Source organism: Roseibium sp., from assembly GCF_965229775.1.
Lineage (GTDB): Bacteria > Pseudomonadota > Alphaproteobacteria > Rhizobiales > Stappiaceae > Roseibium.
The window spans coordinates 3818218-3875888 of record NZ_OZ245929.1; the positions used below are offsets into that span (position 1 = coordinate 3818218).

Below are 57671 nucleotides of genomic sequence, written 5' to 3' on the forward strand. Positions count from 1 at the left end.
AACCTCGCCGACCAGATGGTCACGTCCGCCCTGAAGTACCGCTCCCAGGCTCCGCTTCTGGATGCCATGATGAAGGAAGTCGGGTTGGACGGGTCCGGTTTGTCCGGGCTGACCAATGGCCTTTCCGAGGCACCCGCCAAGGAAATTGATCCGGTCGAAACCGGCCCCGTTGAAGCCTTGCCGGATGGGTCGATTGATACGGCCGCGGCGGCCCCGGCCGTTAAGGCGGCAGCGGACAAAGCTCCCAAGCCGCCCAAGCCGGAAAGCGCAGATCCTGCTGCCTGACCGGTGGAACTGAGACATGTCCCGGCGCCTGTTGGTGCCGGGAGATCGGTATGGTCAGGCTGAAGTCTGACCATGCATCTTCAATCCCGTCCAATGGGGAGGACGGTTCCTGACAGGGCAAAGGTCTGGTGGAACGGGATGGACTACGAAATCAAGGAAGACCAATTCCAGAAGCGCGGGAACCTGTTTCTCGAGATATCGGCGATCATGATCTTCGTGCTGCTGATCCTGTTTGCCGGGGTCGTCTATCACTTCTACACCGAGGTGAACCGGCTTTACGATGACAAGCAGGAGCTTTTGGGCAGGATTGAGGCGTTTGAGCAGCGTCCGGCGAACCTCGGGACCAACCAGGACTTCGACGGGCTGCGGAATGAGCAAATCGCGCTTCGCAGGCAAGTCGCGAAGCTGGAAGAAGAGGCAATGGATGCGAACGCAGACAATCCGGAAAAGGAAATCAAGGAACTGCAAGAGCGCGTCGGCGAACTTGAAAAGCTGGCTGAAGCAGGAAGCCTTCATGCCAATGCGGGGAACGGCGTAGTTGTCTCCAGGGGAAAACGGAGAAAGGTCGTAAACGACATTCAGGTCGATCTCGCCACCTGTTCGGAGAAGATGATGTACGTGTACTGCGACATCTCCTTGGAGGCTCTGGGAGATGCGGGCCGCAGAGTGGAAATCTCGAACCAGAGCACCCTCCTGGAGGACGAAGACGGCATCACTTATCCGATTTCCTCCTTTTCGCTCGGGACCGGAAGAAAGAACGAAGTGCGCCACAAGGCCACGGTGTTCGTGAGCAAGACGCGGCCGGTGAAGCTGCGGTTCCGGTTCTTTGAGCCGGCGGTCGGAACACAGTCATTTTCACTCGCTCAGTTCCACATAGACGGAGCCGGCGTTCCGTTCGAGGAGATCCGTGTGGATTGGTGAAAGCGTGTTGGCCGGGAGCCTGTCGGCTGATCGCAACGCAATTCTGTCCTGGCGGCGCAATGGTTTGTACAAGGAAAGTCTTCGTATCATGAGTATTTCGGGAATTGCGAAACGGACCGCGTTTCTTTCTGTTGTCTTGTGCTTCGTGTTGCCAGTGCCGCTTGCGATGTCCGCACCTGAAGTTACGACAAAGAACAACTATTTTTACGTGCCGGGGTCCACCGAGCTGGAAATCACGAAAAATCTGGAGCATCACGCCCGAAAGGATGCGAACTGGGGCAACTTCTTCTGGGCGAAAAACATCTGGTCGACCAACTGGCACATATGGTGGCGGGAAACGGAGAAAGGATGTGTCCTCAGCAGGGTTGATTCATCCGTCGAGTTCGAAAACTGGATACCGCGCTGGCGGCATAAATCCGAGGCCACTCCGGAAATGCGCGCACGCCTGAGACGCACAAGCGCGGCAATCGATCTGTACAGGGAACAGATCATGTCCAGTGGCGTGAGTTCCGTCACTGAAATCGGTCAACTTTACACGCGGTTTCCCGCGTTCAAGACCTGTGAAGAGTTGAAAGACGCATTTCACAAACAGGCAACCCGGATTTCACAGCTTTATCGCGACAGCGCTGCGGCAATCGAGAAACGAACCGGAAACGGAACCCGGCTCTTCCCGGACCTCAACGAACCGGCCGGACCGGAGACACCGGTCCCCGGAAGCCCGGATCTCGAACTGGACGGCTGGTGTCAGATCTCGGACGACAGGGAGACGGTTGAGACACTGATGTGCCGTTACGACCGGTCCTGTGAACCGGACTCTGCGCGCTGCAGAATTGATTTCAGCTGGCCGGAGGAACGAATCCAGGTCCAGTATTTCGACGGCGGACCGGTGCGGTGGAACGACGAACTGGCTGACTTCGCATTCATCAACAAGACACCCTGTGTCCGCAGGGTGTCCGATGGCCGGATCCTCTGTTTTTCCGAGGCGGAACCGAAACAGCGCTGGTTCTATCACCTGCCTTGAGCCATCGCCGGTTTGCGGGGGGCGCACCGGAGTCCGGATCAGTGATGCGACCGGTGGTGATTGAGCATTCTCGCCGCATCGAGTGACTTTGACGGCTGAAAGCTTTCCGGCTCCGCCATCGCCCAGAAGGCCGAGTAGCCGGGTATGTCGTGCACGTCGTCCAGAAGGGCGCCTTTTTTCAGCCAGGTGAAGGCGGCGTTCGCCGACATGACTTCACGCGGTCCGCCGCGCAGGAAGAAGTGTTCCGGCTTGAACTCGCTCGGGTGATTGAGGCCCGCGGCCGCAGTGAAGGCCATGAGAGACTTCAGCGTGTTCCGGTGAAAATTCGTGACCCGCTCGGCCTTGTCCGGAACCACGAGCGCCTGCTGGCGTTTCGGATCCTGCGTGGCGACACCGGTGGGGCAGCGGTTGGTGTGGCAGCTTTGCGACTGGATACAGCCGACCGCGAACATGAACCCGCGCGCGGAATTCACCCAGTCCGCACCGAGGCACATGGTCCCCGAAATGTCGAAAGCGCTGATCAGCTTGCCGCTGGCGCCCAGTTTGATGTCGTCGCGTATGCCCGTGGCCACAAGGCTGTTGTGAACGAAAAGAAGCCCTTGCAGGAGAGGGGTTCCGAGCCGGTTCGCAAACTCGATCGGGGCCGCGCCGGTGCCACCCTCCGCGCCGTCCACGACGATGAAGTCCGGTTTGATGCCGGTCTTCAGCATCGCCTTGACGATTGCCATGAATTCCCACCGGTGGCCAATGCAGAGCTTGAAACCGACGGGTTTTCCGCCGGACAGGTCGCGCAGCGTCTTGATGAACTCCAGAAGCTCGATCGGCGTTGAGAACGCGGAATGGGACGCCGGCGAGATGCAGTCCTCGCCGATGGGAACACCGCGCGCCTCGGCGATTTCCTCCGTTACCTTGGCGCCGGGCAGCACGCCGCCATGTCCGGGCTTCGCGCCCTGGCTCATCTTGATTTCGATCATCTTGATCTGGGGATCGGCCGCCTGCGCCTTGAACTTCTCCGGATCAAATTTTCCCTCCGGCGAGCGGCAGCCGAAGTAACCGCTGCCGAGTTCCCAGACGAGATCGCCGCCGCCTTCGCGGTGGTATCGCGACACGCTGCCTTCACCGGTGTCATGATAGAAATGCCCGGCCTTCGCACCCTTGTTCAGCGCAAGGATGGCATTGCCGGACAGTGAACCGAAACTCATCGCCGAGATATTGTAGAGCGATGCGGAGTAGGGCTGTTTGCAGTCCGGACCGCCGATGGTCACGCGCAGTTCTTCGTGGTTCTCGTGCTTGGGCGTGATGGAGTGATTCACCCAGCCGTAATGGTCGTTATAGACATCGAGTTCAGTCCCGAAAGGCAGGACGTCCTCGATGTTCTTCGCGCGGTCGTAGACCATCGAACGGCGTTCGCGTGAAAACGGTTTTCCGTCCTGGTTGCTTTCAAAGAAATACTGTCTGAGTTCCGGTCTGATGGCTTCGAAAATATACCGGAAATGGCCGGAAACCGGATAGTTCCTGAGAACCGCATGCTTGGTCTGCCGCAGGTCGTAGAGGCCGACCAGCGATAGCGCTGCCACGATCAGAAAAGGCCAGAAGAAATGAACGCTGACCGCGAACATGAGAACGAATGCAACAAGCGTCAGGGCAAGGCAAATGGCAAAAACATTGTAGCGGGCAGGAAACACGATGGCTGACCCCTTTTCGGAAACTGGCTGCAACAGTTGTGTCAGGCTGCCGCGGAAAAGAAAAGAGAGAACGCCAACGAAAGCGCAGCCACTCCATCCGAATGCGTCAGCCACGTGTCCGCGCCGGCAGGAAGACCTGCGCCTAGGGCGGGCCAAAAACGCCGCGCCGATCCGTTCCCCCGGTTCGATTGCAGGCTGTACACGTCGCCGGTTCTGATCGCGAGCCGGATCTTGGATTAGCGCCGTTCAATTTCAGATTGCAACCCGGTTGGTAGTGGCAGGCTGACTGCTGATTTAGTATTCGATCTTGTTTTTAAAGTTCATTTTTCGATTTTAGAATTTACGGAGGGGGCTATGCTGGGAACAGGCACGTCGAACGCAATAATAATCGGGCTTTTGGTTGCCATTTTTATTGTGGTTGTTTTGCTTTGGAAAGCCAGAGACAAGGCTGATGGGCAGGCGAACGCTGCGTCAGGAGCGTCGTCGGGCTTCCGTGAGATGCTTGCCGAAGACATCGTGAAACTGTCCATTGGCGGACTGGTTGTCGTGTCTCTCGTGGTGCTGTTCGTCGGCACGGTTGTAGTCAAGGACCCCGATAAGCAGGTCGAGAACAGTCAGTATGTTTTCGCGGCCCTTCTGCCTCTGTTCGCGACCTGGGTCGGAACCGTTCTTGCCTACTACTTCAGCAAGCAGAACTTCGAGGCAGCCAGCAAGGCGACCGAAAGCCTGGTCAAGCTGTCGGGCAAGAAACTCAGGTCTGTGTCGATCGAGGAGGCGATGATCCCGCTCAGCGCCATCGTCGGCAGCGTGGACGCCCCCAACGACAACCTGCGGGACGTACCGCTTCAGAAGATCGCGGAAGCCATGGAACAGAAGCTGCCCGGTGGCAGGCCGATTTCCAGGGTCGTGATCCTGACGGCAACCAAGGCCTGTATCGGCATCATTCACAGGAGCATCTGGAGCGAGATGCGGGCCGTGGTGGCGTCATCCGGTGCAGCCGTGAACTTCAAGAACGAGGCGGCCAATGCCGACACGCTGGACAAGGTGCATGATCTTGAAAGCGAAACCCGCGCTCCTGAAAAATTCGGCAACTTCATCACGCATTCCATCGCCTTCGCACGCGCAGGCGCAACCCTTGCCGACGCAAAGATGCGCATGGAAAGCAGGGACGATTGCCAGGATGTCTTCGTGACGGCGAACGGAAGCCCGTCCGAGCCGGTGATCGGCTGGGTCACCAACCAGGAGATCAGCAAGGCGCTGGAAGCCTGATTACGGCAGTTTGCCGGGCTCGGCACGAGACGGAGACTGCTTTCTCCCTCGCGGACGTGTCTCCGTATTATCCGGTTGTAGCGAGGGTCAGGATGCGCGCGGCAGCGCCTTTTGCCCCGGGTTCATTGCCCATCACCTCTGCCGCCTTGCCGGCTGCGACAGCATGGTCCGGGTGTTCGAGCGCCTTCAGGGCCCGGGCAAGGCCGTCCGGTGTCAGTTTCTTTTGGGCGACCGGCTCCGGTCCGGCCCCGATCCCGTGCACACGCTGGCCCCAGAACGGCTGGTCGCCGAAAACGGGGCAGACAAGCGACGGCCGGCCCCAGCGCAGCGCTTCGTGCGTCGTACCGGCACCGCCGTGGTGCACGACACCGCTGCATTGCGGGAACAGCCAGCTGTGCGGTGCCTTGTCGATCAGAAAGACGTTACCGGAAAGCCCGCTGGGCAATGCCTCCCGGGCAAGCCCGCCCCAGCCGGTGGCAAGGACGGCACGCTGGCCGGTTTGCAGGAGTGCCGCAAGCACTGTTTTCGTCAGATCTTCCGGGTTCTTGCTCGGCATGGAGCCGAAGCCGAGATAGACCGGCGGAGCGCCTGCGGCGAGAAACTGCCTCAGATCATCGGGGGGAGCGTAGTCAGCCGGAGACGGGGTGAACCAGTAGCCGCACTGCCAGAATTCGGCAGACCAGTCGGCCGGTGTCGGCACAAGCGCACGCGAGAAGGCCTGGAGCGAAAGTGCCTTGCCGCTGGTGGGCTGAAACCCGTCAATCGTAGAACCCGGCATGGAGAGCTCTGCCGCCGCGTCCTGTTTGAGGGGCCTGAAAAGCGATCCGAGACCAGCTTTCATCAGGAGGCGGCCGAAACCGAAGCTCCGGCGATTGAGGAAGGCGCCCATGTCGGGCAGTCCGAACAGCGCCAGTGGAAAGTCGCCTGTTGCGGCCAGAACCGGTTGCAGGCTGGTCGGCAGGGCCGGAACGCCCAGCCTGCGGCCCACGAGCGTCATCACCGTTGCTTTCAGGTTGAAGAGGATCAGGTCCGGTTTTTCCTCCAGGCCGATCTGCCAGAGCTCTTTCACGATCTCGCGCTGGAGCACGATGTTCTGACGCGCGGCCCTGATCATCCCCTTGAGCGAATGCAGGGCAGCCCTTATGTCCTCCTGTTGCAACAGGGTCTGGTAGTTCACCGGCACCGGCCGCGCGCGCGCACCGGCGCGCTCGATCATGTCCTCAAAACCTTCCCCCGTGCTCAGGACCACGTCTGCCCCTTGCAGGGCCAGTTCCTGCGCCAGTGCGACATAAGGCTGGACATCGCCGCGCGTTCCGAGCGTCGCGATCAGTATCTTGGGTCTTGCATCAGGCATGGGGCTTCCGGAAGGGGGCAAACCGGTTGGGAACAGGTCACACGTCAACATGGCGGCGGGTCCGGGCAATTGCAACCGGGGCTTTATTCGCTAATACCAACCTCAACAAGTAAGAACCTATTCGACCGTGACATGAGAGTGTTCCGCGAGGAGCGTGTCGCAGGGCGATGTGGAGCATCGGCCAAGATGCGCGACACGGCGGAACGCTCTCATGTCGCGGCCTCCGGTGGTCTCTTCAGGCCCGCCGGACTGCGTCGCGCCGCTTGACCGGCCAACCAGGCCGGTCCGCGCACCGCTCCTTGCCGGCGAACCTTAAAAAGACCATCAAACGGCTTCTTACTTGTTGAGGTTGGTATAATGTCGACCCAAGTCATGATTTCGACACGGGAAACGAGACCGGAATGCACACAGTCTTTTCCTTGAAAACCGGGGGACCGGGTCTTTACGAGTTCACGCGCACCGTGTCGTCCTGGCTCCGCGAGGAAGGGGCGGGTGAGGGGCTGCTGACGCTCTTTGTCCGGCACACGTCCTGTTCCCTGCTGATCCAGGAAAATGCCGATCCGGACGTGCAGGTTGATCTCAAGGCCTTTTTCGAGCGTCTCGTGCCGCATTCAGATCACCCCAGCATGCAGTACCTGATCCACACCTACGAAGGGCCGGACGACATGCCCGCCCACATCAAGGCGTCGCTGCTGCCCGTTTCCCTGTCCATTCCGGTCGTGGACGGCGAAATGGTGCTGGGAACCTGGCAGGGGATCTATCTCTTCGAGCACCGCGATCGCCCGCATCACCGTCAGGTCGCGGCGCAGTTTCTGACCGCGGCCGTGTAACGATATCAGCTCCGCAGCGACGGCAGGCCTATTCCGGTGCTTTCGAAACCGCCGTCCGAAGCGATGATCTGGCCGGTGACGTAACTCGCACGTTCCGAACACAGGAATTCGATGACCTCGGCGATTTCGTTTTCGCTGCCGTAGCGGTTGAGCGGAATGGCGTCGTGATAGGCGTCGATGATGTCCTGGCTGTGGACGGCCATGGCGAGCTTCGTGCGCACCGGACCCGGGCAGACGCAGTTCACGCGCACACCGAATTCGCCAAGCTCAGCCGCCTGTTGCTTGGTCAGATGAATGACGGCGGCCTTGGAAGTGCCATAGGCAACGCGCAGCGTCGAGGCGCGCAGACCGGAGATCGAGGCAATGTTCACGATCGCCCCCCGCGTCTCCTTCAGCGCGGGGACGGCCGCCTGTGAAACCAGGAAGACCCCGTCCAGATTGGTGTCCATCACCGTGCGCCAGGTCTGGAAATCGGTCCCTTCGATCGGGCCGAACTGGGCAACGCCGGCATTATTCACCACGGCGTCGAGCCGCCCGAACCTCTCAAGAATGGCGGGCAGTGTTTTCTCGACGTCGCTCTGGATCGACACGTCGCAGTAATACGGGGCGGCATTTGCGAGGCCTGCTGTGACCTTGGCAAGTTCATCTTCGTCCCGGTCCAGCATGGCAACCTGCCAGCCGCGCTCGATCATCAGCTTCGAGGTCGCAAGACCGATGCCGCGCGCGGCACCGGTGACAAGTGCTGTTTTTTGGCTCATGTCGCCGTTTTCTCCTGAAACACGCCTCAGCGCATGGATATGCAGACCCTGATCACACCGGCATTGTCCCACAGGGCCTTGTCGAGATCATTGATCCGGAAAGCATAGTTGCCGGCCGGGTTGCGTGTATTGACCGCCAGGGCACTGAATTCGGCAAAGGGCACGATCCGTCCAGCCTGGTCTCTCACGAGCATTTCCCCGAAGGCATAGGACTGGTCGAACTTGTAGCCGTAAAACGGGCCGAGGCTTTTGGCATCCTTGCCGGAATAGCCGCGTGGCCCGACAGGCTTGTAGACCCCGTTGATCACACTCCAGCCGCCCGAAAAGCTGACCCGCGTGATCTGGCCATCGGGTATGGTGACACCCTGCCAGCCCTTTTTCGAATTGACGTCCACGCAGTAGTCGGCGGCCAGGGCAAGCCCGGGCACGAACAGAAGGAAACAGGAGAGGATGAGGAAGAACCTGGCCATGAATCGCCCCGGGGATTGAAGATCTCCCAGAGCAAACAGGACTCATTCCGCCCCGTCAAGGTCTCGAATAAGGCTCTGTATTATTTGATGAAAGCGAAAGGAAAGCGGACTTTCCTCACACTTATCTCACACTTTATTTCCTTGTAAGTTTGGCCCGGAAATCCCACATTTTACTCGAACGATGAGGGTCGTTCCTCCCCAGACTGGCGCCGGGCTTTCGATAAAGTCCTGGCGCCATTTTTTTGGGGCGCTGGGGGTTTTTTGTAGTTGCACGAGGGTCGGTCTGTAGAGAAACAGCACACTCTGTTTGTTGGCAGGCCCGTTCGTTCGGGCCCCTGATGCCTATCTGGGCGCTGCTTTTTTGGCGACGCATCTTCCTTTGTTGAAATCGAAGTGCTTGCCCGTCCAGCCGCAGAGCCTGTTTTGAGCGTATCTCCGGGTGGCACCGTCTGTGAGCGTATCCACGAGGGTGTGGCTCCTGTCCGCCCACATCTTGTCTGCGCGCAGAACGCCGTGTTCAAACCCGCGGTCGAAGCCGTCTTTTGTCCCTTCTCGATATCCTAGGAACGACCCCAAAAGGACGCCGGCTGCCAGGATGAAAATGATAACACTCATGAACGCCTCTCTACCGGTCACCCGTTCATTCCTCGTCAGTCCCTCGCGTCGACGCGGACGTCGACGATGATGTCGGTCTCCGGAAGGACGTCGCATTCGTACGTCATGCGTGACCATTCGCCGGAGCTGTTCTGAAACCTGAGCTTGTCGCCGATCATGGTGACTGCAGCACCTTGCGGATTGTCCAGCCGGATGCGGTTGAACTTCGGCTCGAAGAGCCCGTCGATCCATTCTAACTCCCGCATTGCAAATCGCTCGATGATGGCGGGGCAGTAAAGGGTGGCGGTACGCCACGACTTGTCGAGCCAGCAATCCGTTGCAGTGCTGCAATCGTCCGGCGATCCGTTTTTGCTTTCCCTCGCGTACTCGGCAAGCGTGACCATGTCAGAGCTGTAAGCAAGCGTCGCGCAGGTGATCGACGTGAAAAGGAAACCAATTGACCCGCCCAGCAGACGCAACCGGCGGCCCGGCGTGAAAGGCAGCAACAGGAGAAAAACAACGGACACGATGAACGCGACCAGAGCGGCGATGCCAAGGAAGTATGTCACGCAGACAGACTAGGCGAGGATGTCCGGGGCGGATTAGACCATAAGCGCAAACCGCGTTCAGGCTTGGCGTATTTGGGGGCAGAATTTTCAGGTGAAACGCGGCGCGGCGGAGGTCGAGGTCTTGTTGGCTGCCACATGCTCGGCCACGCGGACTCTAGGGGTCCACACCTAGTGAATGAGCTCATAATAGCCTCACATAAAATTAAAGTTGACGAACTTTAAAAATATCAACTATAACTTGTTTAAAATCTCATATCTAAATAGAGCAGTAGTAATAATGGTTTTATTAATGGTTCACATGCCTAAATGCGGAGGAACAAGCTTTCGCAAAAGCCTATCATCCGAATTTGGGTCTCGTTTCCATAAATATTATTCAGATCCACTCAGAAAAACTCGGAACAAGACAGATTTTTACATAATTAAGCAGAAGTTTCGAAGGAGGCGCGCAAAACAAATTCCGCAATCTGGAATTGTCTATGGTCATTACTGCCTCGATGAGTTTGGCAATTTGCGCAATAAAAAGAATGTAAAAACCGGCATCTTTTTCCGAGAGCCAATCGACTGGGTTGGCTCTTATCTGCTGTATGTCCGAAAAAAACATCCTCACTTGATTTCTGGAGACGATATTACTGATATCAAAAACCTCAATCTGCACAAAGCATTTCGTCTTCATCTTGGGCACGTCCAAGTGAAGCAACTTGATTTCATTGGTATTGTAGAGGAATACCAGGAAAGTCTTTCTCGATTTTGCACAACATTTAACTGCAATATTCAAGAGGAGAAAAAAAATGTAAATACAAATCGCAAATTATCCTATCGAGAGTTATTTCAAGAAAGAAAGACTTTAGACAAAGTCACAGATTTGATGAAAGAAAACTCGGACATATACGATGAGGCCATAAAACACTTCTCTATGTACCGGTGATCATTTTTACACCGGAACTACAGATCTCCAAGCAACGGCCCGAGAATCGTCAGGAATGATTGTCGGGAGCGTCAGAGCCGCCAGAATGCCGCATGTGTGAAGATCTCGACGTCTCCGAAACCGGCCTCTGCACCAAAATCAAAAGTCGCAAATGTGGACGTCACACGATATTCAATCCCACTGCTTTCCGGTAAAAGCTGACTTGGATCTCGTGAGGCGGTCTGCAGACAACGAGCTTGTCATTCCGGCCTTCCGGCTGCGCTTCAGCCGGAATGACAATTTCGTAGACTGGAGATCGTCTTGCAAGATCTCTTTCCGGTCCCCCAGGCCGCATCCGGACAAAGCCTTTGCCGAATGTCGAGAACCTAGTCGGTCGGTGCTATGGCGGTTTCTTCCGGCGGCGCGGTTTTCTGAACAGGCGGGGACTTGCCGCTTATCTGGCGGTCAAGAGCCTGACGCACGGCGTTGGACCATTCCTTTGGCTTGTAGCTGTGGATCTCTTCAAGCGAAAGCGCCCCAATGCCGTCAAGCCACCGGGCGATTTGTTCAAGCCATTCAAACCGGGCATCTTCGGCGTCCATTTCAAGCCCGACAAGCTTGGCATATTCCTGTTTCACCAGGTCATGAAGCTCATCATCTTCTGCGCGCTCATGATTCCAGAACACCGCAAACGCCGTGCGGGTTTCGACGGCTTCTTCAACGACCGCGTCAAGTTCTTCAAGACGTGGCATGCCCATATAGGCGGGGTTCATTTTCCAGCGCTTTTTCGCGATCTTCGCCCACAGCCGGTGCCGGGCATCCCGATAGGGTTCGGCAAGCTCCTGAAACTCGGCGGGATTGTAGTACCGGGTGAAGGGATCAGCTGTGTCCGCAGGCTCTGGACTGTCGTACACGGGATCCAGTCGTGTGAGCACCTTCCGCCTGAACCAGCCTCCGCAGGCCGCCAGAACAGCCGCGAATGTCACTTCCATATCAGACCTTTCCGGTCCCCCGCCTGCATACAAGCAAAAGCGCAACCGAAAGTCGAGCGGCTGCGCATAAATCTGCGGGCGGCTCTGTCGCGCGGTCTGAAACGGGTTGCGCCTGACAGCCGCACAGGTGTCGAAGTGTTTCGACCGGATCGTCACCCGTCTGCGCTCAAGGTATAACGGACAAGCATCACGGTGCCCTATTCTTGGTTCGCCGACGGGATGCCTGCTTAGCTCGTCAGGTGGTAAAAAGTGGCCGAACGAGGCACCAGACGCAAAACCAAGCACCGCCCTGCGTGGTGGGGCTTCTGCTTCCGCAGTCGCCTGTCCCGGTCAGGCGTCAATGCTGATATCATGCGCTTTCTTGAGTGCGGTCACGCCGTTGGCGACCGGGGCGTCGGCGATCTGGTGGACGAGCATCCGGAAGTCCTGAATCGCTGTTTGCCGGATCGTCTCCAGGTTACCGGGGTCGGGGTCGTCGATCGCAATGGGCAAGGCGATGCTGAAATCGTCGACCTCGATCACGAAGAAGAACGCAAAGCGGGCGGCACGCTCCTCAGCCTTGTTTTCCGCCTCGAAGGAGGTGTGAACGGTGACCCGTACCCTGTCATGTTGCATGGCTGGCACCGGGCGCCACCGCACGCAATGACGGTATCTGCGCAGTGTGTGCGCAGAGGACTGGGCTGCGCGGGTAATATCGGAAGTCGGCACGCGTCTGGCTGTCGAAGAGCGCGAAGCCGGTGGTTGAATCGATCGGAGCAACGATCCGGAGCGGGTCAAGGCCACGTCGGAGAATGCATCGGCAAGGCGGTCGGCCCGCGTCAATCCGAGATGGAACGCCGCAGCGTCAACCTGGATACCGGCATCCCGCGTTGCTCCCGGGTCTCTCAAACATCTGGCCCTAAAAGGGTTTCTCCGATTCATTTGCGCAGCCTACAAGACCAACTACCGCAGCGTTATGTAAATAGCGAAACAATTTCAGCGTTACCTGAAAAGCTGGCTCCGTCCACGTCGTCGTGGTGGCTGCTCGTTGAACGGATGTGATCGGGAAGGACTGCCGCGTCCTTGCGCGCAGCGCTTTGTTGCCCTGGAAGGGCGGCCCGCGCCGTCGGACGGGGACGACGCGGGCACTCACACCGGCCTGAAAAGGAGGGGCTCAGGTCGCGGTGTTTGCCGCAGCCGTCAACATCGCGGCTATCTGGTCCTTCAGATGAAGGCGTTTTTTCTTCAGGTCTTCCAGTACCTCGTCTGCAGCGGGTTCCACATTCGTTTCAATGCGATGCACTTCGCGATTGACGGTGTGATACTCCTCGGCCAGGCGCGAAAAGTGGGCGTCATTGGTTTTCAACGTGTGAATTGCGTCCGCGGCTTCCGGAAATTCTTCGTGCAGTTCGTGGGGAACGTGGCTCATTCATGCCTCCTTTTTAGAAGCACAAGGTGCCGCCAAGACGCACGAGCGACCTTGAGGCAGATCAATCAGCCGGCAAATCCCTTGGTGAAAGGGCAACGGATCGTGGAAAGCGCACGCGCTTGCCGCGCAAAACGCGCAGATCCGCAGACCTTGCACAACCAGTAACGGGGTATCGACTGCGGGGTATCCTGTCAGACAGCCGACACGACCCCGCCCAGACGCTCAGCGACCCACCACGAAGACAGGATCGCAATGGCGGCAAGTGTGCCGAGTCTTGCAGGCCGCAAGGCCGGTGTGGCCAGTTTTTCGAGGCAAAAGACGACGGATAGGGTGACCGCCAGGATCAGCAGCTGGCCGACCTCGATGCCGACATTGAAGGCAAGCAGGGCCGGCACAAGATCCGGTGCGTTCCGTCCCAGGATCTCACCGAGGACGAAGGAAAACCCGAGACCGTGGAGCAATCCGATCCCGGCGAAGATCAGCACGGATCCGGATTTCCGGACCATCGCCGCGACGGCCGCGTAGAGAACGGAGGCCGCGATCGCCGCCTCCACGGCCGGAATGAACCACGGCCAGGCGGGCGTTGCGCCCAGAAAGGTCGCGATCAGCGTGACGGAGTGGCCGATCGTGAAGGCGGTTACCAGATAAATGAGCTTGCGCGTCGCACCGACACCGAGCGCAAGAGCAATGACCAGAAGAACATGATCCAGCCCTTCGAGAATGTGCAGCATGCCCTGGTAGACGAAATGCAGGAAGGTGGACAGGCGCGATCCGTCCAGAACCGCCGGTGTCTCCAGTTGTCCCGGCGCGGTCGATGACAGCGGCGGCTGCGTTCTTGCATCGACAAGATGGTTTTCGATCGCGACCCCGGGGCCCGGCAGCAGAGGGGCGTATCCGGATCTGATCTCGACGTCACCGGCAGGATCCGGGCTTTCGATCCGTACGGCATAGTCGATGACCGCAGCGCCGAAGACGGGATCGAGGGAGGTGCTTTTGCCCCTGACTGCTGCCTGCGCCGCGTCAAGGCTGTCCAGCAGCTGTTGCGGCCGGCGAGCATGAACCGTGAAACCGGTGAGGGAGGCGGTCAGGTCGAGCCCGGCCTGCGAAAAAACGAGAGCGGCCAGCAGCCTGTCCTCAAAACCCGGCCGGTTCCGGGCTACGGCTGCCATGTCGATCCGGTAGCGCACGCCGGTGCCGGTGGTTTCCAGGTGCAGAAAGGGCGACGACAACGGCACCTGTTCCACTTGCGCCCTGCCGACCAGGTCGGAAAACACCAGCGGTGCGGGCACCCGCACGATGGAGACGAGATCGCCGCCATCTTCCGCGACAAGGATCGTGCGAACCTTCGTGCCCTCGGAAAAATGAGCGGAGGAGGGCGCACAGGTCAGCAAGGTCGCAACCGCGCAGAAAATGAAGATTTCAAAGGCGCGGCTGATGCGCTGGCAAATCGGTTTCATGGTCCTTGTCCAAACGGTCCCGGGCGCAGCATGCACCCGGGACAAGCCTTGCAGGCGGTCTCCGGCAGTTTTGCCGGACTACTGCCAGAATTTTTCCTGCCACGTCATCTGCGGCAACGCCTCGACGATTTCAAACGTCCTGGACCGTTTGAACATGCGCCCGTAGCGGTCAGTTGTCGTCACTTCGAGTGTATGAACGCCGACCGGCAGATCCTTCGGCAGTTCCGCGCGCCACAAATGGCTGGATTTGTTGGAAAGCATCCAGTCCTGGAACGGACCTGCAACCCCCGTCCAGTGGGTGCCCTTCCAGGTATAGAAGCCCGCGGTCTCTTCTCCGCCATCGGTGCTCTTAACGGCGATCCGGCCGTTGGTCGACTGTTTCGCAAGGGCGAGCGGATCGGCATAGGCCGGACCGGCCAGTGCTTCTTCGCCTTCCCCCTTTTGTGTGCGCACCGCCTCGGTCACCGCGCCCCCGTTGATCGTGAACGAAACCTTGGAGTCCCTTGATCCGTTCCAGACGTTGATGGCGACATAGGTCGTTCCGGCGAGATCGTCTCTGGTCAGCATGTCCATGTCACCGAGGTCGTTGACGGTGACCGGCGGCGTGATGTCGCTCGGCACATCGTAGAGTTTGGTGTAGCCGATCAGCCTTTCCGCCCAGGTGCGGAACCGCGGCGTGTTGAAGGAGACGTGCATCTGGTCGTTGCTCGTACCTTCGAAGGTCACGTAGGTGTCGACATAGTCCGGGCCTGAGAAATCCAGCACGTAGTAGCCGCGCGGCGAGCCCAGGCGCTGCGTTCCGTGGGGCACGCCCGAATTGTTCAGATCACCCGCCCACCAGCTGCCGGACACCGCACCGGTCACGATCTGGTGGAATTTCGCCGGTCCGGTATTGGTCGCTTCCTTCCAGCCTTTGAAATATTCGCCCGGCAGGATCTGCTCCGTTGTGTGCGTGTGGCCGGAAAGGCCGAGCGCCGGGCGCTCGCCGATGAGCTCGTAGAGCTTGTCCAGATTGTCGACCTGGTGCTTCTGAGCGAGCGCATCCGTGTAGGTCACGAACGGGATATGCGCGTTCAGGACAATCAGCTTGTCTTGCGGAACATTGGCAAGGTCGTTCTTCAGCCACTCAAGCTGGCGCTCGGATATGACGCCGTTATAGGACGGCCTGGCGGACAGGTCGCAGAACGCGTGGTCATCGACCCCGTTGCACGGATAGCGCACGTCATCGAGAACGACGAAATGCACCTGACCGATGTCGAAGGAATAATATTCCGGCCCGAATTCGCGGCGGAAGGTGTCGAAGCTGTCGGCATCGCTTTTTGCATCGAAATCGAGGTCATGGTTGCCGGCAACGTAGTATTGCGGCACGCTGCCGGTCGCGATGATCTTCTTGAACCTGGGATAGAGCGACAGGTCGTCCCCCATGACATCGCCTTCGAAGAGCAGACATTCCGTTTTGGAGTTGTCGCGGTTGGTCAGCATGTTGCCGACCGTCTTGCGCACATAGGAGATTTCGGCATTGCTGTAGGGCTGGGGGTCGCCGAAGACGAGACACTGGAAGTCATCGCCGACCGTGTCCTCGATCAGCGGGAAATTCACGGCCTGCGGCAGCGGGCCGGTCGGCGCGATGCCGCCGAAGCGCAGGTCCGGCGAGCCGGCGACCTTGTGCACGTAGTTGAACTGGGGAACCATGTCCTCGCTGACCGGCGTGGCATACCCGGCCGGCTTGGTCATGAAGAGGTTCATGTCGTCGTAGGAAGGCAGCTCGTAGGAGCCGTCGGATCCGGTCACGGTGACTTCCTTGCCGTTCGAGACCAGGACACCCGCGAGACCCGTTTCACCTTCGTCCAGTCTCGAATTGCGGTTCGTGTCGACGAATACCTTGCCGCGCGCTGTTTCCGCTGCCTGATCGCCGCGAACCACGTCCACGCCGCCGACGTAACTTGCATCCTTGGCATTCGCACCGGATGCGACTGCGCTCGTGCCTGCCAGAAGCAGGGCCAGGGTCAGTTTTTTCATGAGAGCCTCCGAAGGGTATGGCTGCTGTGCCAGCCAGGCCGACTGTCAATGGCTTTGGTGACGATAGATTGTCTATCACGTTAAGGTTTTGCATCAAACCGGATGCACGCTGTGTCACACATTCCAAAAAGTGTCATACGCCCGTGGTCAATCGCGTCGGCAGCAGAAACGAAAACCGGAAACTCTCCTGACAGAAGGCTGTCAGGAGGGGGCTGCTAGGGTCCTCCCATCGCAGCACAACAGGAGACTTTTCATGACTTTCGTTCCTGACAATTTCAATGTCTGGATGGAAATTCCGGTTTCGGACCTCGACAAGGCGATGCGCTTTTACAACGAGGTATTTCAGACCGAACTGAACCTGATCACGGATATGGGGCCGAACCACATCGCCATGTTCCCGACCAAGACGGACATGGGCGTTGCGGGACATCTGTATCCCGGGCAGCCTGCTGCAAAAGGGACGGGACCGACGATCCACATTTTGTGTCCCGATGCGCTCGAAGCCACGATGGAACGCTTCGCGAAAGCAGGCGGCGAGGTAGTATCCGATCCGATCCCCATACCGGCCGGTCGATTCGCCTATGGCATTGACCCGGACGGGAATTCGATCGGAATGTTCGCCTTCAACGCAAGCTAGGTCACCAAGGGAGCCCTTTTGGAGAATGTGGAGTGACGTTTTGAAACCTGTTCTTCGAAGGGGCCCCCGCGCATGAGACGCGCCGACCGCCTGTTCCAGATCGTGCAGTATCTGCGCGGTGGACGGCTTGTCCGGGCCCGGCAGCTGTCCGAATGGCTTGAAGTATCGGAGCGCACGATCTATCGCGACGTTGCCGATCTTCAGGCCTCCGGTGTTCCCATCGAGGGGGCGGCCGGGGTCGGCTACATCATGCGCGATGGCTATGACCTTCCTCCGCTCATGTTCACCCGAGACGAAATAGTTGCGCTTCTGGCCGGCGCCCGTCTGATCCGCGCCTGGGGAGGCGCTGCGATGGCGCGCGCCGCCGAAGAGGCGATGATCAAGATCGACGCCGTCATGCCGGACAAGATGCGCGTGCGCCAGAACGAGATCGAGATCCACGCCTTCGCTCCGGAGATGACGCCGGAAGTGCGCGCGCTCATCGACTTCCTGGAGATGTCGGCGGACGCACGCAAGAGCCTGTCGATCTCCTACATGGACGGCAAGGGCGATGCGTCTGCGCGCGTGATACGGCCGCTGGGCCTCTGGTTCTGGGGCAAGGTCTGGACACTTGTGGCGTGGTGCGAACTGCGCCGGGACTTTCGCATGTTCCGTCTGGACCGCATGTCCGACGTGAAGGACACGGGCGATGTTTTCAGGCCGGAGCCCGGCAAGACGCTCAAGGATTTCTACCGCTCCATGGAAGCGCAGGGCCACGGGCGGCCCGATGCCTGAACATTCCCGGTTCAGATGTCACCGGGAATGTTCAGGGGCGTGACCACCTGAATGTCGCTCTCCGACGAGCGCGGCGGTTCGCCGACGCCGTGGAAGGCGAGGAGATGCCGGAGGGCCAGCCGCATGTCTGAGCGCAGGTCGTGATAGAGCACCAGGGACAGTTTTTCAGCGCGCAGCAGCTCCAGATTGTCTTCATCCAGATCGTGGGCAATGAAGACACCCGGTTCGATCCCTGCAGCCTCCAGCGCTCTGAGGATTGCCAGGTTTCCGCCACCCATCGAATAGACGCCGGAGATTGCCTTCACGCCTTGAAGCTTGTCGCGCACGCCGAGCGCGGTTGCCGGGCTGAGCCCGCCGCCGCCGCTGGCATCGATCAGTTCCAGCTCGGGACGCAACCTTGAAAGCTCGGACCGGAATGCCCTGAAGCGGTCTTCCTCGCCCTGGAAACTGTGCTGGCTGAGGGTGGTCAGGAGTGTCCTGTCATCGTCCTTGAGCAGTTTCAGCATCAGGTAGGCGGCCGTTCGCCCGGCCTTTTCGTTGTTCAGCCCCACATAGGCCAGCCGGTCGATGTCCGGTATGTCGGTGAAGACGGTAACGACCGGAATGCCTTTGCCTTCGAGTTGCCTGACGGCATGCCTGGTTTCCTCGGTGTTTCGTGCCTTGAGGCACACTCCCTGAGAGCCGCGGCGCAAGATCCTCTCGACGATCGCGCCGGTTTCCTCTGCGCTCATGGTCTCGGCGAAGGTGAAGCGGGGGCGGAGCGCCGCGGGTCTGAAATCGGCAAGAACCGCCTCGGTCGCCTGCTGGATCTGACGGGTGAACCTCACGGGGGCTTCTGCGACGATGTCGATGAAAAACCGCCGGCCCCTGGCCGCAAGCTGGCTTTCCTGCCGTGTCAGTTCCGCAATCGCGTCCTGGACACGGCGGCGCGTCTGCGGGCTGACATGGGCGCGGTTGTTCAGGACCCGGTCGACGGTTGCCGTGCTCAATCCGGACTGGACCGCGATTTCCTTGACGGGAAAACGATGGGTCATTGATGGATTCTTGATGGATTTTACCTGTCTCCGCAACCCGGTTTTTGCGTACTCTGTCCTCAACGAATAAATCGGGAGGAAAACATGGATCGTCAGGTCGTCTCCAATGGCTACTTCGATGCGGGCAGCTGCAGCATCGACGATTTCAAGGCGCTTGTTGACCAGAAGCTCGAACAGAGTGAGGTGCCGCTTGCCGAGCGCATCGTCTCGAATGTTCCGATCTACAAGGTGAGCGAACTTGGCCGAGTGATTTCCGGCGAGGCGGGAAAACGCCGGCTCATGGCGGAGTGGGCGCATGTCCTGATGCATCGCTCGGGTGTGCTGGTGCTTGACGGCGCCTTTGCCGACACCGCGCCACTCGACGCCGCGACCCGCGTTTTCCAGGCGATCATCCGCGATGAAAAGGCCGCCGCCGGCGGCGGCGCTGACCATTTCGCGGCAGCCGGCGCCAATGACCGGATCTGGAATTCGCTGCAGAAACTGTGTTTTCGCGATCCCGAAGCGTTCGCCGGCTGCTTTGCCAATCCGTTTGTCGACGCGGTTTGCGAGGCGTGGCTCGGGCCGAATTATCAGATGACCGCGCAGGTCAACGTCGTGCGTCCGGGCGGCGCGACGCAGCAGGCGCACAGGGACTATCATCTCGGGTTTCAGGATGCGGAAACCTGCGCCGGCTATCCGGCCCATGTCCACGATCTGTCCCCGGTCATGACGCTGCAGGGGGGCATTGCCCATGCCGACATGCCCGTTGAAAGCGGTCCGACCAAGCTGCTGCCGTTTTCACAGCTTTACCGGCCGGGTTACATGGCCTACCGCGAAAAGGTGTTCCAGGATTTCTTCGAAAGCGCTTATGTTCAGTTGCCGTTGAAAAAAGGCGATGCGATCTTTTTCAATCCGGCGCTGTTCCATGCTGCGGGCGAGAACAGAAGCGCCGATATTCAGCGCATGGCCAACCTGCTCCAGATATCGTCTGCCTTTTGCCGCGCCATGGAAAACATCGACCGGGAGGGAATGTCCAAAGTGCTCTATCCGGTCCTCCTGGAAAAGAGCCGCTCCGGGGACTGGGGCAGGGCTGAAATCGAGGCGGCGGTCTCCGCATGTGCGGAAGGCTATTCGTTCCCGACCAACCTGGACACGGATCCCCCTGTCGGCGGTCTTGCGCCGGAGACGCAAAAACAGCTGTTTCTGAAAGCATTGGGAGAGAGGATGTCCGCAGAGGACTTCGCCGCGGCCCTTGAAACGCAGTCGGCTCGGCGCAAGGCTTGAACGTTCAGTTTCTTGAAGCGTAGCCGTTGCCGATGATTTCACGAATGAGCTTGCGCTTCATCGCGCGCGCATAGTCCTCGTAGTCGGCGGCGACTTCGATAAAGGCACCGGGGCCGCTGATCACGTGCTCCCGGTAGTAGTCGATCGTCGTCGTGTCCTGGTCCGCAATGACGAGGCCGTTGACGGTCACGCCTTCGAAATCAAATGCCTTGTAGGCGCTGGAGGGGGGAAAGCCGTCATTGTTGATGCCGTCTCCGGCCACGTCGATCACCTTGCGGGCGCAGTCGGCAGGGGCCCGGCCCATCTGAACAGCAGCATAGCCAAGGGCATAGCCGATCGCGGTCGGAAAGCCGATGAAGCCTCTGTGCGACGTTCTGAGTTCCTCGGCTGCCTCGTCGGCGTCTTCGGCATCTTCGAGATAGCGCCAGCCGAACTGCAGAAAATGCTGGCGCTGACCGCTCCATTCGAAACTCATGATCCAGATCCCGCCGACGGCTTCGATGGCCTGAACCACTTCAGGGTCGCTCAGCGCATTCGCCAGGCCGTTCAGCTGCAGGTCATGTTCGAGATGATCGACGCTCGATGACGCGTCCATGGCGAGAACGAGCGACAGCGAACAGGCTGCGGCGGGCGCGGGGGCGGCTGCCGCAGCGAGACAGAAGGCGAGGGAACGCAGATGGCCCGTGGCGCAGGAAAGCCCTGCTTTGACGAACGCGTGCATCGCTGGCAGTCGTTGTGACCTGGACATCGGCAAAGATTAGCAGGTCGATCTTCCAGAGCAATCGCCATCGGACGCCCGGACCTGTCAAAAACGTTTCTAAACGCCGGGTTCAGCTTGCGTTCAGGAAAAATTGATTACACCTTGCCCATGAAAGCGAAACACGAATTCGGAACAGGTTACGTGAAACGGTTCTTTGCGATACTGCTGCTGACCCTGTCGATGGTCCAGCCCGCCCATGCAGCGTGCCTGTCCCAGTCCCAGGCACGGCAGGCAGTTGCCAGCGGCAAGGCGGCGCCGCTCGGGTCGGTTGCCGGCAGGGCCGGAGGGGAAATCGTCAAGGCGCAGCTGTGTCAGCAGGGCGGCGGTTATGTCTATGTCCTGTCGGTGCTGAAGGGCGGCAAGGTGACAAAGGTCACAGTCAATGCCAACCGTTAGCTGATACTTGAGCCGCAAATCGAACCATTTCGCCGATTGCCGAAGCAACGCACGATCTTTCAAGAAGTTGGCCAATATGCGCATTCTCGTAGTCGAAGATGATACAGACCTGAACCGTCAGCTCGTGACCGCCCTGGAAGAGGCGGGCTATGTGGTCGACAGCGCGAGCGACGGCGAAGATGGCCACTTTCTCGGCGATACGGAACCCTATGATGCGGTCGTTCTCGATCTGGGTTTGCCAACGCTTGATGGGCTCTCGGTTCTGGAAAACTGGCGGCGGGACGGCCGCACCATGCCGGTCCTGATCCTGACGGCGCGCGACCGCTGGTCCGACAAGGTCGCTGGCATTGATGCCGGCGCGGACGACTATGTCGCCAAACCCTTCCACATGGAAGAGGTGCTCGCCCGTGTGCGGGCGCTCGTGCGCAGGGCCGCGGGCCATGCCTCCAACGAATTGACCTGCGGACCCGTTCGGCTTGATCTAAGGGCGGGCCGGGTGACAGTGGACGGCAGCCCGATAAAGCTCACCTCGCACGAGTATCGCCTGCTGTCCTACCTGCTGCACCATCAGGGCAAGGTGATCTCCCGGACCGAGTTGACCGAGCATCTCTACGATCAGGATTTCGATCGCGATTCCAATACGGTCGAGGTGTTTGTCGGCAGGCTGCGCAAGAAAATCGGCTCGGACATGATCGAGACGATCCGGGGTCTCGGCTATCGTCTTGGAGCAGCCGGTGACGACTGACAAAGGCGCAGGTCCGGGGGCGCAGGCAACCGCCAAACCGCAGCGGTCCCTTGCGACGCGTCTTGTCTTCGTCGCTGCGCTCTGGTCCGCGATCACGCTTGCCCTTGCCGGGATCTTTCTGGTCGGTCTTTACCGCAATGCCAGTGAGCGGGCGTTCGACGCCCAGCTTGAAATCCACATCAAGGCGCTCATAGCCGAGATGCTGGACAGCGGGGAGGACAACGGCACCGACGGGCAGCCCCAGGTTCAGACCGTCAGGGAGCCGGTCTACCGCGGCGACCCCCGGTTCTCGCTGCCGCTGTCCGGCTGGTACTGGACTGTGCGGCGCGCGGACAGTCCAAGTATCCTATATGCATCCGAATCCCTGGTTGGAGACCCGCTGAACACGCCGCCGATCGCGGACATGGACGACAGCGTCGGCTTTATCGCCGGTCCGACCGGTGACGAAGTGCGTGTCCTGCAGCAACGCATATCGATCGGAAACACGCCTTATGTGATCGCCGTCGGCGCGGCCACTGCCGGGTTCTGGGCGGACGTTGCGGAATTTTCCCGAATGGTGACGATCACGCTGTGCATCGTCGGACTGGGGCTGATCCTCGCGATCTTTCTTCAGGTCCGCTTCGGCCTAAAGCCTCTGACAAGGCTGCGCGCCTCGCTTTCGGCTGTCCGCCTGGGCGAGGCGGACCGGATAGACGAGGCCCTGCCCACCGAAATCGCGCCACTGGCCGTCGAACTGAATGCTCTCATTGTCTCCAACAAGGAAATCGTCGAGCGCGCACGCACGCATGTCGGAAATCTCGCGCATGGTCTGAAGACGCCGCTTTCGGTCATTTCCAACGAGGCGCGCGCATCCGAAGGCGCGCTGGCCGACAAGGTTGCCGAACAGTCGGCGATCATGTCGACACAGATACAGCATCACCTCGAACGGGCGCGCATGGCGGCACAAAGACGGGTCATCGGTGTTTCCTGCGAAACCGAACCCGTGCTTGCCAGACTGATTCGCGCGATGGGAAAGATCTATCAGGACAAGGGGATCACGGTTTCCTTTCAGCCCGGCGGAGACCTGCGTTTCCGCGGGGAGAGCCAAGACCTTGAGGAAATGAGCGGAAACCTGATCGACAACGCCTGCAAGTGGGCAACTTCGCGCGTGAACGTGAAAATCGAGGCCGTGAGCGGGCCGGACAGCAACCGCGAGATGTTCTCGCTCATCGTGGAGGACGACGGTCCGGGCCTGTCTCCCGAGCAGCGCGCCGAAGCCGTCAAGCGGGGCCGCAGACTGGATGAAACCGTGCCGGGAACCGGGCTCGGATTGTCGATTGTTGCTGACCTTGCAGCGCTTTATGGCGGGGAATTGAAGCTTGCGGGCTCGCATCTTGGCGGACTGAAGGCGAGCCTGATCCTTCCGGCTTTGTCACCTGATTAGTAATTTTCAAGTTCTTGTTAAGAATCAGGTCGAAGAGCTGTGATAGGAAGTGAACGGACGCCGCACCGAAAAGACATTCTTGTGGCCAAGTTCGGCCACAAATTGAAAATATCAATTGTTCGTCGCCGGGTTTAACCCGGACACCGAACACCCTGGGAGCTTCCGAGCATGCGACTGCGCGATATCGCCATTGTTGCCTTTGCCGCCGCCTTGGCCGGATGCTCGATGACGTCTGGCTCCACGAATACGGAGGGCCTCGGGTCCTTCTTCGGTGATCCGTCTCAAAACGTTGCCGGCTCTGAAGCCAACACGGCAATCTCCGTTCTCGTGAACAACGAGTTCGGCGATGCGCTGGACGCTTCGGACAGGCGGGCGGCGGAAGACGCGCAGAACCGCGCCCTGCGGGCACGTGGCCTGGGTGCGGCAGTGGCGTGGCAGAATGAGCGCACGGGCCGCAGTGGTCAGGTTCGTCCCGGGCCGGTCTACACGGTCAACGACACGAAGTGCCGTGAGTTCACCCATGAAATGGTGTTGCGTGGACGCACCCTTCAGGCACGCGGAACCGCCTGCGAAACAGACCGTGGCAACTGGCTGGTCATCGGTTAGAGCTCTTTACGACCAATAATGATCCAAGCTGGCCGGAAAAAGCTCTCGCTTTTTCGCCTCAAGACCGTTGATGGCGCTGCGTTTTCTCTCAACAATTGCTTAATCCTTGTGCGGGTATTATTGGCCGGATCGAGATCTTGCGCCGAACCCTTGGATGACCCGTTCAAACGAGCTTGAAATCAAAATAAGAACATATCTGAGCAGTCTCAGCCCGAAAGCGCTGGGCTCGCTGGTCAGAAACTTGGAGAATTCCAAGCGCAAGGAAAGCACCGATCCGCATCTGGATCTCATCCTAACTGCCGCATCAGCCCTGGTTGAAGGGCCACTGCCGGACGCGCTCGACGTGCCGGATGTCGACGTGAGACGCGGGCAGGTTCACAAACTGTTTTTCGCGCCGCTGAATGCCTTTCTGATAGATGAAACACTGCCGAACCGGCAGGAAGGCCGTATACAGCGCGCCATGCTTGAGCGGGTCTGGACGTGGCTTTCGCGCGACGTCATGCCGAATGAAGTCAAGACCGTGCTCGACCAGGCGGGGAATGCCGCCGTCAGCGGCGAACGGGTCGATGCACTCGTCCAGGCGCTCAGGACGCGTGCGGTCGAGGCGCTTGGCGAGGCCCTGGAAGCAAGTGAAGTCTCGGAGAAGAAGCGGCGTATCATTGGCGCTGAACTTGGCGGTGAGCGTGGCATAGCCGAGCTGAAAGACATTCAGAAGGTGTTCGCCGCGGAACGGTGGTTGTCGCCCTTCCTGCAGAACATTCCGGAACGGATCAACGAACACCGCCTCAAGCAGGACCTTGACGTGTTGCGTCTGGTGGACAAGTGCTCGAACCGCTTCCCGGATCACGTCCCGATCATCGCCGCGGCCCTGGTGGATCGTTCCGACACACCGTCTGCCCTGTGCACTTTTGCCGGCAGGCTCGCCGGCGACCCGGATCCGAGGACGATCGCCGGCTCGAAATTCGCGCCCTTCGTCGACATTGTCATGAGCGAGGCCGAGCGCCTTCAGATCCGGGCGCTCGACCACCGTCACAACAGTGACGACCCCAGCTCCTTTTCGGAAGCCCTGTCCGACTACCATGCGCTCGTGCGCGGTGTTGAACGCGATATGGATCTGTCGCTGTCAGGGCGTTGGCATCAGCGGCTGGCAGACACCAAGCGCAATATTTCCGGCGAGGTCACCCGCGAACTGAAAGGCGCGAGCGGCGCGATTCGCCGTGCCCTTCAGGTGCCCAAATTCGACAAAGACGGCGTGCTCATGACCGACAAGTCGGCCGTCGACGATGCGGTCAGGACACTTCGCGTCGTGACCATGGCGCGCACGGCGTCTGAGACCTTCGCCGTGAACGAGGTCGGCAAGCAGACACGCCAGGCCGTCGAACAGACGCTCGAGATCGTCACGCGGTCCCTGATCACCGACCTTGGAAAGGCGGAAGGTGCCCAGATAGAGGCGCATGCATCCGCCGCGGACGTGGCAATCACGCTCTCGGAAATCTACTTCGGCGCCGAATATGCCGCGCAGTTGCGTCGCAGCCGTGACGCTGCCTTCGCGAAGGCGTCGAACCAGGACGCTCCGGGCGAACCGGCACCGGAGCGCAAACTGGTGTCGAGCGTTCTCGCCAGGTACTGAACCGCACCTTTCGTTCCGGTATCCGCCAACACGATTGTGAGCGGCGCGACGGCGGGTCACATCCGGTTCGTCTTGCATTTGCCCGTATTGCACTGTCTATAGTGCGCCCATGATATTCTGGATATTACTCGCACTGATGACAGGGATCGCCGCGTTGTCGGTTCTCGTGCCGTTGGCGCGGGCAGGGCGGTCACAGGCGGAGACGATCGGCAGTGCCGACGAGGCTGTCTACCGTGAGCAGCTCGCCGCGATCGAAAGCGAGCTGGAACGCGGTCTGATCGACGCCGAGGCTGCCGCGGCAGCGCGGACTGAAACCGCGCGGCGACTGCTCGCCGCTCATGACAAGAACGAAAGCCGCCAGAAAGGTTCATCCTCCGGGTTTCGGCTGAAGACCGCACAGGTTGTCGCCCTTGCCGCTCTTCCGCTGATCTCGCTGGCGACCTACTTCGCCCTCGGCTCTCCCGACAAACCCGATCAACCGTTGATCACGCGGTTGAACGCGCCGGCCGAGGAACAGTCGGTCGAGCTGCTGGTCGCGCGCGTGGAACGTCATCTGGCAGAAAATCCGCAGGATGGTGAAGGCTGGGCCGTCGTCGCACCGGTCTATCTGTCGATGGGCCAGCCGCAGGCTTCGGCGCGCGCCTATGCCAATGCCCTTCGTATCCTCGGGCCGAGACCCGACTGGCTGACGGACATGGGCGAGGCCCTCACCATGGCCAACCAGGGCCTTGTCACGGCGGAGGCGAAGCGCGCCTTCGAACAGGCCGTGTCGCTCGAGCCTTCTGCCGTGAAGCCGCGGTTCTTTCTTGCAATCGCGCTGGGGCAGGACGGCGACCGGGACGGTGCTGTCGAGGCATGGAAGTCCTTGCTGGAGGGCGCGGACGAGACGGCACCCTGGGTGGCTGCCGCGCGTCAGCAACTGGCGGGTCTGGAACAGCGGCCGGTTGCCGGTCAACTGAGCGGTCCGACTGCCGAAGACGTCGCCGCCTCGCAGGAGATGTCCGCCGAAGACCGGCAGGCGATGATCGGCAGCATGGTCGCCGGCCTCGCCGAAAGGCTGGCAACAGAGGGCGGCAGCGCGGGGGAGTGGAGCCGGCTGATCAGGGCGTACATGGTTCTGGGCGAGCCGCAGAAGGCGCGCGATGCACTTGCAGCCGCCGAGGATGCCTATGCCGGAAAACCGGACGATTTGTCACTGATCAAGGACACCGCCGCCTCGCTCGGGCTAAGCGGGTCCTGATGGAAAGAATTGCCCCGGGGGCCGTGCCCCCGGCAGGCGCAAAACCGGACGCAGGGAAATGACACGCAAGCAAAGAAGATTGACCTTGATCGGATCGGCAGGCGCAGTGCTCGCAGTCGCGCTCGGCCTGATCCTTTTTGCGCTCAATGACCAGATCGTATTTTTCCAGAGCCCGACCGATATCACCGAAAAGCAGATCCCCGCCGGTCAGCGCATCCGTCTTGGTGGGCTGGTGGAAGAAGGCTCGGTGGTGCGTTCGGACAACGCCGAAGTGAGTTTTCGGGTAACCGACATGGCGAACGCGGTCGCCGTTACCTATAAAGGAATACTACCCGACCTCTTTCGCGAGGGGCAGGGTGTTGTGACGGAGGGAATTGTCGGGTCCGACGGCGTGTTCGTCGCCGACAGTGTCCTGGCGAAGCATGACGAGAACTACATGCCCAAGGAAGTTGCCGAAGCGCTGAAAGACCAGGGTCACTGGCAAGGCGGCGAAGGCGAAGCCAACTAGGAAACGGGGCCTGCGGGGGAACACGGGACGCGCGCATGATCGTAGAATTGGGACACTACGCACTTGTCTTGGCATTTGCACTGACCCTTGTTCAGTGTGTCTTGCCCTTGTGGGGGGCCCTGTCGGGAGACGGCAGGCTGATGGCGGTCGCGCCGCCGATTTCCGTCACGCTTTTCATGCTGATCCTGGTCTCTTTCGTTGCGCTGACGATTGCATACCTGGCGTCGGACTTCTCCGTACTGAACGTTGTGCAGAACTCCCATTCGGCAAAACCGCTGCTGTACAAGTTCACCGGCGTGTGGGGCAACCATGAGGGCTCGATGCTGCTCTGGGTGCTGATCCTGGTGTTCTTCGGCGCACTTGTCGGCGTGTTCGGCGGCAATCTGCCCCAGGATCTGAAAGCGGCGACGCTGGCCGTCCAGGCCTGGGTGACCGGTGGGTTCATCCTGTTTCTGCTGGTAACGTCCAATCCGTTCGCACGCGTTCCCAATCCGCCTCTGGAAGGTGCGGACCTCAATCCGATCCTCCAGGACATCGGTCTGGCGATCCACCCGCCGCTTCTTTACGTCGGTTATGTCGGGTTCTCGATCACCTTCTCGTTTGCGGTCGCCGCGCTGATCCTCGGCCGGACGGACGCGGCCTGGGCGCGCTGGGTGCGGCCCTGGACCCTGCTGGCCTGGTGCTTCCTGACACTCGGGATCGCCATGGGGTCCTACTGGGCCTATTACGAGCTCGGCTGGGGCGGCTGGTGGTTCTGGGATCCGGTTGAAAATGCCAGCTTCATGCCCTGGCTTGCCGGTACCGCGCTGCTTCATTCGGCGATCGTGATGGAAAAGCGCGAGGCGCTGAAGGTCTGGACCGTCCTGCTCGCGATTTTCACATTCTCGCTTTCGCTGCTGGGAACTTTCCTGGTGCGCTCGGGCGTGCTGACATCGGTCCACGCCTTCGCAACGGACCCGGCACGCGGTGTTTTCATTCTCGGCCTGCTGTGTTTCTTCATCGGCGGCTCCCTGGCGCTTTATGCCTGGCGGGCACCGATGCTCAAGCAGGGCGGTCTGTTCGCCCCGATCAGCCGCGAAGGCGGATTGGTGCTCAACAATCTGTTCCTGACGGCGGCCTGCACCGCCGTTTTCGTGGGAACGCTCTACCCACTGGCGCTGGATGCGGTAACGGGCGAGAAGATCTCGGTCGGTGAACCCTTCTTCAATCTGACCTTCGGGCCGCTGATGATCCCGCTGCTCATGGCAATCCCTTTCGGGCCGATTCTGTCCTGGAAACGCGGCGATCTCCTGGCGGCCTGCCAGCGGCTCTATGCCGCGTTCGGTCTCGCTCTGGTGCTCACGCTCTTCACCTTCTGGCTCTGGGGTATGGAAAAGATCCTGGCTCCCCTTGGTGTCGGGCTGGCCGTCTGGGTCATGGCCGGCGCTGTGTCCGAGATTGTCACGCGCGTGAAATTCTTCGAAATCGGTCCGAAAAGGGCACTGTCGCGTCTGGTCGGACTGCCCGGCTCGGCATGGGGCACGGCCATCGCCCATTTCGGGGTCGGTGTCACAGTTCTCGGGATCGTGACGGCATCGGCCTTTCAGGAAGAGCGCATCGAGACGATGCGGCCCGGCCAGACCGTCGAGGTCAATGGCTATGATGTGACATTCGATGGCGCGGTGCCGAGACAGGGTCCCAACTTCACCGAGGAGGTGGGGCATTTCACCGTCCGCGAGGCTGGGGCGCTTGTCACCGAAATGGAACCGTCCAAGAGGGTCTACACGGCGCGGCAGATGCCGACGACCGAGGCCGGCATCCACACCATCGGTTTTTCGCAGCTTTATCTCTCCCTCGGCGAAAGCCGGGGCGACGGGGCTGTCGATGTCCGGGTCTATTTCAAGCCGTTGATCACGCTGATCTGGATCGGCTGCGTGATCATGTCGATCGGCGCGGTGTTCTCAATGGCCGATCGCCGGTTGCGCATCGGCGCGCCGAAGCCGGCAGCAAAACGCAAGGCGGCACAGCCCGCGCCAGCCGAATAGGAATTGGGAATGCGCGCATTTCTTGCCAGCCTGTTGCTGTGGCTTCCCCTGTTGGGCGCGCCGGCATTCGCGGTTGCCCCGGACGAGGTGCTGGACGACCCGGCTCTGGAAGAACGGGCCAGGGCCCTGTCTGCGGAACTTCGCTGCATGGTGTGCCAGAACCAGTCGATCGATGACAGCGACGCACCGCTCGCCAAGGACTTGCGGGTGCTCGTGCGAGAGCGCCTGGTGGCAGGCGATACGGACGGTCAGGTGATCGACTACCTGGTCTCCCGCTACGGGGAATTCGTGCTTCTGAAGCCGCGATTTGCCTGGCACACGCTCGGGCTGTGGGCAGCAGGGCCGATTGCTCTTGTCGCGGGTATAATCGCGATTGTCCTCGCGCTCAGAAACCGCTCCAGGCGCGGGGCTCCGGTGGCCGCGGCAGGGTCTGCGAAACTCTCCGAGAGCGAGGAAGAACGGCTGAAGGCGCTGCTTGAAAAGCGGGATGGTGACGGGCAGGGCTAGAGGCGTCGCTGTTCGCGAGCCTCTGGTGGCGTGTTCGACCCGTCGGCGCTTAGCTGATTGATGCTCAGCTCTGCCTGAGCTGAAACCGCTCCAGGTGACTTGTGCACGGGTCGGTCTTGAGATGTGCCCAGATCGTCTCGACAAGTGCTGATGTCGTTTCCCGGTTCCGGTACACCCAGATGTCGAGATTCGTGTCGTATCTGCCGTTGCCAGCCAGTGCGAACTGGCCTGCTTTGATATCTTCATAGGCACTGCAGGCCGGCAGCCAGATCATTTTCTGATCCATCAAGGCGAGGCGTTTCATGAATTCGCAGGTTCCGCTCTGCGAGGTGCAGACGAACTCCGGGTCCTGGGCGGTCATGGTTGAAAAAAGCAGATCCTCGACCTTCGAAAAATAGCCTGTCTGACCGTAGCCGATATATTCTAGTCCACTGCTCGGCGGGTTGTCGACGTCGAAGGCGGGCCGCCCGTCTGCATCAAGCGCAGTACAAAGATGCATAGTGTCTTCGCCCAGTTTGATCGATTCAAAGGCCTGATGCTCAAAAAATGCCGGCACCTCTGGCTTAGAATAAAGCACCACCAGATCCATCTTCCGATCGCCGAGCAGTTCGATCATTTCGTAGAAGTCATACGTGTCCAGGGACACCGAAAAGGCGCCGCAGGCGTCCTTGATCTGCTGCAGCCATTCCGGGACGAAACTGAGGGCGAGCGAGGTTGATGCCGCCAGGCGGATATCCGGTGTCGTCCCGGAATTACGCCGCTGAAACTCCACCCGGTTGAGTTCCAGTTCCCTCAGCACGTTCTGAGCAGTCGCGTGGAAGACCTGTCCTTCCGGTGTCAGTGTGACCGGATAACTGCTCCGGTCGAAAAGTTCGGTGCCGAGCCAGGTTTCCAACGCCTTTATCCGGCGGCTGAACGCCGATTGCGTGATGTTTCTCTCGTCTGCGGCCTGGGAAAAATTCCCGCGATTGCTCAGGACCAGGAAATCGGCCAGCCAGTTGGTGTCCACTGCATCATTCCTTAAGGGAAGCTGCCGAATAAGTAAGCAGTATGAATAACTATGCAAAATTTGCATAACAAGACTCTTGGTTGAATTCAACCGGCGGGTTTAAGCTTCGGGTTCCGGTGTGGAAACCGCGCTCGACCAACGAAGCGTGACCGCACACGATCCCGCCGGGATCAACCGGCTCCATCCCATTCGTTTTGTTCCAGAGGGGGAATGATCGTGAACATCACAACTCCATTGAAAAGTCTTTCACTTGCCGCATTGCTCGCGACCTCCGTCGCCTTTCCGGTGATCGCCGCGACACCGGCCGATACCTTCGTGATCGCGCGCAACACCGCCGATGCCATCACGCTCGATCCGGCCGAGTGCTTCGAATTCACCGGCAGCCGGATTGTCGCGAATATCTATGAGCGCCTGTTCCTGTTCGAGCCGGACGACCTGACCAAGCTCGTCGGCGGCATCGCGGAATCCTACGAGTTTTCCGAAGACGGCAAGAAGATCACCGTCAAGCTGCGTCCCGGACTGACCTTCCACTCCGGAAACCCTGTGACCGCCGCGGACGTTGCCTATTCCCTGAGCCGCGCGGTCAAGCTGGACAAGACCCCGGCCTTCATCATCAAGCAGATCGGCTGGACCGCCGACAACGTCGATGAAGCGGTGGTGGCCGTCGACGAGGGGACTGTCGAGATCAACATCCTCGCGGACCTGTCGCCCGCGCTTGTTCTGAACCTCCTGTCTTCCAGTGTTGCCTCTATCGTCGACATGAAGGAAGTGCAGAGCCACGAAGTCGACGGCGATATGGGTTATGCCTGGCTGAAGGACAATTCGGCAGGGTCCGGCCCCTACAAGCTGAAGACCTGGAAAGCAAACGAAGTCGTCATGCTGGAAGCCTTTGACGGTTATCGCCAGGGCAAGCCTGCGATGAACCGTGTTGTCATCCGCCATGTCGCGGAACCGTCCGCACAGCGCCTCCTGCTTGAAAAGGGCGACGTCGACGCGGCGATGGAACTGACGGCCGACCAGTTGAAAGGCCTGTCCGGCAATGCGGACGTTTCGGCGGAGAGCTATCCCAAGGGATACCTGATGTACCTGGCGTCCAACATGGACCATCCGGTCCTGTCCAAGCCGGAAGTTCGCGAGGCGCTCAAATACATGGTCGACTATGACGGCATGGTCGGCTCGTTCCTCGACGGTCAGTACAAGATCCACCAGAACTTCTGGCCGTCCGGCATGTGGGCCGCTGCCACGGATACGCCCTACAGCTACAACATGGACAAGGCCAAGGCGCTGATCGCAGATGCCGGCCTCGACGGCGACACGAAGATCACCATCGACACGCTCAACAAGTCGCCCTTCACCGAAGTGGCCCAGAGCGTGCAGGCCAGCCTGAAGGAACTGGGCATCGATTCCGAAATCATCCTGTCGGATGGTGCAACGCTCTGGCCGAAGTACCGCGCACGCAAGCATGAGCTCATTGTCGCGCGCTGGGGCCCGGATTATTCCGATCCGCATTCCAACGCCGACGCGTTTGCCCACAATCCGGACAACAACTTCGAAGCCAAGCTGACCGGCAAACTGACCTGGCGCAATGCCTGGCCGGCGGAAGGCCTGACGGAACTGACCGATCAGGCGGCCGCGGAATCCGATCCGGAGGTGCGTGAGGAAATCTACGCCAAGCTGCAGAAGATGGTCCAGGAGGACTCGCCCTTCACGATCATGTTCCAGGCGATCGGCACCTATGGCAAACGGGCCAATGTAGACGGCTTCGTCAACGGCGTGACGTCGGATCAGGCCTTCTACAAAACCGTGACAAAATAAGCCGGATTGACCCGCCGCACTGGTCTTGAGACCCGTGCGGCAGGCCGTATTCGGAATGAGCCGCGCTTCTTCATGCCTCAGATGAAGAAGCGCGGCTTCGTGTAGGCAAGCAGGAACAACCGGGGGTTTCGTTCGCAATGAGCGACAGTTCCGCAGTGCAGCGCTCGGCGGTGGATTTCAAGCCGTATCTGGGCGTGGCAAAAAAGATCGGTGGCGGCATCTTCATGCTGCTCCTGACCTTCATCGGCCTGACCGCGATCACCTTCATCATCGGCCGCATCATGCCCAACGATCCCGTTGTCGCGATCGTCGGCGACCGGGCGTCGAAGGAGGTCTATGATGCCATGTACCTGCAGCTCGGTCTCGATAAGCCGATCTGGCAGCAATATCTGATTTTCCTCGGTGACATCCTGCGCGGCGATTTCGGAAGTTCGGTGATGACCGGGCAGCCGGTGATCGAGGATATCAAGCGGTTCTTCCCGGCCACGCTGGAACTGGCCACCATCGCGACGGTTGTCGGGGTGATCATAGGAGTGCCGGCCGGTGTGCTGGCTGCCGTGCGTCAGGGAACCGTGATCGATCATGTCGTCCGGGTCGTCGGCTTGCTCGGACACTCCATCCCGATCTTCTGGCTGGGCATGGTCGCCCTTCTGATCTTCTACGCAAAACTGGACTGGGTCGCGGGACCGGGACGGATCGACTTCTTCTATGACGGCATCGTCGACCCCGTGACCGGCGTCATAATGATCGATGCCGCCCTGGCCGGGGAGTGGGACGTATTTCACAACGCCCTGTCGCATGTGATTCTGCCGGCCTCCATGCTGGCGATTTACTCGCTCGCCTATATCGCCCGCATGACCCGTTCTTTCATGCTCGATCAGCTGAACCAGGAATATGTTCTGACGGCCCGCGTCAAGGGCCTGCGCGAGGGCACGGTCATCTGGTATCACGCCTTCCGGAACGTCCTCGTTCAGCTCATCACGATCATCGGCCTGACCTATGCCAGTCTGCTGGAAGGGTCGGTGCTGACGGAGACCGTCTTCGCCTGGCCCGGCATCGGCCAATACATCACGAATTCCCTGTTCAACGCCGACATGAACGCTGTCATCGGTGGCACGCTGGTCGTCGGGATCTCGTTCGTATTCATCAACATGCTGTCCGATATGCTCTACCGGATCGTCGACCCGAGGGCGAAATGATGTCGGAAACCGCGCTTGATCAGAAATCCGGTTCGTCCTCCTGGCTGCTGGCCGATTCGCCCAAAAACGCCTTCCAGGCAAAGTGCCAGCGCGCCTATATCGGCTGGCTGGCCTTCCGGTCCAATCCCATTGCCATGCTTGGGCTGGCCATCGTGCTCTTCCTGTGCCTTGTGGCCCTGTTCGCGCCCCTGATCGCGGGCGGGGACGGCACCACGCAGGATCTTGCCAACCGCCTTGCCCCGCCGAGCGCGGAACACTGGTTCGGGACGGACGAACTCGGCAGGGACATCTTTGCGCGCATTGTCTGGGGCTCGCGGGTCACGCTCTACATCATCTTTCTCGTTTCCATCATCGTGATGCCCATCGGCTTGATCATCGGCACGACCGCAGGGCTTCTGGGCGGGGTTGTCGATGCCACGCTGATGCGCATCACCGATATTTTCCTGGCGTTTCCGCGCCTCATCCTGGCGCTGGCATTCGTTGCCGTGCTCGGGCCGGGCCTGGAAAACGCCGTGCTCGCCATCGCCCTGACCACATGGTCACCCTATGCACGTCTCGCCCGCGCCGAGACGCTGACCCTGCGCAACAGCGAATACATCATGGCGGCGCAGATCATGGGCGCTTCCCGGATCAGGGTGCTGTTCGCCCATATCATGCCGATGTGTCTCTCCTCCACCATCGTCCGCCTGACGCTCGACATGGCCGGTATCATCCTGACGGCCGCCGGCCTCGGGTTCCTGGGGCTGGGAGCGCAGCCGCCGCTTGCCGAATGGGGCGCCATGATCGCCTCCGGCCGCGACTATCTGCTCGACCAGTGGTGGGTTCCGACCATCCCCGGCATTGCCATTCTTGTCGTCTCGCTCGGCTTCAATCTCCTGGGCGACGGTCTTCGCGACGTACTCGACCCGCGCAGCTCGGGAGGGCATTGACGATGAACGAGATGAAGATGGCCGGTTTTCAGTCAGACGACCCGAATGAAGCTCCCCTGATTTCGGTGCGCGATCTCCATGTCCGGTTTTCAACGCCCAAGGGCCCCGTCCATGCGGTACGCGGCGTCAGCTTCGATCTGGGGCGCGAGCGGCTCGGGATCGTCGGCGAATCCGGCTCGGGCAAATCACAGACCGGCCGCGCCCTCCTGCGCCTGACCGCCGGAAACGGTACGATCGACGCAAGCCGCATGATGTTTGACGACATGGACCTGATGAAGGCCGGTGCGAAGACCATGCGCAGTATCCGCGGATCGCGGATTTCGATGATCATGCAGGATCCGAAATACTCACTCAATCCCGTGCTGACGGTGGGCACCCAGATTGCCGAATCCTGCCGCAGGCACGAGAACGTGTCCCGCTCGGAAGCGCGCAGGCGCGCTCTTGCGATGCTCGAAACGGTCCGCATCCGCGAGCCGGAGAAAGTCTATTCGCTCTATCCCCACCAGGTGTCCGGCGGCATGGGACAGCGCATCATGATCGCGATGATGCTGATCACCAATCCTCAGGTGATGATTGCCGACGAGCCGACGTCCGCGCTGGATGTGACCGTTCAGATGCAGGTCCTGTCTCTTCTGGACGACATGGTGCGCGAGCGGGGCATGGGGCTTGTGCTGATCAGTCACGACCTCAACCTTGTCTCCAGCTTCTGCGATCGCGTGCTTGTCATGTATGGTGGCCGTATCATGGAAACGCTCGACGCCAAGCACCTTGACCGCGCGCAGCACCCCTACACCAAGGGCCTGTTGAACTGCCTGCCGCGCCTGGACGGAAAGCACGATGATCTGCCGGTCCTCAAGCGGGATCCTGCGTGGCTGGACGAGACACCGGACAATGCCGGGGAGGCGGGCTGACGATGATCGACATTGAAAATCTCGGCATCGTCTTCGGTTCCGGAAAGTCCCAGATCACCGCGGTCAGAAACGTCAACCTGACCGTTGCCGAAGGCGAGAGCTACGGCATCGTCGGTGAATCGGGGTCCGGAAAGTCGACCGTCCTGCGCGCCATGGTCGGGATCTATTCCCATTGGACGGGGACGATCCGGATCGCCGGTGAACCGCTCAAGGCCAAACGGTCCGTGTCGTCGCGCAAGCACATGCAGATGGTGTTTCAGGATCCCTACGGCTCGCTTCATCCGCGCAGGACCGTTGACGATACCTTGAGCGAACCGCTAATCATCCACGGGCTGAAGAACCGGGAAGACCGCGTTCTGAAGATCCTGAAGGAAGTAGGGCTCGGGCCGGAATTCCGGTTCCGGTATCCGCACCAGCTTTCCGGCGGCCAGCGCCAGCGCGTGGCCATCGCCCGCGCACTGATCCTCGAACCTCGGGTGATCCTGCTGGATGAGCCGACCAGTGCACTGGATGTGTCGGTGCAGGCCGAAATCCTCAATCTGCTGTCGGCGCTGCGCAAGGCCCATGGCCTGACCTACATCATGGTGAGCCATGACCTGGCCGTCGTCGGCCACCTGTGCAGCCGGATCGCCGTCATGAACCGGGGCGAGGTCGTGGAGGAAATGAGCGAAGAGCAGATGCGCTCCGGCAACGTCCGGCACGACTACACGCGCCAACTCTGGACGGCGTCCCAGGGCTACGACCGCGCCGCGCTTGAAACATTCAAGGAATTTGCCTGAACCGATACGCTCCCGCCGGTACATGGCGCTAAGCTCTTCACAGGGTCCGCACCAAGCCGTGACTTGCATGACATCGGTTCATGCCTACGTCAGGCGCGTTGAAACGCTGGAGGGTTGAACAATGGCAAACAGACCGCTGCGACTGGAATTTGACGGTGCGCATGGCGCAAAACTGGCGGCACGGCTCGATCTCCCGGCCGGCAAGATCCGCGCGTTCGCGCTTTTCGCGCACTGTTTCACCTGTTCCAAGGACATACCGGCCGCCCGGCACATTGCGGGTGCGCTCAGCGCCGAGGGCATCGCCGTTCTAAGGTTCGATTTCACGGGCCTTGGCGGCAGCGGTGGTGATTTTTCGTCGACCGGCTTTTCCTCCAATGTCGAAGACCTCAAGCTTGCCGCTGATTTTCTGCGGACCAACTACGAGGCTCCGCAGCTCCTGATCGGTCATTCTCTCGGTGGTGCGGCGGTCTTGGCCGTCGCTGCCGATATTCCCGAAGTCCGGGCGGTCGTGACCATCGGAGCACCCTCGGATGCCGACCACGTCATTCACAACTTCAAGGGATCGGTCGACGAGATCCGCGAAAAGGGATCCGGCAGCGTTGATCTCGCAGGGCGCTCGTTCACGATACGGAAGGAGTTCCTGGAGGACCTGGAAGCACAGACCGTTAAGGAAAGAACGGCGAAGCTGGGCAAGGCGCTCCTGGTCATGCACGCGCCTCTGGACGATACGGTCGGGGTCGAGAACGCAACCGACATCTTTGTCGCCGCGAAACATCCGAAAAGTTTTGTTTCGCTCGACAGGGCCGACCATCTGCTGACACGCGGCGAGGATGCCGCCTATGCGGCAAGGGTGATCGCGGGCTGGGCTAGCGGATATCTGGACATCGAAGACACCTCGCGGCCGGACGAGACCGCGAAAGAGGGCGTCGACGTCATCGAAACCGGCCAAGGCAAGTTCCAGGCGATGGTCGCAGCCGGCCAGCACCGGATGATCGCGGATGAACCTGTCAGTTACGGCGGTTTCGACAGCGGGCCGTCGCCGTATGACTTTCTGTCAACGGCGCTTGGTGCCTGCACCGTCATGACGTTGCGCATGTATGCGGACCGCAAGGGACTGAAAGTCGACCGGATCGGCACGCAGGTTCTGCACAACAAGGTGCACGCGGCCGACTGCGCGGATTGCTCGGAGGAACTGAAGGAAAAGGGTGGAAAGATCGACCGTTTCGAGCGGCTGATCACGCTGGAAGGAGACATCGACGCGGCAACCCGGCAGCGCATGCTCGAAATTGCCGACAAGTGCCCGGTTCACCGAACGCTGGAGCACGGTGCCGCCGTCATCACGCGGGAAGCCGCATCTTCATGAGAGTTGGAACGACAAGTGCAGGCGGCCTGATCAGGCTGCCTGTTCTTCCAGCGTGCTCAGACGCACCTTCATGAACGACAGCAGGCGCCTTGCATCCTTGTCGGTCAGTTCCTGGTAGTCGTTGATCCAGTTCTGCACCGTCGTTGCGGGCTGCTTGTTGTTCGTAGCCCGTGCGCGGCACAGGGCAACGTAACCGTTCTTGTCGACACCAAGCGCCTTGCACAACACGGCAACACCGGTCGCATCGTAGCGAACCATTACGTTGGTAACGTATTTCTGGTCCAGCCCCGCGAGTTCCGCAAGAAGGAAGCAGATGTCGAACAGGTTGTTCGACAACGCCATCTGCGTGAGTGCCTGTCCGAGCGCGCCGCGGCCCTCGCGAATGTCCTTCAGGGCGACTTTCGCATCAATCCGGGTCTTCTTGCGCTCCAGCTTGGTGCTGGCGACAACCTTGCTGGCCTCGTGGAAAAGCGAACGCACAAGCTCTTCGTTCTCTTCGCGCATCTTTCTGATCTTGCTCTGCTGCTGCGAAGGCATCTGGGAAATCAGCTTCTCGTAGTCGTCTTCCGAGACATCCGAGCGTTCGATCATCGCATCGCGGATCTTTTCGTCCCGCTCGGCAAGTTTCACGAGAAGGCGTCCGCCCCAGTCGGACAGCTCCGCACCGGAGTTTGCCGCGACCGACTGTTTGACAGGGCTTTCCCCGCGTTCCAGCAGCACGTCGGTGACTTTCGCTTCCAGATGGTCACGTTTCGAAATGGCGAGCAGGTGGCCCTGGCCCATCGTTTTCGCAAGCCGCAGGATATCGTCCGATTTCAGCGCCTTGGATGTTGTCAGCATCGGGCGCGCAATCTCGATTTCGTCGCTGGCCAGTTCATAGGCAACGGCATGTGAAGTCGTGTCGATCGGCGCCAGCCGCTCGGAAACGGTCTGTTTCTGCTCCGCCTCCATCGACGGCAACATGCGTTCCAGCACGGCGTTGAAGAGCGAGATTTCCTCTGTCTGATAACTGTTCGCACCGGTTACAAACAGGTCAGTGACATGTTCAACCAGCTTGTGGCGTTTTTCAGGAGAACTGTCCTGCGCTTGGTTGAGAAGATCATTGAGCATGTCGGATCCATCCATTCGTTTGGATCGGAGAATACCCTAGAGACAGTTTACAAGTGTCTAAAGACTGGAAGGAAATTTGCGCAAGTCTGCGGGATTGATTGACAGAAATGTCAATCACCCCTGCGCGCTGCGGAGGATCATCTTGAGTGTGGGACCGGTTTCCGGATGCACAGGCTCCTGCTCAAACGCAAATTCGCTCACGACGATGCCGAAAACAGCCGTGTCAGAGCTTCGTCCAACGGATGATTTTCTTGAGGGCTATTTTCGTCCGGTACTGCGCCGGCGTTACGCAGCCTGGTGCGTGGCCTGGCTTTGCAGTTTGGCTTTCATGACCGCGATCAGGCGCCGGGCGTCGGTTTCGTCCAGCATGTGATAATTGGTCAGCCACTTGCTGCCGGTGCTTTCGGGAAACTTCAGGTGTTTGCAGCGTTCCTTGCAGATTGCCTGGAATTCGCGTGCCCCGATGCCGCTGGCCCGGCAGACGCTGGCGATCCCTGTCGAGTCGAAGCGGACCATGAGGTTGTGAACGTATTTCATATCCAGGTCTGAAAAAACCGAGAGAAGACCGACGATGTCCAGCAGGTTGTGTTCTATGCACAGCTGGTAGACCGCCTTGTTCAGGTTGGTCTTGCCGAGCCGGATGCCGGCGAGCCAGGCCTTCGGACTGATCTTCGACGGCTTCTGCTCGAGTTTCGGACCCGAGGCGATTTCGCCGTCTTCGCGGAACAGATCCTCGATGAGTTCTTCATTGGACTTGCGCAGGTGCCGCATGCGGTCGCCAAGCTGTTTCGGGATTTCCTTGACCAGATCCTCGAACACCGGCATTTCAAGCTCGGCGCCCAGGTTGGACGCGATGGCCTGCTTGACTTCCTTGCCGCCGCGCTTGATCAGCTGCTGGGTGACTTTCTTGCTGATATGGTCCCGCTTGGCCATGGCAAGCAGGTGGTCCTGGTCTTTGACCTCGGCAATTTCCAGCAGCATGTCGTCCGAGATCGAAGCCGACCGTTCCAGCATGGCATGAGCGATCTGGATCTCGTCCTTTGCGATCGCTCCGGCCAGCGTTGCAGAGGTGGCCTTCACGTCTGCAAGTGTCTCGGACATTTTCTGGCGGGCTTCGGGCGCCAGGGAATCGTAGACCCCCTCCAGCATGTTGTTGAGGAGGTCGGTTTCCTTGGTCCTGTCCTCTTCGGAACGCGACAAAAGCAGACCGGTTACGTGCTCTGCGAGCTCGTGTTTCTTCTCCGAAGAACTGTCCTTGGCCAGTTGAAGCAGCGAGTCAGTCATGTTGTTACCCTATGAAAATGAGTATCCTCACATTTTCTTTACATCTCGTGAAAAACGGCGGTCGAGTTGGAGCAAATGCAATCCCTGGGTGCAGTTGACCTTTGTCCGGGCTTGCGGCATTCCAATCCGATGACTGATCTTCCGGTTCTTTATTCCTTCCGGCGCTGCCCATACGCAATTCGCGCCAGGCTGGCGATCGCGTCCAGCGGCCGTCCGGTCGAACTGCGCGAGATCGTGCTTCGAGACAAGGCGCCGGAGTTCCTTAAAGTTTCGCCTTCGGCAACAGTCCCGTGTCTTAAGGCAGGCGATGAGGTTATCGATGAGAGCTGGGACATCATGCTTTGGGCGCTTGAATTCGCGGATCCCGACAACTGGCTTCAGCCGGAGCAGGGCACGGTGGCCGAAATGCAGGAACTGGTTCTGCAATGCGACGGCCCTTTCAAGTCGCATCTCGATCGCTACAAGTACCATGTCCGCTACGAGGACGCCGACAGGGAAAAGGAGCGGGCGCTGGCCGGAGCGTTTCTCACCGAGCTTGATGAACGCCTGAGGCGGGGACCCTGGCTGTTTGGCGGGTCCGCGTCACTTGCGGACTACGCGATCTTGCCGTTTGTCCGGCAGTTCGCGAATGCCGACCGCGTCTGGTTTGACGCGCAGGACTGGCGGCCGCTGCGGAGCTGGCTTGAATCCTTCGAAGCGTCCGGCACCTTCCAGGCCGTCATGCCGAAGTGGACAAAGTGGGTTTCCGGCGACACACCGGTCAGGTTTCCGGCCTGAAAGTGCGCCGCACACCGATTTGTGGTCTCGTGCGGAGCGGGAGCTCAGTTCGGAAATTTTCTGAACATCAATGAAAACAATAGTTTATCAGCGGCGCTTGAATCTCGGTCTCGGCGGCGCGGAAACGTTACGAATTTGTAATTTCCCCGACAGGCAACGGTAAGGCGCGACGACCTACTTTCTTCCTTGAGCCCGGAACGCAGATCCCCATGCGCTCCGTATTGGCCTCCAATAGTTATGTCGACAGAGGTAGAAAATATGCAAAATCGTGGGTCAGTCTCTCCCTTGCGTTCGCGCCGCGCCAAATTGCTGGCGGGCGTTGTCGCTCTGGGCGCCGCCGGTGCGTTGACCGCGCAGACGCTTGTTCCGAGCCAGCTGGCTCAGGCCGAAGCCGTTCGGGTCGATGCCGCGGCACCCGCGGACTTCTCCGATGTCGTGCGCACCGTCAGCCCGGCTGTCGTGAGCGTACGCGTCAAGCAGGCTGCTGAGCCGCGCATGATGAATTTCAACGGCGGCAACGGCGGCAATGGCTTCGAAGAGTTCTTCAAGGGCATGCCAGATGGCCATCCGTTCGAGCGGTTCTTCCGCGACTTCGGTGGCCGGGGCGGTGAAGAAGGCCGCAATGAGCGCCGTTCGCCGCGCCAGTACGGTATGTCGCAAGGATCCGGTTTCTTCATTTCCAAGGACGGATATGTCGTTACCAACCACCACGTGATCGACCGCGGCACCGAGTTCACCGTGATCGACAAGAACGGCGACGAATACAATGCGACCCTCATCGGTTCCGACAAGCGCACGGATCTGGCGCTTCTCAAGGTCGAGAGCGGCGACGAGTTCACTTATGTGGACTTTGCCGACGAAGCACCGCATGTCGGTGAGTGGACCGTCGCGATCGGCAACCCGTTCGGACTTGGCGGCTCTGTGACCGCAGGGATCGTGTCTGCACGTGGCCGCGACATCGGTGCCGGCCCGTATGACGACTTCATCCAGATCGATGCACCGGTCAACCGGGGCAACTCCGGTGGTCCGGCGTTCAACATGAACGGTGAAGTGATCGGTGTGAATGCGGCGATCTTCTCGCCGTCCGGTGGCAATGTCGGCATTGCGTTCGCAATCCCGGCTTCGACCGCGCAAGATGTCATCATGGAGCTCAGGAACGACGGCACCGTTGTTCGCGGCTGGCTCGGCGTTCAAATCCAGAACGTGACCGATGACATCGCGGAAAGCCTTGGCCTCAAGGAGGCCCGCGGCGCCATCGTCGCGGAAGCGCAGGAAAACAGCCCGGCTGAGAAGGCTGGCCTGCGCTCAGGCGACACCATTCTTGCCGTTGACGGCACGAAGGTGGACGGCCCGCGCGACCTGTCCAAGATCGTTGCGGCTTATGAGCCGGACACCGAGGTCAAGGTAACGATCTGGCGCGACGACAAGGAGCAGGACATCTCCGTGACCCTCGGACGTCTTCAGGACCAGGAAAAGGTTGCGGAAGCTGCCGAACCCCAGGCTGAAGAAACCAAGACCAGCCTGGACGATCTCGGCCTGGTCGTGACGACCAAGGCGGAAGCCGGTCTGGAAGGTGAGGGCGTCGTGATTGCGGAAATCGATCCGGACGGACCGGCCGCAGACAAGCGTCTTTCGACGGGTGATGTGATCCTCGAAGTCGCCGGCATGAAGGTCAATTCGGCCGACGATGTCCTCAAGGCGCTCGACAAGGCGGAAAACGACGGCCGCAAGGCAGTCCTCTTCCGGATCGAGACCAACGATACAACCCGGTTCGTGGCTCTGCCCATGAACCTGGCCTGATCAGGAACCGGTTCGTCTTGGAACCGGAACCTGACTGGCGGGACCGGCTTGCCCTCTGCCCCCAACCCCGACGGGCCGGTCTTCGCCATGGGTTTCGCCCGTAAACCCAGCCGGACTGGCGGCGGCGCCTCACATCCATTGCCGCCGCCAGCCATTCCATTTCATGCTCACTCAAGGTAAAAGGGTTTCATGTTGCGGATTCTTGTTATCGAAGATGATCCAGAAGCGGCGAGCTATCTCGTCAAGGGATTGAGCGAACTCGGCCACACGGCCGATCATGCTGAGGACGGACAGAGCGGTCTGGATATGGCCCTGCACAGCAGCTACGACATTCTCATTGTCGATCGCATGTTGCCCAAGCTTGATGGACTTTCGATCATTCAGGAACTGCGGCAGGAAGACAATCACACGCCTGTGCTGATCCTCTCCGCACTTGGTCAGGTTGACGACAGGGTCAAGGGTCTGAAGGCGGGTGGCGACGATTATCTCCCCAAGCCCTACGCCTTTACCGAACTGCAGGCGCGTGTCGAAGCGCTGGCGCGCAGGCCCAAATCATCCAGCCAGGTTGAAACCACTTACACGGTCGGTGATCTCATTCTCGACAGGATGGCGCATTCCTGCCGGCGCGGTGAAACCGAGATCCCGCTCCAGCCCCGTGAATTCCGCCTTCTGGAGTATCTGATGCAGCACGCCGGTCAGGTCGTAACGCGGACAATGCTTCTGGAGAACGTCTGGGAGTATCACTTCGACCCGCAGACGAACGTCATCGACGTTCATATCTCACGCCTCCGCGGAAAGATCGACAAGGGCTTCGAAACGCCCCTTCTGCACACAATCCGTGGAGCCGGGTACACCATCCGTGACGCGGCTCACTAGATTTGTCCGCACGACAGCGTTCAAGCTGTCCTTGCTCTACATTGCTGTTTTCACAGTCATGTCGGGCGTGCTCGTCGTCTATGTTTCCGAGAGCACCGACAACCTGATGTCCGAACAGGTCGTTCAGGCCGTGGATGCGGAACTCAAGGGTCTTTCGGATGTCTATGTGCGGGGCGGCATCCGCGATCTCGTCGAAACCGTCGACGACCGTACCCAGCACCCCGATGCCAGTCTCTATCTGCTTGTCGATTTCGCCGGCAACGCGCTTGTCGGCAACATTGCGCGCCTTCCGACCGTTGTGCTGGAAGAGGCGGACGGCGGCTTGCGCCGGGTGCGCTACACGCTACTGGGGCAGGGGACCGAGGATGTCGAGCGCCAGGCAATGGTGCGCACATTCGAGCTGCGCGGCGGGTTTCGACTGCTCGTGGGCCGGGACCTCGGCGATCAGCTCAGATTTTCCAACCTGCTTGCCAACGCCCTGCGTCTCTGGCTGGTCGTCGTGGTGGTCATGGCCGCGATCACGTGGTTCTTCGTCAGCCGGCGCGTGATGAAACGCATCGACGACATATCCGCCTCCAGCCGGATGATCATGGACGGCGATCTCTCCGAACGCCTGTCACTTGCCGGTACAAACGACGAGTTCGACCGGCTGGCCGTCAATCTCAACGACATGCTGGACCGTATCGAATTGCTGATGCAGTCGATGAAGGACGTGACGGACAACATTGCCCACGACCTGAAAACCCCGCTGACCCGGTTGCAGACCCGTGTCGAAACGGCGTTGCGGGACGCCAAGGGGGAAGCGGGATATCGAGGCGCGCTTGAAAGCACGCTTCACGAGACCGATCATCTGCTGCGCATTTTCAACGCGCTTCTGCGGATTGCCCGTGTCGAGTCGATGGCCCCCGGTTCGGTGATGGAACCGGCGGACCTGAACCGCCTCGTTGCGGAGATTGCCGAACTTTACGAACCTCTTGTCGAAGACGAGGGCGGCCGTCTGGAGATCGACGTTCCGGAAAATCTGGAGGCCGTTTGCAACAGGGATCTCATCAGCCAGGTTCTGGTCAACCTGATTGAAAACGCACTGAAATACGGCCGCCCGGAAAAAGGCCCCCTGGTGCTTCGTTTGAAGGGAAGGGAAGAGGGAGGACGCGTCTGGCTGTCGGTGTCCGACAACGGTCCCGGGATACCGGAAAAGGACCACGACCGGGTCATGGATCGCTTCGTCCGGCTTGAAGAAAGCAGATCGGAACCGGGAACCGGCTTGGGATTGAGCCTTGTCAAGGCGGTTGCCCGCTTGCATGGCGGTGACTTGCGCTTCAAAAATGAACATCCGGGACTGTGTGCCCGCATAGATTTGACGCCGGTTTCGCATGAAAGTTTCAGGAGCGGGGATGGAGAAGAAAGATTCGGTCGGACCGAACAGCCACGCGGCGGATGACGCCGCGAAGGGAGCCTTGATAGACCGTATCAGGATCGTTCCGGAAGCTCCGGATAGCGCACGCGCCGCACTCTTCGTCGATGATCTGCTCAACCACGACGACATGGGCGGCACGTTTCGCACTTGTTTTCAGGACAGGCCTCTGATCGCAGGGTACCTGACGGGTGTCCTCGGAAACTCACCTTACCTGCGTGACCTCATTCTTTCCGATCCGGCAAGAGCGTTCGGCATCCTGCAGGAGGCTCCGGAAAAGCGCATTCGGCGGTTGCTGCAAGACGCATCTGAGGCAAGGGCGGAGGACGAAGCGTCGATCATGCGGCAACTTCGTCACCTGAAGCAGGACCTCGCACTGACGCTCGGGCTCGCGGATATCGGCGGCGCTGTCGAACTGGATCAGGTCACGCGCGCTCTCGCCGGATTTGCCGACGCGGCGCTTAACGCGGGTGCGCGGTTTTGCCTGAACGATCTGGCACGCCGGGGCAAGTTCTCACCGCTCGATCCGGAAAAGCCGGAAGTCGGCAGCGGGTTGATCGTGCTGGCGATGGGAAAACACGGCGCCAACGAGCTGAACTATTCCTCCGATATCGATCTCATCGTGCTTTACGATCCCGCAAAGGCCCCCATGTCCGGCAGTGCGGAGGCGCCGGTCGAATTCGTTCGCCTCACGCGCCGCCTGGTCAAGATCATGCAGGACCGGACAGAGGACGGCTATGTTTTCCGCACGGATCTGCGTTTGCGGCCGGATCCGGGAGCCACGCCCCTGGCGATGTCCGTGCCGGCAGCGCTGGTCTACTACGAATCGCTGGGCCAGAACTGGGAGCGGGCGGCACTGATCAAGGCGCGGGCCTGCGCCGGCGACGTACCGGCAGGTGAAGCTTTCCTGCACGAGATCGTGCCGTTCATCTGGCGGAAATACCTGGATTTTGCCGCCATCGCCGACGTTCAATCGATCAAGCGCCAGATCCACATGCACAAGGGCCATGGTGTTCTGGCGGTCGCCGGGCACAACGTGAAGCTCGGTCGCGGCGGCATCCGGGAGGTCGAGTTCTTCGTCCAGACGCAACAGCTGATCGCGGGTGGACGCAATCCGGCGCTGCGCGGAAGACGCACGCTCGACATGCTCAATGCCCTCAGCAATGCGGACTGGATACGATTGAGAACCCGCGACGAGATGCGGGACGCCTATGTGTTTCTGCGCAACGTGGAACACAGGATTCAGATGCTGAACGACGAACAGACCCAGCTCCTGCCCAAGGATGACGACGGATTGAACCGCGTCTCCGCTCTCATGGGCTTCGAGACGTTCGGCGCATTCGAAACCGAACTGCTTGGCCACATGCAGAAGGTTCAGCTGCATTATTCCGAACTCTTCGAGGAAGAGCCCGGACTGTCCTCCGAACTGGGCAATCTGGTTTTCACCGGTGACGACAATGATCCCGATACGCTGGAGACACTTGCACGTCTGGGCTTCAGGAAGCCGGACGAGGCCGCCAATATCGTGAAGGCCTGGCATTTCGGGCGCTATCCGTGCACGCGGTCGACCAAGGCCCGCGAACGGCTGACCGAAATGCATCCGACGCTGATCGGTGCGCTGGCGGCGACCGACAACGCCGACGCCGCGCTGGTTGCCTTCGACAGCTTCCTGTCGAAATTACCGGCCGGTGTTCAGCTCTTCTCGCTCCTCAGATCCAATCCGCAACTGCTGACCCTGCTGGCCACCACGATGGGGACGGCCCCGCGCATGGCGGAGACTGTCTCCAAACGCGTCCACGTGCTCGATGCGGTGCTGGATCCGGCCTTTTTCGGTGCCATGCCGAGCGTGCAGGAATTCAGGATCGGGCTGGACCAGACCCTGTCGCAGGCGCGGTTCTACGAGGAGGCGCTCGACCGTGCCCGCATTTTCGCCCAGGAGCAGCAGTTCCTGATCGGCCTCAGGCTGCTTTCCGACACGCTCTCCGCGGACCGGGTCGGCTTTGCGCTCGCGCGTCTTGCCGAGGTGGTCGTGGACCGGACCCTGGTTCAGGTGATCCGCCATGTCGCCGAAACACACGGTGTCGTGCCCGGCGGCAACATCGCGGTCCTGGCGATGGGAAAACTCGGCGGCCGCGAAATGACCGCCTCGTCGGACCTCGACCTGATCCTGCTTTATGAAGCGCCGGAAGACGTCAAGGAAACGGATGGCAAGCGGCCGCTCGCGATCACGCAGTATTATACCCGGCTCACGCAAAGGCTGGTCACGGCGCTGTCGGCACCGACCACGGAAGGCCTCCTCTACGAGGTCGATTTTCGGCTGCGTCCGTCCGGCAATGCCGGGCCGCTGGCAACGAACCTCGATGGGTTCATTTCCTATCAGGAAAACAGTGCCTGGACCTGGGAACACATGGCCCTGACGCGGGCACGGGTGATCGCCTCGAGCTCGCCGGAATTTGCTCAGAAGATCGGCGACAGCATCTGCGAAACCCTGAAGAAATCCCGCGATGTTGCAAAGCTCGCCGATGACGTCCGGTCCATGCGTGCCCGTATCGAGAAGGAGAAGGGCACAAAGGATATCTGGGACATGAAGCAGGTCGCGGGCGGTCTCGTCGATATCGAATTCCTGGCCCAGTACCTGCAGTTGGCCAACGCGTACGAAACACCCGGCATCCTGGCCCAGGGAACCGAGGAGGCGCTAGAAAGGCTGCGGGAAGCCGGCTTTCTCGAACCGGGAGACGCGGCCCTGCTGCTTGAAGCACTGCGGATGTATCAGCGGCTGACTCAGGTTCTGCGGCTCTCGCTCTCGGGTGATTTCAAGCCTGCCGAAGCACCCGGCGGGGTTCTGGATCTTCTGGTCCAGGCGTCCGGAAGCCCGACCTTTTCCAGGCTGGAAATGGAACTCGCCGACCTTCAGGCAAAGGTGCGTACCACGTTTGTCAGCTTGATCGGCGAGGTCGAGGTCGTCGAGGGCTGATCCGCCCGTTTCTTGCTTTCCTGCACTGCTCTCCTGTTCACAAAGTACTGTCGAACTTATGTCTCTGAGAAAAAATAATGCCGTCTGCCGCCAAATCAGGACACGATATTTTTCCTCGGCTTGTCGTCCCGGTTTGCCGCATACGCGGCAAGATCGGGATCCAGTATTCCCTGTGACAAGAGGTTCAAGGAAGAAGGAGAGACAAGTGGCTACTGGTTTCCGGCCTTCCGCTGCGCTTCAGCCGGAATGACAAGTTCATTGACTGAGGACCGCCTAACTAGAGTATTTTCCGACCAGTTTGGATCATTTGACCGAGGCCCTTTTTCGCGCTGGCGAGGCGGTTCGCCCGCTGCGGTGTTTCCCACCACAAGGGTGGACCAACGTTGCCAGAGCGAAAAAGGGCCCGGCCAATCTTGATGTGTGTCGCTTGAATGCGTTCCACAACCGGTGAGGATATCCGGCCCCTCGGCTGCGTTGTGCCACTTGCACGATGCACCGCATCGAGCTTCGTGACCCGCCTGGCCGAATGAACCGGATATCCTCATCAAATGAACCAAATTGGTCGGAAAATGCTCTAGATGAACTACGGGTTAAACCGGACAGCGGTGGCTGTCCTGCAAGGGTGACGATGCCCGGTGTCAGGCCGGAGCGACAACACGCCAAGATGCGAAAACTTCAGTAATTCCAGAAACTAAGACGGCTCGTCTGAATCCAAAAATTAGAAGCGGCATGCTTGCGTTGTAACGCGCGTCACAGGGAAAGCTGTGCCTTGTCCTCCATCTTCAGGTCACGAACTGAACATGGAGCGATCAAATGGCACTTCATCGGGACTTGAAAATCGTAGCTGACTGGGCTTGGCTGAAACGTGCGGATCTGATGCGCAAGGCCCTGGCCACCGGTCGGCCGAAAGGACACACGCATCTGTCGCGGAACAACCGCGCGGTGAGTGAAATCTATGGGTACATCTGCGGCGCGACCGCCCGCAATCGTCCCTCCAGGAGGACGATGGAGAGCTTCTCTGAAACGCTGAGCAGAAAGCTTCATAACAAGCTCCACGGCGCCAGGTACCTTTGTCAGACCAACGGCTGGACCGAGATGGCCAACCTGAACGATTTTCCGGAGTGGACGGACTGGGTCGGGGCATTCATCCACTTCATGACCCCGAACAAGGTCGCGTGCAGGGAACGTGTTTATCTCAACCTGAAAGAAGAAACACGTGATAGGGCATTCAGTGCGATCCTGAAGAAGATCTGGCATCTGCCTGGCTTGTACAGCGCGAAGGTCGCCGCGCCAGGTTCGAAAAAGACCGACACTGTCGTGATTTACTGTGACACCCGGGAAACGCGGGAAGAGGTCGTGAAGATCGTCCGCAAGTATCAGAAAAAGAAAGTGGGGCACTTTGGTTCACAATTGCCGAAAATGGTGGCGTCTGACGGACTGGGAATCGGACATGGTGCCGAACCTCCGGACATGCATCCGGTGCGCCCGACCAGCGACAGGTTCGAGGCAGGTCACACCGACGGGCAGAGTTTTGGATTTTATCGGGCGACCCTCATCTTCATCGCGCTTGAACGCACGCAGTTTCCGGAGAACATGGACCAGGACTGCCGCAGGGCAGGTGTCAATCTGAGCAGATTTCAGAACGCCAACCCGAGACACGGAATGCAGCTGGACATCGAAGGCGAGCAGAGGAAACAGGTAAATGCCGTCCGACAGATGGCGCAGAAAATGGAGTTCGAAAGGCGAGTCGAAGAGGTTTTCCGGCTCGCCGGTCTGAATGCGGAACAACCGGAAACGCAGGGAGACCCGATCCTGAGCGCACTTCCGCCTCCTCATCCGCCGCTGCCAGCAAATTGACTCAAGCAAGAATACGAGGGGTGCCGCCGCTCAGTTGGTATCGTGTTCCGCAAGCGGAAGCGTGCAACTGACGGTGGCGCCCTTTTTGATCTCGCAATGATTCAGATACTTCCGGCCATGCAGCCCGATCCGCAAGCGGTCGAAAGCCGGACCCGTCAATCGTCCCTGCTGGCGTGACCGCAAAAACCAAGTTCAAGCCGCCGCTTGCCGCTTGAAGCAACAGGTCGCCACCGCCACTTAAACCATATCTGCAATCTGACTTAAGCGGTTCGTCGAGAAACTTCTGGTGTCTTCGTCCGACTGGCCGTGCACTCTCGAAATCCACGAAATCCACGAAATCCACGAAATGCCGATTGGTCGCTTTCGCTGTGCCGCGTGTCACACGGAAGGGACGGCTTCAATTGCCATGTTTTGGTGTGCAACCGCACCTCCGCGAAACACTGGGAAAGAGGCAAGGCACATGTATTCAAGACTTCAATTCGAACATGATCTGATGCGCACCGCCAGGGCCAACTACAACCTTGGTGAACTGCAATTTATGCAAGACGCCCGTCAAAGGGCGATCTATGCAGGTCTGCAAGTCGGTGCGAACGCGACCCTGGCCCGGCTATCATCGAACATTGCGTGGCGCGTCTATCAAAAATCGTTCAACCAGGGCGGCGACATGTTCATGGGCCGCCTGGCTCAGACACAGCGGCTTTATTGGGTATTCGGTCTGGACGCCCGGCACCAGTACAACCTGTCACCGGGCGGCGCAATCAATGTCCAGAAGCTGAAGGACTGGTCGATCATGATCAATGATTGCTGGGTGCTCGGCGCGGTTCATGCGCAAAAACGGTTCGTCCTGGAAACCGACATCAACTCCGCCGCAGATTTCTGGGACGCGAACCACAACAGATATTTTGTAACCGGCCGCGAGCTCGTGGGCCTGGAATTGTTCGGGTACCAAATGGAAAAAACCCGGGGCACGAACATGACCACGTTCGTTTGCACGTATCCGGGCATGGCGGCTCAGGCAAGCCTGACAGGATACGCCAGCAAGATGAACCGGACCGGTGGTGGCCTGGTCGACAAGATGCGGCTTCTGAACTGGGTGAGAGGCAACAGGATCTGAGCCCACTGATTGGGACTCAAAGCGTCTGTGCAAGGGGCGGTGGTGTGACCGCCTCCCGCGCTTGGGGGAAATGAGAACTCTAGGCGCCGGTTTCTTCTTCGGCCAGCGGCAGGGTAAAGCTGACCGTCGTACCTTTTTTCACCTCGGAATGAATCGTGAGCTTCCCGCCATGCAGCTCGACAAGCGAGCGGGCGATGGCGAGCCCGAGACCGGAACCCTGGTGTGTTTTCGTGAACTGGTTCTCGACCTGAACGAAGGGCTGGGCAAGCCGTTCGATATCGCGTTCCGAAATGCCAATCCCCGTATCCTTGACCTCGAACTTGAGCTTGTCGCCGCGCGGCTCTGCCTTGAGCGTGACCACGCCGCTGTCCGACGTGAATTTGACGGCGTTCGCGAGCAGGTTCAGCAGGATCTGTTTCAGCGCCCGCTTGTCGGCATGAACCATCAGGTCTTCGCCGACATCGGTACTGACCGATATGTTCTTTTCGGTCGCGGCTCCGGTAACGATCCGGCTGGCGTCTTCGGCGGCGGAGGAGGCGCAGACGACTTCGGTGTCGATCGACATCCGCCCGGCTTCGATCTTCGACATGTCGAGAATGTCGTTGATCACGTTGAGAAGATACGTGCCGGAGGAATAGATGTCCTTGCAATAGTCGGAATAGCGCTCCGTGCCGATAGGCCCGAACATTTCCTGTGTCATGATGTCGGAAAAGCCGATGATCGCGTTGAGCGGTGTTCTGAGTTCATGCGAGATGTTTGCGAGAAATTCCGACTTCGCCTGGTTGGCCGCTTCGGCACGGGTCTTTTCTTCCTGGTACTTGTCGGCCATCTCGACAAGCTGCCGCGCCTGGAATTCAAGTGTCTGGCGGGACTTCTGAAGGTCCGAGACGGTCGCCTTCAGCCGCTTCTCGGACTCCATCAGTTTTTCTTCGTGTTTCTTCAGCGCCGTGATGTCCGTGCCGACGGAGACGAAACCGCCGTCCTTGGTGCGCCGTTCCGAGATCTGCAGCCAGCGGCCGTCCTCGAGCTGGGCCTCGTAAGAGCCCTCCGGAGCGCCGCCGCGCTGGTTCACCGTGACCGGCTGCGGCGCGACTTCCGCGTTCGAGGCCGCGGCCATCACGTCTCCGTAGGGCGTGCCGGCCTTGATCACGTAGCTCGGCAGGCTGTGCAGAGACTGGTAGTTCGAGTTGCAGATCACCAGTTCGTTCTTTGCATTCCACAGCACGAAGGCTTCCGATATGGTCTCGATCGCGTCGCGAAGGCGCAGATCCGCCATGCGGCTCTGTTCGGCGAGGCGATGCTGTTCCGTGATGTCGATGCAGATCCCGATCAGGTGAGGTTCGGCGCGTCCGGGCTCGGACTGGATTTCACCGCGTGCCCGCAACCAGATCCAGCTGCCGTCCGCATGGCGCATCCTGAAGGTTTCGTCCACCAGCGTTTCGCCGGTTTCTAGCAGATGCTCGGCTAGGCCTAGCAGGTCGATATCGTCCGGGTGGGTGATGTCCGCGACATCGGCAAAGCTCAGGATGTCGTCCTTTGGCTCGCGCCCCAGCAGTTCATAAAGCGAAGACGACCAGAACATCCGTCCGCGCGAGAGGTCCCAGTCGAACAGGCCGCAACGGCCGTGCGTGAGCGCGGTATCGATCCGCCCGCGTGTGGCCGCATACATCTCGTCGGCGGTTTCCGCGCGTGTCGCCTGGCTGAAAAAACCGTAGATGACCGCAAGCAGGACGAGGGATGTCCCGACAAACAGGGTGACATTCGCTGACAGATCGTCTCTCCAGCTGGCAAAGACGGCGCTTTCCGGCTGCAGCACGGCAATCATGCCGAGATTGCCGTCGAGATGGTGCACGGTCGCCAGGAAGGTCTCGCTTGTGCCGTCGCTTGCCAGGTTGACCGGCACGGTCAGGACGCCCGCGCGTGCGCCGAAAACGGTAAGCGGCTGGGAGGGGCTGAGCAGGTTGGTTATCGGCTTGCCTTCAAGGGCAGGGTGCGCCGGGGCCGTAGCGGCAATCGTTCCCCGCTTGTCGGCAACCAGAAAAACCCGCGACTTCCCGGTGGCGCCGGCCGGAAGGCTGTCGGCGAGCGCGCGCTTCAGCGTGGTCCGGAACCCGTTCGCCGGAAGCGTGTCCTCGACGGCATTCAGGCGGGTCGCCACGACGGAAGCCATCAGGCTGAGGGTGGTCTGTGCGGATTTCTCGGTTTCCGTGTGGCTCGTCACGAGTTCGCCGGCGCGGAAAAGGGCAAGGACGAGAATGAAGACGATGGCGAGGCCGGGGATGATGCGGCGTATGATCGTATCGGACGTGACGATCACGTTCCGCAAGGCTGCCAGGGCTGACTTGAGTTGCGGGCGCGTTTCGCCTGAACTCTTTTCAGCGTTCGAATCCTTTTCGTGGCCACGCGTGGAAGCGTCGCCAGTCAGTGCTCGCGCCATGGAAAGTGTGCCTCAAAAACCGCAGCATCGGAGCTCGCTCCGAATCACTTCCATTTGAATCAAATATGCGGTTTTTGTCCAGTCCCAACCAAGAAGAAAATGGTTAACGTCCCCACAGAGTCAGGGCGTTCTTGTTAACCTTTTCCAGTATTGCGCACTATTGCAGTGTCCTGTCGATGATATCCCGGCTGTCTCTCGATAGTTCTTCGCATGATGAAATCTTCAACAGCGCAGACTCCGCCAGTGCACAACGTTGTGACTCCAACGCCCTCCACGAACGGAAGCTGGTCAACAGCCGCGATGCGACTTGCGGATTGCGTTTGTCCAGCTCCAGAACTGCTGCGACGATGAATTCGAACCCGGCGCCGTCCATTCGGGCGAATTGCGTCGGATTGCCCGTCGCGAACGACTGCAGCAGAGCGCGCACCCTGTTGGGATTGGTTTCGTCGAACAGGGGATCCGACCTCAGGGCGCGCACATGTTCGAGGGTTCCGGATCCTGGCGCGGTCGCCTGCACCATGAACCATTTGTCCATGGCCAGGGAATTGTTTTCGTGGCGCAGGCGATAGGCGTTCAGCGCTTCGTCTTTTTGCGGCATGGCATCATGAACGATGAGTGTCAGGCACGCGATGCGGTCGGTCATGTTGTCGGCGCTGCGGAACCGGTCCCAGACGATTTCTGTAGCATTTTCGGCATCCGAAACAGCGAAATAGTGAAGCGCCCGGTTGCCCAGCGCGCGCATGCCGGCCGGTTCCGCATCGGGCGAGTAGGGGCCGGACGGCATGGAATTCGTCAAAGCGTCCCGAAGCGCGGAAGAATGGCTGGCGGCGATCTCCCTGCGAAATGTCTGGCGTGCATCGTGAATGGCGTCAGGATCGACGTCCTTGCCGATTTCCTGTGCGATGTCGGCCTCGCTCGGCAGGGTGAGCGCAAGCGCCTTCAGCGCGGGATCTAGCTCCCTGTCCCGCAAAACCTTCCCGAAGACATCGATCACGCTGCGCGATGGTGTCAGCGCTTCGTCGCTGCGCGACAGGTGCGTCAGTCTGAGCAGTTCACGCATCGCGAGCGTCTGGACGGCCTGCCAGCGATTGAAGGGGTCGCCGTCATGGGCCGCAAGATGCTGCAGGTCCTGCTCGCTCTGGTTCTGATCGAGCCGCACCGGTGCCGAAAAGCCGCGGAGGAGGGATAGCGCCGGTTTTGACGGAATGCCGGAAAACGTGACCTTCTGTCTGGCCTGTTCCAGAAGCATGACGTCACCGGCAATTTCGATGCCGTCTACGGCACCCGGCTCCATATCCTGTCCATTTTCATCGACCAGGCCGAAACGCAGCGGCATCAGAACCGGTTTGCTCTTTCTCTGGCCCGGGACCGGCGGGATCTCCTGCGCGAGATCGACGGAAAAGGTCCCGCGCACCGGGTCATGCTCTGTCTTGACGGACAGGACCGGAGTTCCGGCCTGTTCGTACCAGAGCGCAAACTGGCCAAGGTCGGTGCCGGTTGCGTCCTCGAAACAGGCCAGGAATGCCTCGATGGTCGTGGCGTCTCCGTCATGCCGTTCAAAATAGAGATCCAGTCCCTTCCTGAAGTTCGCCGGACCGAGAACCGTTTTCAGCATTCTGACGACTTCGGCACCTTTTTCGTAAACGGTCGCCGTATAGAAGTTATTGATTTCGTGATAGACGCGGGGCCTCACCGGATGTGCGAGCGGTCCTGCATCCTCCGGGAACTGGTGAGACTTCAAAAGCCGCACATCCGCGATCCGCTTGACCGGGCGGGAGCGCATGTCGGAGGTGAATTCCTGGTCCCGGAAGACCGTCAGCCCTTCCTTGAGGCAGAGCTGGAACCAGTCGCGGCAGGTGATCCTGTTGCCGGTCCAGTTGTGAAAATACTCATGGGCGATCACGGCCTCGATATTCGCGTAGTCCTGGTCGGTCGCCGTTTCAGGGTCGGCGAGCACATATTTGTCGTTGAAGACGTTCAGGCCCTTGTTCTCCATCGCGCCCATGTTGAAGTCGGAAACGGCGACGATGTTGAAGACATCAAGATCGTATTCCAGGCCGAAAGTCTCTTCGTCCCATGTCATGGAGCGCTTGAGCGAGTCCATCGCCCAGCCGCACAGGGCCTCGTTTCCGTGTTCAACGAAGATGTTCAGGTCGACATGCTTGCCCGACATCGTCCGGAAGCTGTCCGGAACGCGGGCAAGATCGCCTGCAACAAGCGCGAACAGATAGGCGGGCTTCGGATGCGGATCGTGCCAGGTGCTGAAATGACGGTCCGTGTCTGCAATCTCGCCCGCTTCCACCGGGTTGCCGTTCGCAAGCAGGACCGGACAGTCCTGCCTGGAGGCCTCGATGCGGGTCGTATAGACCGCCAGCACATCCGGGCGGTCCAGGAAGTAGGTGATCCGCCGGAACCCCTCGGCCTCGCACTGCGTGCAATAGGTGCCGGAAGATCTGTAGAGACCCATTAGTTTCGTGTTTGCATCCGGATTGATGAGGGTCGTGATCGTGAGTTCGAAAGGTTCGGCAGGCGGGGCAAGGATTTCCAGCCTGTCGGACGAGACGAAGTAGGCGCTCTCCGCCAGCACCCTGCCGTTCAGCGCTACGGCGCTGAGGGTCAGTTCGTCGCCATCCAAAAGGAGCGGTGTTCCTGCCCCTGTTCCCTCCTGAGGCGCGACGGAGACAACCGACACGACTTCGGTTTCGCTCGGGTGGAGCCGTATGGTCAGGTGAACCGTGTCGATGCGATAGGCAGGCGGTTGATAGTCTTCCAGCCGTATTGCCGGCGCCGTTTCGGAACGCATTCAGGTCTCCTGCGCTTGTTGTTGTGTTTTTTCCCGGACCCGGAGTTGCCTCTCGACCCTTCGGCTAACGCGTTACCATGATCCCGGATGATGGCAAAGTGCTGTTTCAGGGCGGCAGGGCGCGCGATTGTGCGGCAATCGCGGGCATGGCTTTTGACCTCAGGCTCCCGTTTGACTATGTGAGAGGCCTCATGAGTGACAGGGATACGTTTTATGAGTCGTCTGGACAGCTTTATTCGCCGCATGACATCGCAGAAGATCTTGCTGGAACATCTCGTTGACAAGGTCAATGCGGTCGAAGGGCCGGTCCTTGAACTGGGGCTTGGCAACGGCCGCACCTATGATCATCTACGCGAAATCTATCCGGACAAGGAGATCTTCGTCTTTGATTTTGCGATGAATTGTCACCCGAGCTGCGCACCGGATGCCGATCACATGATCCTGGGCGACATCCGCGACACACTCGCATTTTGCGGGCCGCGCGTTGGCGCGAAGGCATCCTTTGCCCATATCGACATCGGGTCAGCGGATCCGACCAATGATCTGGCAATCGTGAATTGGCTGGAGCCATTGATCGATCAGCGCATGGCGGTCGGTGGTTATATCCTGACCGCGCTGCAGCTGAACCTCTCCAATTTTGAAATACTGGAGAAGCCGGACGGGATTCATCCGGGCCGGTACCATATCTACCGCAAGACGGCAGAAGCCTGAGACCTTGCCATAACCCCGGGATTTCGAAGAATGTCAGCGCCGCTGGAAGGCATCAAAGTTGTCGAACTCGCCAGGATCCTGGCAGGACCCTGGACAGGACAGACGCTCGCCGATCTCGGGGCGGATGTCGTCAAGGTGGAGAGCCCGCAGGGCGACGACACGCGGGGATGGGGGCCGCCGTTCGTGAAGGAGGCCGGCGGAGCCGAGCGCGATGCGGCGTATTTTCACGCCTGCAACCGCGGCAAACGCTCGATCGTGGCTGATTTCAGGACCCCGGAAGGCCAGGAAACGGTCCGCCGCCTCGTCGCCGGCGCCGATATCCTCATCGAGAATTTCAAGGTCGGTGGCCTGAAGAAATACGGGCTTGATTTTGACAGCCTGAAAGAGGTCAATCCGAAGCTGATCTATTGCTCCATCACGGGGTTT

At 59.8% G+C, this 57671-nt stretch carries 50 protein-coding genes (2 of these 50 only partly in view); 33 read left to right on the forward strand and 17 right to left on the reverse strand.

Translation table 11 applies throughout. From position 1 onward, the window contains the following. From ACO07N_RS17300 to ACO07N_RS17310, 3 genes are all read left to right on the forward strand, one after another. On the forward strand, positions 1-285 hold the 3' portion of the coding sequence (locus ACO07N_RS17300; RefSeq protein ID WP_421982212.1) for a flotillin family protein. 1596 nt of this gene lie to the left of the window's left edge; only the last 285 of its 1881 coding nucleotides appear in the window; its start codon lies beyond the left edge, outside the window; its stop codon occupies positions 283-285. A 138-nt stretch (positions 286-423) separates the two neighbouring features. Beyond that, positions 424-1206 (forward strand): hypothetical protein, encoded by a 783-nt coding sequence (locus ACO07N_RS17305; protein ID WP_421982213.1) that lies wholly within the window; start codon positions 424-426, stop codon positions 1204-1206. A gap of 88 nt (positions 1207-1294) precedes the next feature. After that, positions 1295-2227 (forward strand): DUF922 domain-containing protein, encoded by a 933-nt coding sequence (locus ACO07N_RS17310; protein ID WP_421982214.1) that lies wholly within the window; start codon positions 1295-1297, stop codon positions 2225-2227. Between the two features lie 38 nt (positions 2228-2265). Here ACO07N_RS17310 and ACO07N_RS17315 read toward each other — a convergent pair whose 3' ends face one another. Further along, positions 2266-3846, reverse strand: coding sequence for an FMN-binding glutamate synthase family protein (locus ACO07N_RS17315; protein WP_421984444.1), 1581 nt, complete (start codon positions 3844-3846; stop codon positions 2266-2268). Positions 3847-4428: 582 nt separating this feature from the next. Between ACO07N_RS17315 and ACO07N_RS17320 the strand changes: the two genes are divergently transcribed. Beyond that, on the forward strand, positions 4429-5181 hold the full coding sequence (locus ACO07N_RS17320) for a hypothetical protein (RefSeq protein WP_421982215.1): 753 nt from the start codon (positions 4429-4431) through the stop codon (positions 5179-5181). Positions 5182-5248: 67 nt separating this feature from the next. On the opposite strand, the gene ACO07N_RS17325 is transcribed toward ACO07N_RS17320, so the two are convergent. Further along, a complete protein-coding gene (locus tag ACO07N_RS17325) occupies positions 5249-6535 on the reverse strand; it encodes a glycosyltransferase (RefSeq protein ID WP_421982216.1) in 1287 nt (428 codons plus the stop codon). 401 nt (positions 6536-6936) lie between these two features. Here ACO07N_RS17325 and ACO07N_RS17330 point away from each other — a divergent pair, with 401 nt between their 5' ends. Continuing rightward, positions 6937-7365 (forward strand): secondary thiamine-phosphate synthase enzyme YjbQ, encoded by a 429-nt coding sequence (locus ACO07N_RS17330; protein ID WP_421982217.1) that lies wholly within the window; start codon positions 6937-6939, stop codon positions 7363-7365. Positions 7366-7370: 5 nt separating this feature from the next. On the opposite strand, the gene ACO07N_RS17335 is transcribed toward ACO07N_RS17330, so the two are convergent. The 3 genes from ACO07N_RS17335 to ACO07N_RS17345 form a co-directional block, all read right to left on the reverse strand. Further along, on the reverse strand, positions 7371-8123 hold the full coding sequence (locus ACO07N_RS17335) for an SDR family NAD(P)-dependent oxidoreductase (RefSeq protein WP_421982218.1): 753 nt from the start codon (positions 8121-8123) through the stop codon (positions 7371-7373). 26 nt (positions 8124-8149) lie between these two features. After that, entirely contained in the window at positions 8150-8593 is a 444-nt protein-coding gene (locus tag ACO07N_RS17340) for a hypothetical protein (protein ID WP_421982219.1), read from the reverse strand. 650 nt (positions 8594-9243) lie between these two features. Further along, positions 9244-9756, reverse strand: a complete 513-nt coding sequence (locus tag ACO07N_RS17345) for a hypothetical protein (RefSeq protein ID WP_421982220.1) — start codon at positions 9754-9756, stop codon at positions 9244-9246. A 277-nt stretch (positions 9757-10033) separates the two neighbouring features. Here ACO07N_RS17345 and ACO07N_RS17350 point away from each other — a divergent pair, with 277 nt between their 5' ends. Next, positions 10034-10681: a hypothetical protein gene (locus ACO07N_RS17350; protein WP_421982221.1), complete on the forward strand. Its 648-nt coding sequence runs from the start codon at positions 10034-10036 to the stop codon at positions 10679-10681. Between the two features lie 365 nt (positions 10682-11046). On the opposite strand, the gene ACO07N_RS17355 is transcribed toward ACO07N_RS17350, so the two are convergent. From ACO07N_RS17355 to ACO07N_RS17375, 5 genes are all read right to left on the reverse strand, one after another. Further along, entirely contained in the window at positions 11047-11652 is a 606-nt protein-coding gene (locus ACO07N_RS17355; protein ID WP_421982222.1) for a hypothetical protein, read from the reverse strand. Between the two features lie 330 nt (positions 11653-11982). Next, complete coding sequence (locus ACO07N_RS17360; protein ID WP_421982223.1) at positions 11983-12267, reverse strand: hypothetical protein; 285 nt, start codon at positions 12265-12267, stop codon at positions 11983-11985. A gap of 538 nt (positions 12268-12805) precedes the next feature. Beyond that, entirely contained in the window at positions 12806-13060 is a 255-nt protein-coding gene (locus tag ACO07N_RS17365) for a YdcH family protein (RefSeq protein ID WP_421982224.1), read from the reverse strand. Between the two features lie 191 nt (positions 13061-13251). Continuing rightward, positions 13252-14517 carry a HupE/UreJ family protein gene (locus tag ACO07N_RS17370; protein ID WP_421982225.1) on the reverse strand — a complete coding sequence of 422 codons (1266 nt, stop codon included), beginning with the start codon at positions 14515-14517 and terminating at the stop codon, positions 13252-13254. A 78-nt stretch (positions 14518-14595) separates the two neighbouring features. Then, on the reverse strand, positions 14596-16536 hold the full coding sequence (locus ACO07N_RS17375) for a calcineurin-like phosphoesterase C-terminal domain-containing protein (protein WP_421982226.1): 1941 nt from the start codon (positions 16534-16536) through the stop codon (positions 14596-14598). A gap of 253 nt (positions 16537-16789) precedes the next feature. Between ACO07N_RS17375 and ACO07N_RS17380 the strand changes: the two genes are divergently transcribed. Both ACO07N_RS17380 and ACO07N_RS17385 read left to right on the forward strand, forming a co-directional pair. After that, on the forward strand, positions 16790-17173 hold the full coding sequence (locus ACO07N_RS17380; protein ID WP_421982227.1) for a VOC family protein: 384 nt from the start codon (positions 16790-16792) through the stop codon (positions 17171-17173). Positions 17174-17245: 72 nt separating this feature from the next. Then, on the forward strand, positions 17246-17947 hold the full coding sequence (locus ACO07N_RS17385; RefSeq protein WP_421982228.1) for a helix-turn-helix transcriptional regulator: 702 nt from the start codon (positions 17246-17248) through the stop codon (positions 17945-17947). Positions 17948-17958: 11 nt separating this feature from the next. Here ACO07N_RS17385 and ACO07N_RS17390 read toward each other — a convergent pair whose 3' ends face one another. Beyond that, positions 17959-18981: a LacI family DNA-binding transcriptional regulator gene (locus ACO07N_RS17390; protein ID WP_421982229.1), complete on the reverse strand. Its 1023-nt coding sequence runs from the start codon at positions 18979-18981 to the stop codon at positions 17959-17961. 84 nt (positions 18982-19065) lie between these two features. On the opposite strand from ACO07N_RS17390, the gene ACO07N_RS17395 reads away from it, so the two are divergent. Then, the gene (locus tag ACO07N_RS17395; protein ID WP_421982230.1) at positions 19066-20244 is read left to right on the forward strand and encodes a phytanoyl-CoA dioxygenase family protein; all 1179 of its coding nucleotides are present in this window, start codon (positions 19066-19068) and stop codon (positions 20242-20244) included. 4 nt (positions 20245-20248) lie between these two features. Here the strand turns inward: ACO07N_RS17395 and ACO07N_RS17400 are convergent, their stop codons facing one another. Then, positions 20249-20965, reverse strand: coding sequence for a DUF1194 domain-containing protein (locus ACO07N_RS17400; protein ID WP_421982231.1), 717 nt, complete (start codon positions 20963-20965; stop codon positions 20249-20251). Between the two features lie 180 nt (positions 20966-21145). Here ACO07N_RS17400 and ACO07N_RS17405 point away from each other — a divergent pair, with 180 nt between their 5' ends. The 9 genes from ACO07N_RS17405 to ACO07N_RS17445 all read left to right on the forward strand — a co-directional run bounded on the left by ACO07N_RS17405 (position 21146) and on the right by ACO07N_RS17445 (position 30083). Continuing rightward, positions 21146-21400 carry a PepSY domain-containing protein gene (locus ACO07N_RS17405; RefSeq protein ID WP_421982232.1) on the forward strand — a complete coding sequence of 85 codons (255 nt, stop codon included), beginning with the start codon at positions 21146-21148 and terminating at the stop codon, positions 21398-21400. A gap of 76 nt (positions 21401-21476) precedes the next feature. Further along, positions 21477-22145, forward strand: coding sequence for a response regulator (locus ACO07N_RS17410; protein WP_421982233.1), 669 nt, complete (start codon positions 21477-21479; stop codon positions 22143-22145). Continuing rightward, positions 22135-23568 (forward strand): sensor histidine kinase, encoded by a 1434-nt coding sequence (locus ACO07N_RS17415; protein WP_421982234.1) that lies wholly within the window; start codon positions 22135-22137, stop codon positions 23566-23568. Before ACO07N_RS17410 ends, ACO07N_RS17415 begins: the two co-directional genes overlap by 11 nt. A gap of 168 nt (positions 23569-23736) precedes the next feature. After that, entirely contained in the window at positions 23737-24174 is a 438-nt protein-coding gene (locus tag ACO07N_RS17420) for an RT0821/Lpp0805 family surface protein (RefSeq protein ID WP_421982235.1), read from the forward strand. Between the two features lie 154 nt (positions 24175-24328). After that, positions 24329-25804, forward strand: coding sequence for a hypothetical protein (locus ACO07N_RS17425; protein WP_421982236.1), 1476 nt, complete (start codon positions 24329-24331; stop codon positions 25802-25804). A 109-nt stretch (positions 25805-25913) separates the two neighbouring features. Then, a complete protein-coding gene (gene ccmI, locus ACO07N_RS17430; RefSeq protein ID WP_421982237.1) occupies positions 25914-27044 on the forward strand; it encodes a c-type cytochrome biogenesis protein CcmI in 1131 nt (376 codons plus the stop codon). 58 nt (positions 27045-27102) lie between these two features. Then, on the forward strand, positions 27103-27552 hold the full coding sequence (gene ccmE / locus ACO07N_RS17435) for a cytochrome c maturation protein CcmE (RefSeq protein ID WP_421982238.1): 450 nt from the start codon (positions 27103-27105) through the stop codon (positions 27550-27552). A 35-nt stretch (positions 27553-27587) separates the two neighbouring features. Then, a complete protein-coding gene (locus tag ACO07N_RS17440) occupies positions 27588-29576 on the forward strand; it encodes a heme lyase CcmF/NrfE family subunit (protein ID WP_421982239.1) in 1989 nt (662 codons plus the stop codon). A 9-nt stretch (positions 29577-29585) separates the two neighbouring features. Further along, positions 29586-30083 (forward strand): cytochrome c-type biogenesis protein, encoded by a 498-nt coding sequence (locus ACO07N_RS17445; protein WP_421982240.1) that lies wholly within the window; start codon positions 29586-29588, stop codon positions 30081-30083. A 64-nt stretch (positions 30084-30147) separates the two neighbouring features. Here ACO07N_RS17445 and ACO07N_RS17450 read toward each other — a convergent pair whose 3' ends face one another. Beyond that, the gene (locus ACO07N_RS17450) at positions 30148-31092 is read right to left on the reverse strand and encodes a LysR family transcriptional regulator (RefSeq protein ID WP_421982241.1); all 945 of its coding nucleotides are present in this window, start codon (positions 31090-31092) and stop codon (positions 30148-30150) included. Between the two features lie 216 nt (positions 31093-31308). Between ACO07N_RS17450 and ACO07N_RS17455 the strand changes: the two genes are divergently transcribed. The 6 genes from ACO07N_RS17455 (at position 31309) to ACO07N_RS17480 (ending at position 38088) form a co-directional block, all read left to right on the forward strand. Next, positions 31309-32907, forward strand: a complete 1599-nt coding sequence (locus ACO07N_RS17455) for an ABC transporter substrate-binding protein (RefSeq protein WP_421982242.1) — start codon at positions 31309-31311, stop codon at positions 32905-32907. A gap of 137 nt (positions 32908-33044) precedes the next feature. After that, positions 33045-34106 carry an ABC transporter permease gene (locus tag ACO07N_RS17460; protein WP_421982243.1) on the forward strand — a complete coding sequence of 354 codons (1062 nt, stop codon included), beginning with the start codon at positions 33045-33047 and terminating at the stop codon, positions 34104-34106. After that, positions 34103-35035 (forward strand): ABC transporter permease, encoded by a 933-nt coding sequence (locus ACO07N_RS17465; protein WP_421982244.1) that lies wholly within the window; start codon positions 34103-34105, stop codon positions 35033-35035. Before ACO07N_RS17460 ends, ACO07N_RS17465 begins: the two co-directional genes overlap by 4 nt. Before the next feature lie 2 nt (positions 35036-35037). After that, positions 35038-35946 carry an ABC transporter ATP-binding protein gene (locus ACO07N_RS17470; RefSeq protein WP_421982245.1) on the forward strand — a complete coding sequence of 303 codons (909 nt, stop codon included), beginning with the start codon at positions 35038-35040 and terminating at the stop codon, positions 35944-35946. Positions 35947-35948: 2 nt separating this feature from the next. After that, entirely contained in the window at positions 35949-36725 is a 777-nt protein-coding gene (locus ACO07N_RS17475) for an ABC transporter ATP-binding protein (protein WP_421982246.1), read from the forward strand. A gap of 121 nt (positions 36726-36846) precedes the next feature. Beyond that, complete coding sequence (locus tag ACO07N_RS17480; protein WP_421982247.1) at positions 36847-38088, forward strand: alpha/beta fold hydrolase; 1242 nt, start codon at positions 36847-36849, stop codon at positions 38086-38088. A 30-nt stretch (positions 38089-38118) separates the two neighbouring features. Here the strand turns inward: ACO07N_RS17480 and ACO07N_RS17485 are convergent, their stop codons facing one another. Beyond that, positions 38119-39198, reverse strand: a complete 1080-nt coding sequence (locus ACO07N_RS17485; protein ID WP_319386671.1) for a DUF2336 domain-containing protein — start codon at positions 39196-39198, stop codon at positions 38119-38121. A 285-nt stretch (positions 39199-39483) separates the two neighbouring features. Continuing rightward, positions 39484-40482: a DUF2336 domain-containing protein gene (locus ACO07N_RS17490; protein WP_421982248.1), complete on the reverse strand. Its 999-nt coding sequence runs from the start codon at positions 40480-40482 to the stop codon at positions 39484-39486. 129 nt (positions 40483-40611) lie between these two features. Here ACO07N_RS17490 and ACO07N_RS17495 point away from each other — a divergent pair, with 129 nt between their 5' ends. The 7 genes from ACO07N_RS17495 to ACO07N_RS17525 all read left to right on the forward strand — a co-directional run bounded on the left by ACO07N_RS17495 (position 40612) and on the right by ACO07N_RS17525 (position 51294). Next, positions 40612-41259, forward strand: a complete 648-nt coding sequence (locus ACO07N_RS17495) for a glutathione S-transferase (protein WP_421982249.1) — start codon at positions 40612-40614, stop codon at positions 41257-41259. 258 nt (positions 41260-41517) lie between these two features. Next, entirely contained in the window at positions 41518-43059 is a 1542-nt protein-coding gene (locus tag ACO07N_RS17500; RefSeq protein ID WP_421982250.1) for a Do family serine endopeptidase, read from the forward strand. 189 nt (positions 43060-43248) lie between these two features. Beyond that, positions 43249-43935 carry a response regulator transcription factor gene (locus ACO07N_RS17505; protein WP_421982251.1) on the forward strand — a complete coding sequence of 229 codons (687 nt, stop codon included), beginning with the start codon at positions 43249-43251 and terminating at the stop codon, positions 43933-43935. After that, complete coding sequence (locus ACO07N_RS17510) at positions 43919-45376, forward strand: ATP-binding protein (protein ID WP_421982252.1); 1458 nt, start codon at positions 43919-43921, stop codon at positions 45374-45376. The genes ACO07N_RS17505 and ACO07N_RS17510 overlap by 17 nt, the downstream gene beginning before the upstream one ends. Continuing rightward, complete coding sequence (locus tag ACO07N_RS17515; RefSeq protein ID WP_421982253.1) at positions 45330-48323, forward strand: bifunctional [glutamine synthetase] adenylyltransferase/[glutamine synthetase]-adenylyl-L-tyrosine phosphorylase; 2994 nt, start codon at positions 45330-45332, stop codon at positions 48321-48323. The genes ACO07N_RS17510 and ACO07N_RS17515 overlap by 47 nt, the downstream gene beginning before the upstream one ends. 813 nt (positions 48324-49136) lie before the next feature. Then, a complete protein-coding gene (locus ACO07N_RS17520; protein ID WP_421982254.1) occupies positions 49137-50180 on the forward strand; it encodes a T3SS effector HopA1 family protein in 1044 nt (347 codons plus the stop codon). Between the two features lie 460 nt (positions 50181-50640). After that, a complete protein-coding gene (locus ACO07N_RS17525; protein ID WP_421982255.1) occupies positions 50641-51294 on the forward strand; it encodes a hypothetical protein in 654 nt (217 codons plus the stop codon). Between the two features lie 79 nt (positions 51295-51373). Here the strand turns inward: ACO07N_RS17525 and ACO07N_RS17530 are convergent, their stop codons facing one another. Both ACO07N_RS17530 and pepN read right to left on the reverse strand, forming a co-directional pair. Then, positions 51374-53731, reverse strand: a complete 2358-nt coding sequence (locus tag ACO07N_RS17530) for a PAS domain-containing sensor histidine kinase (protein ID WP_421982256.1) — start codon at positions 53729-53731, stop codon at positions 51374-51376. A 157-nt stretch (positions 53732-53888) separates the two neighbouring features. Further along, positions 53889-56534 (reverse strand): aminopeptidase N, encoded by a 2646-nt coding sequence (pepN, locus tag ACO07N_RS17535; RefSeq protein ID WP_421982257.1) that lies wholly within the window; start codon positions 56532-56534, stop codon positions 53889-53891. Positions 56535-56747: 213 nt separating this feature from the next. On the opposite strand from pepN, the gene ACO07N_RS17540 reads away from it, so the two are divergent. Together ACO07N_RS17540 and ACO07N_RS17545 are read left to right on the forward strand one after the other, a co-directional pair. Continuing rightward, the gene (locus ACO07N_RS17540) at positions 56748-57245 is read left to right on the forward strand and encodes a class I SAM-dependent methyltransferase (RefSeq protein ID WP_421982258.1); all 498 of its coding nucleotides are present in this window, start codon (positions 56748-56750) and stop codon (positions 57243-57245) included. A 30-nt stretch (positions 57246-57275) separates the two neighbouring features. Next, positions 57276-57671 carry the 5' end (the start) of a CaiB/BaiF CoA transferase family protein gene (locus ACO07N_RS17545; RefSeq protein ID WP_421982259.1) on the forward strand. Its footprint extends 795 nt past the window's final position, so 396 of the gene's 1191 nt are visible here — the first part of the coding sequence; the start codon lies at positions 57276-57278; its stop codon lies beyond the right edge, outside the window.

What these genes read in the sequence shown, in the direction of transcription:
- ACO07N_RS17480 (WP_421982247.1), top strand. Translation starts at nt 36,847, where the DNA reads ATGGCAAACAGACCGCTGCGACTGGAATTTGACGGTGCGCATGGCGCA.
- ACO07N_RS17360 (WP_421982223.1), bottom strand. Translation starts at nt 12,267, where the DNA reads ATGCAACATGACAGGGTACGGGTCACCGTTCACACCTCCTTCGAGGCG.
- ACO07N_RS17340 (WP_421982219.1), bottom strand. Translation starts at nt 8,593, where the DNA reads ATGGCCAGGTTCTTCCTCATCCTCTCCTGTTTCCTTCTGTTCGTGCCC.
- ACO07N_RS17465 (WP_421982244.1), top strand. Translation starts at nt 34,103, where the DNA reads ATGATGTCGGAAACCGCGCTTGATCAGAAATCCGGTTCGTCCTCCTGG.
- ACO07N_RS17520 (WP_421982254.1), top strand. Translation starts at nt 49,137, where the DNA reads ATGGCACTTCATCGGGACTTGAAAATCGTAGCTGACTGGGCTTGGCTG.
- ACO07N_RS17355 (WP_421982222.1), bottom strand. Translation starts at nt 11,652, where the DNA reads ATGGAAGTGACATTCGCGGCTGTTCTGGCGGCCTGCGGAGGCTGGTTC.
- ACO07N_RS17505 (WP_421982251.1), top strand. Translation starts at nt 43,249, where the DNA reads ATGTTGCGGATTCTTGTTATCGAAGATGATCCAGAAGCGGCGAGCTAT.
- ACO07N_RS17350 (WP_421982221.1), top strand. Translation starts at nt 10,034, where the DNA reads ATGGTTTTATTAATGGTTCACATGCCTAAATGCGGAGGAACAAGCTTT.
- ACO07N_RS17370 (WP_421982225.1), bottom strand. Translation starts at nt 14,517, where the DNA reads ATGAAACCGATTTGCCAGCGCATCAGCCGCGCCTTTGAAATCTTCATT.
- ACO07N_RS17305 (WP_421982213.1), top strand. Translation starts at nt 424, where the DNA reads ATGGACTACGAAATCAAGGAAGACCAATTCCAGAAGCGCGGGAACCTG.
- ACO07N_RS17390 (WP_421982229.1), bottom strand. Translation starts at nt 18,981, where the DNA reads ATGACCCATCGTTTTCCCGTCAAGGAAATCGCGGTCCAGTCCGGATTG.
- ACO07N_RS17445 (WP_421982240.1), top strand. Translation starts at nt 29,586, where the DNA reads ATGCGCGCATTTCTTGCCAGCCTGTTGCTGTGGCTTCCCCTGTTGGGC.
- ACO07N_RS17330 (WP_421982217.1), top strand. Translation starts at nt 6,937, where the DNA reads ATGCACACAGTCTTTTCCTTGAAAACCGGGGGACCGGGTCTTTACGAG.
- ACO07N_RS17440 (WP_421982239.1), top strand. Translation starts at nt 27,588, where the DNA reads ATGATCGTAGAATTGGGACACTACGCACTTGTCTTGGCATTTGCACTG.
- ACO07N_RS17385 (WP_421982228.1), top strand. Translation starts at nt 17,246, where the DNA reads ATGAGACGCGCCGACCGCCTGTTCCAGATCGTGCAGTATCTGCGCGGT.
- ACO07N_RS17495 (WP_421982249.1), top strand. Translation starts at nt 40,612, where the DNA reads ATGACTGATCTTCCGGTTCTTTATTCCTTCCGGCGCTGCCCATACGCA.
- ACO07N_RS17310 (WP_421982214.1), top strand. Translation starts at nt 1,295, where the DNA reads ATGAGTATTTCGGGAATTGCGAAACGGACCGCGTTTCTTTCTGTTGTC.
- ACO07N_RS17500 (WP_421982250.1), top strand. Translation starts at nt 41,518, where the DNA reads ATGCAAAATCGTGGGTCAGTCTCTCCCTTGCGTTCGCGCCGCGCCAAA.
- ACO07N_RS17375 (WP_421982226.1), bottom strand. Translation starts at nt 16,536, where the DNA reads ATGAAAAAACTGACCCTGGCCCTGCTTCTGGCAGGCACGAGCGCAGTC.
- ACO07N_RS17365 (WP_421982224.1), bottom strand. Translation starts at nt 13,060, where the DNA reads ATGAGCCACGTTCCCCACGAACTGCACGAAGAATTTCCGGAAGCCGCG.
- ACO07N_RS17335 (WP_421982218.1), bottom strand. Translation starts at nt 8,123, where the DNA reads ATGAGCCAAAAAACAGCACTTGTCACCGGTGCCGCGCGCGGCATCGGT.
- ACO07N_RS17400 (WP_421982231.1), bottom strand. Translation starts at nt 20,965, where the DNA reads ATGCACGCGTTCGTCAAAGCAGGGCTTTCCTGCGCCACGGGCCATCTG.
- ACO07N_RS17490 (WP_421982248.1), bottom strand. Translation starts at nt 40,482, where the DNA reads ATGACTGACTCGCTGCTTCAACTGGCCAAGGACAGTTCTTCGGAGAAG.
- ACO07N_RS17470 (WP_421982245.1), top strand. Translation starts at nt 35,038, where the DNA reads ATGAACGAGATGAAGATGGCCGGTTTTCAGTCAGACGACCCGAATGAA.
- ACO07N_RS17315 (WP_421984444.1), bottom strand. Translation starts at nt 3,846, where the DNA reads ATGTTCGCGGTCAGCGTTCATTTCTTCTGGCCTTTTCTGATCGTGGCA.
- ccmE (WP_421982238.1), top strand. Translation starts at nt 27,103, where the DNA reads ATGACACGCAAGCAAAGAAGATTGACCTTGATCGGATCGGCAGGCGCA.
- ACO07N_RS17425 (WP_421982236.1), top strand. Translation starts at nt 24,329, where the DNA reads ATGACCCGTTCAAACGAGCTTGAAATCAAAATAAGAACATATCTGAGC.
- ACO07N_RS17515 (WP_421982253.1), top strand. Translation starts at nt 45,330, where the DNA reads ATGGAGAAGAAAGATTCGGTCGGACCGAACAGCCACGCGGCGGATGAC.
- ACO07N_RS17325 (WP_421982216.1), bottom strand. Translation starts at nt 6,535, where the DNA reads ATGCCTGATGCAAGACCCAAGATACTGATCGCGACGCTCGGAACGCGC.
- ACO07N_RS17540 (WP_421982258.1), top strand. Translation starts at nt 56,748, where the DNA reads ATGAGTCGTCTGGACAGCTTTATTCGCCGCATGACATCGCAGAAGATC.
- ACO07N_RS17395 (WP_421982230.1), top strand. Translation starts at nt 19,066, where the DNA reads ATGGATCGTCAGGTCGTCTCCAATGGCTACTTCGATGCGGGCAGCTGC.
- ACO07N_RS17460 (WP_421982243.1), top strand. Translation starts at nt 33,045, where the DNA reads ATGAGCGACAGTTCCGCAGTGCAGCGCTCGGCGGTGGATTTCAAGCCG.
- ACO07N_RS17410 (WP_421982233.1), top strand. Translation starts at nt 21,477, where the DNA reads ATGCGCATTCTCGTAGTCGAAGATGATACAGACCTGAACCGTCAGCTC.
- pepN (WP_421982257.1), bottom strand. Translation starts at nt 56,534, where the DNA reads ATGCGTTCCGAAACGGCGCCGGCAATACGGCTGGAAGACTATCAACCG.
- ccmI (WP_421982237.1), top strand. Translation starts at nt 25,914, where the DNA reads ATGATATTCTGGATATTACTCGCACTGATGACAGGGATCGCCGCGTTG.
- ACO07N_RS17525 (WP_421982255.1), top strand. Translation starts at nt 50,641, where the DNA reads ATGTATTCAAGACTTCAATTCGAACATGATCTGATGCGCACCGCCAGG.
- ACO07N_RS17475 (WP_421982246.1), top strand. Translation starts at nt 35,949, where the DNA reads ATGATCGACATTGAAAATCTCGGCATCGTCTTCGGTTCCGGAAAGTCC.
- ACO07N_RS17380 (WP_421982227.1), top strand. Translation starts at nt 16,790, where the DNA reads ATGACTTTCGTTCCTGACAATTTCAATGTCTGGATGGAAATTCCGGTT.
- ACO07N_RS17485 (WP_319386671.1), bottom strand. Translation starts at nt 39,198, where the DNA reads ATGCTCAATGATCTTCTCAACCAAGCGCAGGACAGTTCTCCTGAAAAA.
- ACO07N_RS17530 (WP_421982256.1), bottom strand. Translation starts at nt 53,731, where the DNA reads ATGGCGCGAGCACTGACTGGCGACGCTTCCACGCGTGGCCACGAAAAG.
- ACO07N_RS17420 (WP_421982235.1), top strand. Translation starts at nt 23,737, where the DNA reads ATGCGACTGCGCGATATCGCCATTGTTGCCTTTGCCGCCGCCTTGGCC.